The organism is Microcoleus sp. Pol1C5, from assembly GCF_036701115.1.
Lineage (GTDB): Bacteria > Cyanobacteriota > Cyanobacteriia > Cyanobacteriales > Microcoleaceae > Microcoleus.
The window spans coordinates 57,672-113,708 of record NZ_JAUBQE010000019.1 but is presented as its reverse complement, the minus strand read 5'-3'; the positions used below and the strand labels follow the sequence as shown (position 1 = coordinate 113,708).

Annotated in this window: 51 protein-coding genes (1 of these 51 cut by a window edge); 35 read left to right on the top strand and 16 right to left on the bottom strand. The window is 45.5% G+C overall.

Going from position 1 to position 56,037, the window contains the following annotated elements; genetic code table 11:
* Positions 1-210 precede the first annotated feature (210 nt).
* The 5 genes from ruvX to proB all read left to right on the top strand — a co-directional run bounded on the left by ruvX (position 211) and on the right by proB (position 4,715).
* Positions 211-669, top strand: a complete 459-nt coding sequence (gene ruvX, locus QUA23_RS12935; protein WP_333076281.1) for a Holliday junction resolvase RuvX — start codon at positions 211-213, stop codon at positions 667-669.
* Positions 670-980: 311 nt separating this feature from the next.
* Entirely contained in the window at positions 981-1,559 is a 579-nt protein-coding gene (locus QUA23_RS12930; protein ID WP_333076282.1) for a DUF3727 domain-containing protein, read from the top strand.
* A 247-nt stretch (positions 1,560-1,806) separates the two neighbouring features.
* Complete coding sequence (gene mltG / locus QUA23_RS12925) at positions 1,807-2,931, top strand: endolytic transglycosylase MltG (RefSeq protein WP_333076283.1); 1,125 nt, start codon at positions 1,807-1,809, stop codon at positions 2,929-2,931.
* 142 nt (positions 2,932-3,073) lie between these two features.
* Positions 3,074-3,595 (top strand): YqeG family HAD IIIA-type phosphatase, encoded by a 522-nt coding sequence (locus tag QUA23_RS12920; RefSeq protein WP_006633331.1) that lies wholly within the window; start codon positions 3,074-3,076, stop codon positions 3,593-3,595.
* Positions 3,596-3,605: 10 nt separating this feature from the next.
* Entirely contained in the window at positions 3,606-4,715 is a 1,110-nt protein-coding gene (gene proB, locus QUA23_RS12915) for a glutamate 5-kinase (RefSeq protein WP_333076284.1), read from the top strand.
* Between the two features lies 1 nt (position 4,716).
* Here proB and QUA23_RS12910 read toward each other — a convergent pair whose 3' ends face one another.
* The gene (locus QUA23_RS12910; protein WP_333076285.1) at positions 4,717-5,475 is read right to left on the bottom strand and encodes a hypothetical protein; all 759 of its coding nucleotides are present in this window, start codon (positions 5,473-5,475) and stop codon (positions 4,717-4,719) included.
* 634 nt (positions 5,476-6,109) lie between these two features.
* Between QUA23_RS12910 and ndk the strand changes: the two genes are divergently transcribed.
* Complete coding sequence (gene ndk / locus QUA23_RS12905) at positions 6,110-6,559, top strand: nucleoside-diphosphate kinase (RefSeq protein ID WP_333076286.1); 450 nt, start codon at positions 6,110-6,112, stop codon at positions 6,557-6,559.
* A gap of 153 nt (positions 6,560-6,712) precedes the next feature.
* Here the strand turns inward: ndk and QUA23_RS12900 are convergent, their stop codons facing one another.
* Entirely contained in the window at positions 6,713-7,459 is a 747-nt protein-coding gene (locus QUA23_RS12900; protein WP_333076287.1) for a creatininase family protein, read from the bottom strand.
* 537 nt (positions 7,460-7,996) lie between these two features.
* Between QUA23_RS12900 and QUA23_RS12895 the strand changes: the two genes are divergently transcribed.
* Positions 7,997-8,737 carry a response regulator transcription factor gene (locus QUA23_RS12895; protein ID WP_333076288.1) on the top strand — a complete coding sequence of 247 codons (741 nt, stop codon included), beginning with the start codon at positions 7,997-7,999 and terminating at the stop codon, positions 8,735-8,737.
* A gap of 175 nt (positions 8,738-8,912) precedes the next feature.
* Here the strand turns inward: QUA23_RS12895 and QUA23_RS12890 are convergent, their stop codons facing one another.
* The 3 genes from QUA23_RS12890 to QUA23_RS12880 form a co-directional block, all read right to left on the bottom strand.
* Positions 8,913-9,668, bottom strand: coding sequence for a 4'-phosphopantetheinyl transferase superfamily protein (locus QUA23_RS12890; protein ID WP_333076289.1), 756 nt, complete (start codon positions 9,666-9,668; stop codon positions 8,913-8,915).
* Between the two features lie 122 nt (positions 9,669-9,790).
* A complete protein-coding gene (locus tag QUA23_RS12885; RefSeq protein WP_333076290.1) occupies positions 9,791-11,104 on the bottom strand; it encodes a dihydroorotase in 1,314 nt (437 codons plus the stop codon).
* A 424-nt stretch (positions 11,105-11,528) separates the two neighbouring features.
* Positions 11,529-12,890, bottom strand: coding sequence for a histidine phosphatase family protein (locus QUA23_RS12880; RefSeq protein ID WP_333076291.1), 1,362 nt, complete (start codon positions 12,888-12,890; stop codon positions 11,529-11,531).
* Positions 12,891-13,131: 241 nt separating this feature from the next.
* On the opposite strand from QUA23_RS12880, the gene QUA23_RS12875 reads away from it, so the two are divergent.
* The 7 genes from QUA23_RS12875 to QUA23_RS12845 all read left to right on the top strand — a co-directional run bounded on the left by QUA23_RS12875 (position 13,132) and on the right by QUA23_RS12845 (position 20,975).
* Positions 13,132-14,724 (top strand): type II CAAX endopeptidase family protein, encoded by a 1,593-nt coding sequence (locus QUA23_RS12875; RefSeq protein ID WP_333076292.1) that lies wholly within the window; start codon positions 13,132-13,134, stop codon positions 14,722-14,724.
* A gap of 352 nt (positions 14,725-15,076) precedes the next feature.
* The gene (locus QUA23_RS12870; RefSeq protein ID WP_333076293.1) at positions 15,077-15,289 is read left to right on the top strand and encodes a hypothetical protein; all 213 of its coding nucleotides are present in this window, start codon (positions 15,077-15,079) and stop codon (positions 15,287-15,289) included.
* A 78-nt stretch (positions 15,290-15,367) separates the two neighbouring features.
* Entirely contained in the window at positions 15,368-15,715 is a 348-nt protein-coding gene (locus QUA23_RS12865) for an NINE protein (RefSeq protein ID WP_333076294.1), read from the top strand.
* Between the two features lie 62 nt (positions 15,716-15,777).
* A complete protein-coding gene (locus tag QUA23_RS12860) occupies positions 15,778-16,515 on the top strand; it encodes a helix-hairpin-helix domain-containing protein (protein WP_333076295.1) in 738 nt (245 codons plus the stop codon).
* 26 nt (positions 16,516-16,541) lie between these two features.
* Positions 16,542-16,709, top strand: coding sequence for a DUF29 family protein (locus QUA23_RS12855; protein ID WP_333076296.1), 168 nt, complete (start codon positions 16,542-16,544; stop codon positions 16,707-16,709).
* Between the two features lie 433 nt (positions 16,710-17,142).
* A complete protein-coding gene (chlG, locus tag QUA23_RS12850) occupies positions 17,143-18,153 on the top strand; it encodes a chlorophyll synthase ChlG (protein WP_006633316.1) in 1,011 nt (336 codons plus the stop codon).
* Between the two features lie 239 nt (positions 18,154-18,392).
* Positions 18,393-20,975, top strand: coding sequence for a PBP1A family penicillin-binding protein (locus QUA23_RS12845; RefSeq protein ID WP_333076297.1), 2,583 nt, complete (start codon positions 18,393-18,395; stop codon positions 20,973-20,975).
* A gap of 23 nt (positions 20,976-20,998) precedes the next feature.
* On the opposite strand, the gene QUA23_RS12840 is transcribed toward QUA23_RS12845, so the two are convergent.
* The 3 genes from QUA23_RS12840 to QUA23_RS12830 form a co-directional block, all read right to left on the bottom strand.
* Positions 20,999-22,348, bottom strand: a complete 1,350-nt coding sequence (locus QUA23_RS12840; protein WP_333076298.1) for a 16S rRNA (cytosine(967)-C(5))-methyltransferase — start codon at positions 22,346-22,348, stop codon at positions 20,999-21,001.
* A gap of 192 nt (positions 22,349-22,540) precedes the next feature.
* Positions 22,541-23,257, bottom strand: a complete 717-nt coding sequence (locus QUA23_RS12835; protein ID WP_333061492.1) for a Uma2 family endonuclease — start codon at positions 23,255-23,257, stop codon at positions 22,541-22,543.
* Positions 23,258-23,424: 167 nt separating this feature from the next.
* Entirely contained in the window at positions 23,425-26,376 is a 2,952-nt protein-coding gene (locus tag QUA23_RS12830; RefSeq protein WP_333076299.1) for a tetratricopeptide repeat protein, read from the bottom strand.
* A gap of 386 nt (positions 26,377-26,762) precedes the next feature.
* Between QUA23_RS12830 and QUA23_RS12825 the strand changes: the two genes are divergently transcribed.
* On the top strand, positions 26,763-27,032 hold the full coding sequence (locus tag QUA23_RS12825; protein ID WP_333076300.1) for a hypothetical protein: 270 nt from the start codon (positions 26,763-26,765) through the stop codon (positions 27,030-27,032).
* Complete coding sequence (locus tag QUA23_RS12820; protein ID WP_333076301.1) at positions 27,025-27,927, top strand: hypothetical protein; 903 nt, start codon at positions 27,025-27,027, stop codon at positions 27,925-27,927. The genes QUA23_RS12825 and QUA23_RS12820 overlap by 8 nt, the downstream gene beginning before the upstream one ends.
* Before the next feature lie 454 nt (positions 27,928-28,381).
* Here the strand turns inward: QUA23_RS12820 and QUA23_RS12815 are convergent, their stop codons facing one another.
* Together QUA23_RS12815 and QUA23_RS12810 are read right to left on the bottom strand one after the other, a co-directional pair.
* Positions 28,382-28,828: an NADAR family protein gene (locus QUA23_RS12815; RefSeq protein ID WP_333076302.1), complete on the bottom strand. Its 447-nt coding sequence runs from the start codon at positions 28,826-28,828 to the stop codon at positions 28,382-28,384.
* 48 nt (positions 28,829-28,876) lie between these two features.
* Positions 28,877-29,590 carry a hypothetical protein gene (locus tag QUA23_RS12810; protein WP_333076303.1) on the bottom strand — a complete coding sequence of 238 codons (714 nt, stop codon included), beginning with the start codon at positions 29,588-29,590 and terminating at the stop codon, positions 28,877-28,879.
* Between the two features lie 121 nt (positions 29,591-29,711).
* On the opposite strand from QUA23_RS12810, the gene QUA23_RS12805 reads away from it, so the two are divergent.
* The 5 genes from QUA23_RS12805 (at position 29,712) to QUA23_RS12785 (ending at position 34,798) form a co-directional block, all read left to right on the top strand.
* On the top strand, positions 29,712-30,791 hold the full coding sequence (locus QUA23_RS12805) for a dipeptide epimerase (protein ID WP_333076304.1): 1,080 nt from the start codon (positions 29,712-29,714) through the stop codon (positions 30,789-30,791).
* Positions 30,792-30,949: 158 nt separating this feature from the next.
* Positions 30,950-31,999 carry a DUF1611 domain-containing protein gene (locus QUA23_RS12800; protein ID WP_333076305.1) on the top strand — a complete coding sequence of 350 codons (1,050 nt, stop codon included), beginning with the start codon at positions 30,950-30,952 and terminating at the stop codon, positions 31,997-31,999.
* A gap of 43 nt (positions 32,000-32,042) precedes the next feature.
* Positions 32,043-32,684: a type I restriction endonuclease gene (locus QUA23_RS12795; protein WP_333061505.1), complete on the top strand. Its 642-nt coding sequence runs from the start codon at positions 32,043-32,045 to the stop codon at positions 32,682-32,684.
* Between the two features lie 68 nt (positions 32,685-32,752).
* Positions 32,753-33,226 carry a GNAT family N-acetyltransferase gene (locus QUA23_RS12790; protein ID WP_333076306.1) on the top strand — a complete coding sequence of 158 codons (474 nt, stop codon included), beginning with the start codon at positions 32,753-32,755 and terminating at the stop codon, positions 33,224-33,226.
* Between the two features lie 66 nt (positions 33,227-33,292).
* Complete coding sequence (locus QUA23_RS12785) at positions 33,293-34,798, top strand: amidase (protein ID WP_333076307.1); 1,506 nt, start codon at positions 33,293-33,295, stop codon at positions 34,796-34,798.
* 538 nt (positions 34,799-35,336) lie between these two features.
* On the opposite strand, the gene QUA23_RS12780 is transcribed toward QUA23_RS12785, so the two are convergent.
* Positions 35,337-35,642 carry a hypothetical protein gene (locus QUA23_RS12780; RefSeq protein ID WP_333076308.1) on the bottom strand — a complete coding sequence of 102 codons (306 nt, stop codon included), beginning with the start codon at positions 35,640-35,642 and terminating at the stop codon, positions 35,337-35,339.
* 1,110 nt (positions 35,643-36,752) lie between these two features.
* Here QUA23_RS12780 and QUA23_RS12775 point away from each other — a divergent pair.
* A complete protein-coding gene (locus QUA23_RS12775) occupies positions 36,753-37,040 on the top strand; it encodes an NfeD family protein (protein ID WP_333076309.1) in 288 nt (95 codons plus the stop codon).
* Positions 37,041-37,152: 112 nt separating this feature from the next.
* Positions 37,153-37,440 carry an NfeD family protein gene (locus tag QUA23_RS12770; RefSeq protein ID WP_333076310.1) on the top strand — a complete coding sequence of 96 codons (288 nt, stop codon included), beginning with the start codon at positions 37,153-37,155 and terminating at the stop codon, positions 37,438-37,440.
* Positions 37,441-37,614: 174 nt separating this feature from the next.
* On the opposite strand, the gene QUA23_RS12765 is transcribed toward QUA23_RS12770, so the two are convergent.
* Together QUA23_RS12765 and QUA23_RS12760 are read right to left on the bottom strand one after the other, a co-directional pair.
* Positions 37,615-37,743: a hypothetical protein gene (locus tag QUA23_RS12765; protein ID WP_333076311.1), complete on the bottom strand. Its 129-nt coding sequence runs from the start codon at positions 37,741-37,743 to the stop codon at positions 37,615-37,617.
* A 33-nt stretch (positions 37,744-37,776) separates the two neighbouring features.
* Positions 37,777-37,947 carry a hypothetical protein gene (locus QUA23_RS12760; RefSeq protein ID WP_333076312.1) on the bottom strand — a complete coding sequence of 57 codons (171 nt, stop codon included), beginning with the start codon at positions 37,945-37,947 and terminating at the stop codon, positions 37,777-37,779.
* 149 nt (positions 37,948-38,096) lie between these two features.
* Here QUA23_RS12760 and QUA23_RS12755 point away from each other — a divergent pair, with 149 nt between their 5' ends.
* From QUA23_RS12755 to QUA23_RS12745, 3 genes are all read left to right on the top strand, one after another.
* Positions 38,097-40,562, top strand: coding sequence for an NACHT C-terminal helical domain 2-containing protein (locus QUA23_RS12755; protein WP_333076313.1), 2,466 nt, complete (start codon positions 38,097-38,099; stop codon positions 40,560-40,562).
* A 112-nt stretch (positions 40,563-40,674) separates the two neighbouring features.
* Positions 40,675-41,553, top strand: a complete 879-nt coding sequence (gene glyQ, locus QUA23_RS12750; RefSeq protein ID WP_190660228.1) for a glycine--tRNA ligase subunit alpha — start codon at positions 40,675-40,677, stop codon at positions 41,551-41,553.
* A gap of 212 nt (positions 41,554-41,765) precedes the next feature.
* A complete protein-coding gene (locus QUA23_RS12745; protein ID WP_333076358.1) occupies positions 41,766-42,533 on the top strand; it encodes an ATP-binding cassette domain-containing protein in 768 nt (255 codons plus the stop codon).
* Positions 42,534-42,639: 106 nt separating this feature from the next.
* Here QUA23_RS12745 and QUA23_RS12740 read toward each other — a convergent pair whose 3' ends face one another.
* The 3 genes from QUA23_RS12740 to QUA23_RS12730 all read right to left on the bottom strand — a co-directional run bounded on the left by QUA23_RS12740 (position 42,640) and on the right by QUA23_RS12730 (position 46,467).
* Entirely contained in the window at positions 42,640-44,217 is a 1,578-nt protein-coding gene (locus tag QUA23_RS12740) for an MDR family MFS transporter (RefSeq protein ID WP_333076314.1), read from the bottom strand.
* 176 nt (positions 44,218-44,393) lie between these two features.
* A complete protein-coding gene (locus QUA23_RS12735) occupies positions 44,394-45,665 on the bottom strand; it encodes an MFS transporter (RefSeq protein WP_333076315.1) in 1,272 nt (423 codons plus the stop codon).
* Positions 45,666-45,954: 289 nt separating this feature from the next.
* Positions 45,955-46,467, bottom strand: coding sequence for a DUF2808 domain-containing protein (locus tag QUA23_RS12730; RefSeq protein ID WP_015174749.1), 513 nt, complete (start codon positions 46,465-46,467; stop codon positions 45,955-45,957).
* A 444-nt stretch (positions 46,468-46,911) separates the two neighbouring features.
* Between QUA23_RS12730 and QUA23_RS12725 the strand changes: the two genes are divergently transcribed.
* The 9 genes from QUA23_RS12725 to pruA form a co-directional block, all read left to right on the top strand.
* On the top strand, positions 46,912-48,060 hold the full coding sequence (locus tag QUA23_RS12725) for a Re/Si-specific NAD(P)(+) transhydrogenase subunit alpha (RefSeq protein ID WP_333076316.1): 1,149 nt from the start codon (positions 46,912-46,914) through the stop codon (positions 48,058-48,060).
* 293 nt (positions 48,061-48,353) lie between these two features.
* The gene (locus QUA23_RS12720; RefSeq protein WP_006633295.1) at positions 48,354-48,647 is read left to right on the top strand and encodes an NAD(P) transhydrogenase subunit alpha; all 294 of its coding nucleotides are present in this window, start codon (positions 48,354-48,356) and stop codon (positions 48,645-48,647) included.
* A complete protein-coding gene (locus QUA23_RS12715) occupies positions 48,644-50,053 on the top strand; it encodes an NAD(P)(+) transhydrogenase (Re/Si-specific) subunit beta (protein WP_333076317.1) in 1,410 nt (469 codons plus the stop codon). The genes QUA23_RS12720 and QUA23_RS12715 overlap by 4 nt, the downstream gene beginning before the upstream one ends.
* 414 nt (positions 50,054-50,467) lie before the next feature.
* The gene (locus QUA23_RS12710) at positions 50,468-53,095 is read left to right on the top strand and encodes a protein-arginine deiminase family protein (RefSeq protein WP_333076318.1); all 2,628 of its coding nucleotides are present in this window, start codon (positions 50,468-50,470) and stop codon (positions 53,093-53,095) included.
* Positions 53,096-53,231: 136 nt separating this feature from the next.
* Entirely contained in the window at positions 53,232-53,519 is a 288-nt protein-coding gene (locus QUA23_RS12705) for a hypothetical protein (RefSeq protein ID WP_333076319.1), read from the top strand.
* A 124-nt stretch (positions 53,520-53,643) separates the two neighbouring features.
* Positions 53,644-53,970: a DUF433 domain-containing protein gene (locus tag QUA23_RS12700; protein ID WP_333076320.1), complete on the top strand. Its 327-nt coding sequence runs from the start codon at positions 53,644-53,646 to the stop codon at positions 53,968-53,970.
* A gap of 4 nt (positions 53,971-53,974) precedes the next feature.
* Positions 53,975-54,319, top strand: coding sequence for a DUF5615 family PIN-like protein (locus tag QUA23_RS12695; RefSeq protein ID WP_333076321.1), 345 nt, complete (start codon positions 53,975-53,977; stop codon positions 54,317-54,319).
* A gap of 169 nt (positions 54,320-54,488) precedes the next feature.
* Positions 54,489-55,412: a hypothetical protein gene (locus tag QUA23_RS12690; protein ID WP_333076322.1), complete on the top strand. Its 924-nt coding sequence runs from the start codon at positions 54,489-54,491 to the stop codon at positions 55,410-55,412.
* An 85-nt stretch (positions 55,413-55,497) separates the two neighbouring features.
* Positions 55,498-56,037 carry the 5' end (the start) of an L-glutamate gamma-semialdehyde dehydrogenase gene (gene pruA / locus QUA23_RS12685; protein WP_333076323.1) on the top strand. 2,436 nt of this gene lie beyond the right edge of the window, so only the first 540 of its 2,976 coding nucleotides appear in the window; the start codon lies at positions 55,498-55,500; its stop codon lies beyond the right edge, outside the window.

Below are 56,037 nucleotides of genomic sequence, written 5' to 3'. Positions count from 1 at the left end.
GAAGTTATTGCTTCTTTAACAGGATGGCAATTTATTTTAGATGCCATATCTGTAGCAGGATTTTAGGAAACTGGTATTATTCCTTCGCGTCCTAGCGCTTACGCGCGGCTTCGCCTAACGCGTCTTCGCGGTTGGTTAAATAAGATTATTTCCTAAAAAAATAGTAAATCTAAAATCTAAAATCTAAAATCTAAAATTGATTGATTGATAATGTCCAACGATAAATTATGGATTTCAGCACTGGGATTAGATATCGGCCTCAAACGAGTCGGCATCGCCGGGTGTGACGGCACGGGTTTAATAGCTACGGGCATTACAACACTTGTACGATCGTCCTTCGAGCGAGACGTAGCTTATCTCCGAGAGCTTGTCCGAGAGCGGAGAGTTCAAATTTTGGTTGCAGGCTTGCCCTACTCCCTGAGCGGAGAATTAGGCGCTCAAGCCCGACAAGTGCAGAAATATGCTACTCGCATCGCCACAGCCTTAGACCTCCCCCTAGAGTACGTGGACGAGCGCCTGACTTCGGTTGAGGCAGAGGAATTGATGAAAACACAAGGGATTTCGCTGTCGCAAAATAAGGGTGCGATCGATCGCAAAGCAGCCGCCCTGATTTTGCAGCAGTGGTTGGACGAGCGGAGGCAAAATATCTCCGCCCTTCCCAATCCTTGATAGCTTGTAACAGAGGCGTGATATCCTGGTTGTGCAAGTTTGCTACGCACACCTGTAACCCTTGACAAACTGGAGAAAATTCTGCTGTACCTCGGTACTGAAGAAGCACAAAATCGTGATTTGTCCTCAGTGTCGCTTGCTAACTAGACTGAGATTTAAACGCTGCACTCCTCGCCTGTGGAAAAGGTCGCGAGTCTCGCGGTTTAAGCTGGTGGACTGGCGATCGCCCACTTAGCCAGAATATCGCCACGAAAATTCCCACTTGTCAAGCAAACGTTACTGAATTATTGACGGAAAATAAGATACACGCGATGTCCTCATCCCCATACCGCAAAAAAGAGAATGGCAATTCCAACGAAGAGTCCGTCACCCTGACGGATGAAGTTGGGCGATCGCTGACTTGCAACATAGAATATTCTATGAACCTAGAAGGTCAAGAATACGCTTTGCTGCTGCCAATTGACTCACCAGTAGAAATTTTTACCTGGCAGGGAGACGATACTGACGAAGCAGCAATTCCTGTAGAAGACGAAGCCGAAATTGACAAAATTTTTGATACAGCTAAAGTTGTCCTGCAAGAGCAGAACTTGACCCTCCGACGCACGGCGGTGACGCTGACTGTGGTTGGCGAATTGCCCGAATTTCCCGAAGAGGAGATGGCATCCGATGTCGATCCAGATGAGGAGTCGGAGTTTGAGGAGCTGATGTGGCTGACCAGCTTCTACCACGAAGAACAGGAATATGCGATTTATACGCCTTTAGACCCGTTCTTTATCTTGGCTAGAATGAATGACGACGGCAAGCCAGAATTGCTCTCGGAAGAAGAGTTCCAAAGGCTGGAACCGATGTTACCTATGCTGGAAGACCAGTTCTTTGACGAGCTTGATTAGATATTAATTGCAGGCACAAGGCCTGATGGCAAAAAGCAGAATTTTTTACTATTTTATAAAAAAGTAAACTGCTGGCCCGATCGAACTTTTTCGAGATGGCCGCTTCTGCCTTCGCGATCGGGCTTTTGAATTCGGCCGCGTGAATTGGGTCTTTTAAAGGGCTTGTATTCTTAACTTTTCGGTCATCAATCGCAGGTCATCAGTCATTAGTCGCTAGTTAACCGCAGCTTATCCAGGACAACGGACTATGAATAAAGAACAAATGACAAAAGGCAGCGCGCGCGAGAGCCGAAAAGGTACTCCGCAAGTCTCTAAATGGTTGTTTTATCTAGCGTTGCTGCCGGCAATCTGGGGAGTTTGCGCTTGGCAGGGTTGGGCTTGGTGGAGCTGGGCTTCGGCGCCGCCTAAAATCACATCCTCATCGGGGAATCCGGCAGAGGATGCTGCTGTGTCGATCCAAATCCCGGAGGGTACTCCCAGTCAAAAAATCGGCCGGGATTTAGAGGCAGCGGGGTTGATTCGATCGAGTTCGGCATGGAATATGTGGGCCCGCTGGCTGACTCTGCAAAACCGCGAGGGAGGTTTTCAAGCAGGAACTTACCAACTGTCGCCGACTCAGCCTCTGAGTGCAGTTGCTGACAAAATTTGGAAGGGCGAAGTTGTACAGCAGAGTTTCACGATTCCAGAAGGGTGGTCGCTGCAACAAATGAGCGCTTATTTTGAAGCGCAAGGTTTTTTCCCTGCTAAGGATTTTATGGCGGTGGCGAGTCAAGTTCCCTACGCTCAGTACCCTTGGCTACCGAGCGGATTGCCTCACTTGGAAGGGTTTTTGTACCCAGATACTTATCAGCTAGACGGGGATGCAATTAGCCCGAAAGCTGTCATTAAGCAAATGCTCGGTCGTTTCGAGGAGTTGGCTTTGCCGATCTATCAAAAGAATCAGAAGAATACTAAGCTGGATTTGAAAGAGTGGGTGACGCTGGCGAGTATTGTGGAAAAAGAGGCTGTGGTGGCGGGCGAGCGCAATCGCATTTCAGGGGTATTCAACAACCGTCTGAATAAGGGTATGCCCTTGGGTTCTGACCCGACGGTTGAATACGCCCTCGGCATTAGGCAAACTAAGGAGAAGCCTTTGACTTTCAAGCAGGTGGAAACGCCTTCTCCTTACAATACTTATATCAATGTAGGGCTGCCGCCAACTCCGATCGCATCTCCGGGAATAGCAAGTCTGGAAGCGACTCTGACTCCGGAAAAGACAGAATACCTGTACTTTATGGCTCGATACGACGGCACTCACATTTTTAGCCGCACGCAGGCAGAACACGATGCTGCGATTGCTAAAGTTGACCAGCAGTTGCGATCGACTCAATAGATAGGCAATGACTAATACAAAAGTAAAAAGTCAAAAGTCACAAAGCAAAAGCAATAATTATTCACTTTTGATTTTTTACTTTTTTAATCTTTAACTTCCAATTTCTTATTTCTCAATCTAAAACCTAAAATCTAAAATCATTATGACTTGGGGTAAAATACTACAGCCTGACTTAGTTCTCGGCGATTCAGTCATGAAGTTAACGGCTGATATTCTTCAGAAATATAATATTAAAGGATTAGTTTTGGATGTGGACGAAACTCTCGTTCCCATCACTGCAATGAATGCTTCTCCTGAACTCACCCTGTGGGTGGAAGAAATAAAACCCGTAGTATCGCTGTGGTTGGCGAGCAATAATTTAAGTCAGACTCGGATCGGTCGGATTGCTGAGTCTTTGAATCTACCATACATCACGGGTGCAGCTAAGCCGTCCCGCCGCAAGTTGCGAAAGGCTATTAATGCAATGAATTTGCCGGTGGAACAAGTGGCGATGGTGGGCGATCGACTTTTTACTGATGTTTTGGCAGGCAATCGTTTGGGTATGTTTACTATTTTAGTGGAACCAATGGTTGATGCTGGGTATGCGCTTCGCAAGTATCCGGTGCGCTCTTTTGAAGTATGGGTTTCTCAAGCTTTGGGCGCTTCTCTTGATAGCAGAAATTAGAAAGATTTAAATGACTCAAACTATTGTTGTTAAAATAGGAACTTCGACTCTGACTCGATCGACTACGGGAAACTTAGCTCTTTCAACTATTGCTGCATTGGTCGAAATTTTAGCTGATTTGCGGCAGCAAGGCCATCGAGTAGTTTTGGTTTCTTCGGGTGCGGTTGGAGTTGGCTGCGCGCGCTTGGGTTTGACGGAACGCCCGCGAAACATGGCTTTGAAACAGGCTGTGGCGGCTGTGGGCCAAGGGCGGCTGATGCGGGTGTACGATGATTTGTTTACTACTCTGCAACAGCCGATCGCTCAAGTATTGCTCACCAGGGGCGATTTAGTGCAGCGTAACGGTTATGTTAACGCTTGCAATACTTTTGGGCAACTGCTCAGGTTGGGCGTGATTCCGATCGTCAATGAAAACGATACAGTAGCGGTAGACGAGCTCAAATTTGGCGATAACGATACGCTTTCGGCGCTAGTAGCGAGTTTGGTAGAAGCAGATTGGTTGTTTGTTCTCACAGATGTCGATCGGCTGTATTCGGCAGATCCGCGCAGCAATCCCGACGCGCAGCCGATCGCCCTAGTCCAAAGTATGGCACAGCTCACAGAATTTCAGGTGCAAACAGGAGATTCCCGCAGCGGTTGGGGAACCGGCGGAATGGTGACAAAAATTGAAGCCGCGAGAATAGCAACTGCATCGGGAGTGCGGACTGTCATCACTGACGGCTGCTTTCCTGGTAATATCGAGAAAATACTCAACGGAGAGTCGATCGGCACTCAATTTGAGCCTCAACCGCGCCCTGTAAACGCTCGCAAACACTGGATAGCTAACGTGCTAATTCCGGCAGGGAAACTATATTTAGACACGGGTGCTGTCAAGGCAATTTCCCAGGGCGGAAAATCGCTTTTAGCTGCTGGTATTGCTCAAGTAGAAGGAGAATTTCAAGCTGATGATTCCGTGCAGTTGTGCGACGCAACCGGCAAGCAAATTGCTAGAGGACTTGTGAATTATAGCAGTTTAGAATTGAGACAAATCCAGGGCTGCAAGTCCGATAAAATTGCTGAGATTTTAGGCTATGCAGGCGTAGAAACGGCGGTACACCGAGATAATTTAGTGATTGTTTAAACTAACAAATATCGAGACAGTCGATCGCGCAATGAGCGAAGGCAGAAATTGAAGATATTTGCAGCACAGTCTTGCAAGAATTTGTTTGGCTGTGTTGGAACAGCTCGTTCATCGCTTCTGTAAACAGTTCAAATAAATTTTGTGCTAATTCTAAAGCTGCTTGGTATTCCGCATCTGTAAGTTTGATTTCTGCTAAAATTTGCAACATCTCTGGCGTGTTTAAAAGGTGATAATTTTCTAAACCCCCATAAGATCCTCCAAAATCAACAGATTCTTTTTGGTTAATTTGCTGTAATTCCATTGCCACTGCTAGCGCCGCCTCAAAAAAAACTTGGGCAGTTCCTTCCAGGACTTCCACTAACACCAGTTTCTGAATAGGAGAAGCTTTCCAAGCGTAGCGTTCGATCACTGAACAAAGCGCTCGCGTTTTTTTAGTTTCTTCACCCCAAAGCAGTCTGAAATCGCCGTAACTCATTAATTGGTTTAAGCCCAGTTCCTCTAGGTATTCTAGATAGTCGTGCCAATAATAGTTCTTTTTATAAGTATATTTATTAATGAGTTCCTGAACTTTGTTATTACTAGAAGATTCTCGCAGCACATATTTATTTAAATCGCTCAATCCCACAGCCAAAGGAGCGAGTACAGGTGCAAAAATTAGTCGTTGATTCGCGTGAATGTTTTTGTTGGCTAGAAAGTCAAACAAGGGCAATTTTGCAAACTCTTGCTTTTTGGGTTCAATGAATGCTACAATGCCTTTCATACTTTTTTTGCCTGAATGGTTGCTGTCAAGATCGTCTTCATATCACCGTTAATTATCTATATTTTCGAGCCTAAAGAATTGTGTTTATTATCATATATATTTGTATTTGAGATCATAGGTAAGAGTGTTGGCAGTCACAGGAAACAGTGACTTGTATCATATTGTGCCAGAAGTTCGAGCATCTTGTTGCCTAGAGATAAAATCTTCTAAATTTAGATTGCATATTTCAGCCGTTGCTCAAAGCCACCCCACAAGAGTTTGATTATTTACCGATAATTTAAAGGATGATTAACTTATATGGGCAAGTGAGCATCCTGTTCGCACTGCTAAAAAATGCCTTTTACAAAATCGCGGTGATCCATGCAAATCAGTCCTAGACGCATAGAAGTCTCGAAACCAGTTTTCTTCGGAGATTCATCGCTACTTAACAAAAATTTTTCTGATAAACCCGGTTTCTTTAACCCTTGCTTTTATTGCTTCTTCCCTCTTTTCTCTTCCCTCTTCTTATTCCTTATTGCTTCTTCGGGCGGCCATAACTCTCCAAATGACAATTTCTAATTCTCAGAATTGCCTTTAGGTGCGTTCTGAGTTACTCTATCTTTTGGATCAGTTAACACAATTATAGGAGTTAATCTTGGAACGGACTTTTTTAGCGATTAAGCCCGACGGCGTACAGCGCGGACTCGTCGGCGAAATTATCGGTCGTTTTGAAGCCAAGGGCTTTAAGCTAGTTGGCATGAAGCTAATGACGGCGAGTCGCGAACTTGCCGAACAGCATTACGGCGTACATAAAGAAAGACCCTTTTTTGCGGGACTGGTAGACTTCATCACTTCCGGGCCGATGGTGGCGATGGTGTGGGAAGGCGACGGCGTTGTGGCCTCGGCGAGGAAAATGATTGGCGCAACAAATCCTCTGAATTCAGAACCGGGAACAATTCGCGGCGATTTGGCTGTGAATGTCGGTCGCAATATTATTCATGGTTCTGATGCTGTGGAAACTGCCCAGGCGGAAATTAGCCTTTGGTTCAAGGAAGAAGAATTGAGTGCTTGGACACCTTGTTTAACTCCTTGGATTGTGGAGTAGTTTTGATATTCTCCCGATGGTGAATCGGGAGATATAGCTTTTCTCAGATAGATGAAATATCATGTCGCTTACTCACTCATAACGGTAAAATATAGGAGAGTTTGACATTTTTACTCGTTACTAAGCTATTTCTACTAATGATAAGAAAAAACGTTAATCTGAATTTAAAAACTCCAAATAATTATTAGTCAATTCTTTGACTGCTAATTCGTAAAACTGCTGACCGTGTTCGGGGGTTGCTAAGCCCGGATTTGAACCCATTCTCCCGTCGGGAAATCGGCGGCGGAAGTCAGCAGCACCGTAAATTTTGTGCCCGGAACCGACTTCTTCCGAAAGCGGAGCTTCCTTGATTGCTTCTGGATAAAGGTACTGGGTTAAGGCGACTTCGCTGGGGGTGGCGTGGGAACCTTCTTGGTTTCCGTATAATTCTTTTGCTAGTTGGTAAACTGAACCGCACATGAACCAATTGCCGATTTGACACTGGATTCGATCGGCATTTGGTAGGTTCAAGTCCGACAAATGCGCGTAACTCTCGGAAAATGCTGCTTTCATGGTGGCAATGTTGCCGCCGTGACCGTTAATGAAGAAATATTTCTCAAATCCAGCTTTTGCCAAAGATGTGATATAGTCCCTGATTACCAATATCAGAGTCTGCGGTCGCAGGCTGATTGTGCCGGGAAAGCTGGTGTGGTGCAGAGCCATGCCGACATTAATTGTCGGGCCGATTAAGGCATTGGCAGCTTCGCCGACACCGCGGGCGATCGCCCTCGCTGCAATGGCGTCAGTCCCGATCAAGCCGGTGGGCCCATGCTGTTCGGTGGAGCCGATCGGGATAATTATGCCTCGGGAGCTTTCTAGATAAGCTTCTACCTCGGGCCACGTACTCAAATGCAGCAACATGATAGGCAGTCTACAAAATTTTTACTTGCTATCGTCGATCGTAGCCGGCACAGGAAGAAAAAGGAATTTCGCCCAACTTATTATTGTATTCTTAAAAAAAGCCCTACAGTGCGATCGCAACTTTACCGTTATATTACTTAACGTTAATAATTTAACCACTTGATGGCCAAAACTTTACCTTTTAATAACCTTTTAAGAGTAGTATAACAAGCATATCCCTCTAGATTGGGTGTTACGTGGTCAATTAACAGCGGGCAATGTTTTATGAAATTAACACCGACCCCGAAAAATGACCAGACTTCTGTGGCCTGGACGCAGGCAGACAGCGCGGTTCCGGCAACTGCTCTACGGCTGTATTCCTTGCATGAGCAAGTAGCAAAGGTCGAGCGCGTGTCTGTGGGATGGACTGGCGAAGGATTCTAAGCGATTGAACAAATAAATGGCGATCGTACAAGCGATCGCAGCGCGAGAGTACCTCAGCTACTGAAGAAGGTACCTCGCGCTAGCCACATACAAACATCACTCCCACTGATATTTATGTCTTCTGCTGAATTAAGCGAAAGTCCTTCAAGGTTGGCTGTTGGACAAGCCGGCCGTATTTTGTTATTGGAAGGTGAAGATCTGTTGCGGGAAATGCTAGCTTTAGCCCTTAAAGAACAGGGCTATGAGGTGGTGGTTACTAGCGACGGGCGTAACGCTCTACCTTCTGTACAGGCTGCTTCGTCATACCATGGTGAATTGGCCTTTAACCTGTTAATTATGGATTCAATTAACGGTTTAGATCTGTGTCGAATGTTACGGCATCAAGGAAATCCCGTCCCTATTTTGATTATCGGTGCTAGAGGAAGTGCCAATAATTGCGCTTTTTACCTCGAAGCCGGATCTGATGATTATCTGACCAAGCCTTTTGGAATGCGGGAGTTTATCGCTCGCTGTCGGGCGCTGATGCGACGCCAGCGCCTCGGTCGCTTACCGGAACCGAGGACGCTGCAATATAAGAGTATAACTTTGTATCCTGAAGAGTGCCGCGTGTTGGTTCGTGGTCTGGAAGTGAAATTTTCTCCTAAACAGTTTCGCTTACTAGAACTATTTATGAGTTATCCCCGGCGAGTTTGGTCTCGCGATCAGTTGCTAGAAAAAATTTGGGGCCAAGACTTTATCGGAGACAGCAAAACAGTTGACGTTCACATCCGCTGGCTACGCGAAAAGTTGGAGTTAGATCCGGGTCAACCGGAATATATCATTACGGTACGTGGGTTCGGCTATCGATTTGGTTAAATTTTTAAATCAGTTCTAGGGTTGCAAGTTGCAGCCGAATTGACGTAAGGACACAAAAATGTTGTGTCCTTATTTGTCTATGGAGAGTGTGCAATACACTAGCTTGGAGGTGCAGCCAGTAGACTTATTGTAGCGACCGTTGCCGTTATCTTTTACTCTTGGCGATCGGTATAAATCAAAACTCCCCTGTCCACTGCCAACAATGTAGTTTCGAGCAATCTCCTGCAACCGCAACAGCCGCCACCATATCTGAACTCGGAATTAATTCAATTAAAGACCATCTCGATGCTTCTTCGGGGCTTTTTTCAACATTTAACAGCGCTGCTGGTTCTCCTGGTGCGAGGCTGACATCAAACTGATTCAGGGGAATAGAAAGGCCTTTACCGACTGCTTTGATATAGGCTTCTTTGCGAGTCCAGCAGGTGAAAAAAGCGCGGGGTTGGAGATGTTCTGGGAGCGAACGCAAGACACTATTTTCTAATGGTGAAAAAAACTTTTCCGCAATTTCCAGGCAAGGAAATTTGGAATTCATACCTTCAATATCGACACCAATATCTCGATTTTTTGTAATAGCAATTAGAGCCATTTTCCCTGAGTGAGACAAATTGAAACGGAGGGTATTTCCCCCTTGGGCGGCGATGAGGGAGGGTTTACCGTAGGGATTGTAGTCAAAGCACAAAATGTGAGAATTTATGTTTAGATAGCGACTGAGAATTTCTCTCATGGCGCCACGACTCACAATAAATTGCGATCGATCTTTTGGAAACACAAAACGATCGGCTTTTGTCCGCTCGTCTGGAGAGAGAGTCTGTTGTAAGCTCTGCAAGCAAGATTCTGTTTGAGCCAGAGAGACGCGCCAAACATGAATTTCGCCGAGATCCAATGTCAAGTCTAGCGGTGGGGAATTCCACGAATCAAAAGCAGTAATCATGTATTTATCTTCTCTTATGACTCACCTCATGCAGCATTCCCAGAAACAGGCAAGATGCTTGTTATACTTTGAGAAACAGACAAGATGGCTGTTCTACAACAGATGAATTGCAATCTCAAATGTTAATAAATCCAGGTTTGTACAACTTTTCCTGCAATTTTTTGTCCCAACCAAGGCGTATTTGCCGATCGCGACTTCAGACTTGGCCCGTCAACAGTCCAACTCATTTGCGGGTCGAACAAAATCAGCTCAGCAGAGACTCCAGTGGCAACCGTGGCGGGGGCTTGTCCGAGACAAACTGCAGGGCCTGCGCTCAAAACTCGCCACAGTTCTAAAGCCGAAAATTCGCCCGTTTCTACCAGTCCGTGCCACAGTAAAGGCAAAGCTAATTCCAAGCCGATCGCCCCGGGCGGACTATCAGCAAAAGCCACCGTTTTCTCCTCATAAGTATGCGGGTTGTGGTCGATCGCGATCGCATCAATTACGCCATCTTTCACAGCTTGAATCAGCGCTAATTGGTCGCTGAGATTGCCCAACGGCGGTTCTAGGCGTAAATTCGGATCGTAGGGCAACGAAGCAGTCAGAGCATTTTTCCGGCCGGAATCTTGAGAGTTTCCTGAAATTGCCCCGACATTCAACAGCAAGTGCATCCAAGTCACACTCGCAGTCACCGGCAAACCCCGCGCCTTCGCATCTCGAATCAATTCCACGCTGCGGGCCGTGGAAACGCGCATAATGTGCACCGGAGTACCCGCAGATGCCACCAACTCCAGAATTACCGCCAAAGCCGAAGTTTCCGCACTCGCCGGAATTCCTGGTAAACCCAAGCGCACCGACAGCGCACCCTCCCTCACCGCGCCATTTCCGGCCAAAGTTCGATCGCACGGCCACAAAGCCACAGATTTGCCCAAAGGCTGGATATACTCCAGCAAACGCCTCACCAGAGCCGGATTAGACAGCGGCAAACCGTCTGCAAAACCCACCACTGGACAGGAGGCCAGCTCGCCCAACTCGGCCATCTGCTGCCCTTTCACGCCCGCTGTCAGCGCTCCCCAATAATACAAGCGGGGCAGCCCGGGAGACAAATTGCGGATATGTTGCTGCAACAAAGCTAAACCGGCCAAATTGTCAACAGGTGGCGAGGTATCCGGCAAAATCGCCAGCCGCGTAAAACCGCCAGCCGCCGCAGCCTGCATCAAAGATTCGAGCGTTTCCCGATCCTCAAAACCCGGTTCTCCACTGTGACTGTACATATCAGTTAACCCCGGCCCCAAAATCAGTCCCTGGCAATCCCGCACTTGCGTGTCAGCGGGAAACTCAGCAATTTTTTCTTCGACTGCTTTGATATCACCTTCAGCAATCAGAATATCAGCGATGCGATCGCTCCCTGAAACTGGATCTAGCACTCGTACATTTTGTAGCAGTTCGCGGCTCATAACTTAAGATTTAAATATATAGAAGAAAGAAGTTCGGCAACGGATTCTATAACGGATGTAACGGATGGGTGGAAGATGGAACCGCGAAGACGCGAAGTAAACGAAGGAAGAAGGAAGAAGGAATAAAAGCCAGGGTTTTAGTAATTAAGAACGTCCTAACCATCTTGGCAGTTGCTATAAAAATTAAAACATTTTTCAGGTGGGTACTCGTAGCGGTGGGCAGTGGTGTTAACTTAGGTCTAAAAGCTTTGATAAATTTCGCTTTGACACGAGTCTCGATCCCCCTAAATCCCCCTTAAAAAGAGGGGCTTTGAGAAGGCTTCTTTTCCCCCCTTCTTAAGGGGGGCTAGGGGGGATCGAAGGTCTAATCGTCAAACAGCAGATCGGTAATACGTCTACTTGTTCGCGCTCAGCACTTTACTAATTACAGTGCTCCGGCTGCTGTTTTGTCAAAAACGCCGCCGCTCAAATGAGTTGTGACATTCATCGCTTGTAATACCGGCAAACCATCGGGGCCGTGGGGATAATCAATCACGCTAACGGCTCCGTTTCCTTGTTTGAATTTCCAGAAATGTTCGGGTTCTAAACCGAATAGGTGGCAGAGAATAGCTTTGTTAATGGCGTCGTGAGCAACGACAATCCCAGTACCAGAAACTGATTGTACGATTTCTCGCCAAGCTGCGATCGCCCGATTCCATACGTGCTGCAAATTCTCTCCTTCGGGCATTTGCACTGTTTCAGGATTTGTTTTCCATTCTGCTAGCAAACCCGGATAGGATTGTTCGATTTCTGATTCAAACTTTCCTTCCCAAAGTCCGTGGCTGATTTCTCTCAACTCGTCGCGGAGTTCTAGTTGCAAACCGCCGTGATATTTGAGAATAATTTCCGCAGTTTCTTTCGGGCGCAGCATGGAACTGCTAATCGCAAAGTCTAATTTTACATCCTTGAGAAATTCTGCCGCCCGCCGGGATTGTTCGCGGCCGTTATCGTTGAGAGGCACGTCAATCTGCCCTTGAAATTTACCTGCTTTATTCCAGTCGGTTTCGCCGTGACGCACCAGCAACAATCGCGGGCCTTGGTGTCCGTCCCTCGGTTTGGGAAAAATTTCCCCGGTATGGGAAGTTAAATTCACCGACTCTAATTGAACTGCAATTTTCTTTTTTGGCTCTCCGGGTTCGTCGTTGGTAACAGGGGAAGGGCCAAAATTAATGACACTAATTCCGCAATTTGACTGTTGAATTGATTGATAATAATCCGGGGTAATTTCCGAGGCCGTGGCGATGAGAGCGCGGTTGATTCCGTTGTGACCTACTACTAGAATTGTGCCGTCCTGGTGGCGCGATAAAAGTTCTTGCCAAAAATGACGGGCGTTAGCAAAAATTGCCAATACGGGAAAGTGTTCGATGTCTCCGTCAGCAGATGGCAGTTTCATGGAAAATTTGTCTGGCTGTTTTTGCCACTGCTGATATGCTTCGGGGAATTTGTCGATCGCATCTTGGCGCAACATTCCTTCCCACAGAGGCAAATCAATTTCCATCAAATTATCAGTTGGCTGGAGTTGTGGCGGATTTGTCAAGCGCGACAGGATGATTTCTGCTGTTTCTTTGGCTCGTTGCAGAGGGCTGGTATAGGCGGCATCAAAGGCGATACTGCTGAGTGTGTCACCTACTTGCAGGGCGGTGTTGCGACCTGCTTCTGTCAAAATTGATTTATCGAGGCGGCCTTGGATGCGGCGTTCTTGATTGTAGGTGCTTTTGCCGTGACGGACTAAGATAATGCGAGTCATTCGATTTTAGATTTTAGATTTTAGATTTTAGATTTAGCCTGCTACCCGGCTGCGGGTGCGCTGTGCACACCTTACCCATACATGGCGGAGCGAGGATTTGTGGCGTAAGTCTTGTTGAGGCGAGTCAAAAAGATGAGCCAGTGAAATTTTACCAGTTGTCGGGATACTCTCGTCTGCAACGACCTATGATTAAAGACGGAAAAGATTTAGCCACGGATTCGCGCGGGACGGAAAAGCAGGAATGACACTGAAGCGGGTTATTTTAGGTATTTTAACGGCGATCGCGATCGCCCTGGTCGGTTTATCTTTACTTGCTAGTTGGAATCAACCGCAAATTCAAAGCCGGCTGGAACTCTACCAGACAAATTTGCTGCTGCACGCCTCGGAGTGGCAGGGAGAAAATAATCAGAGTGTTAATTTAAGTTCGGCGCGCAACAATATTGTCGGTGCAGATCCTTTAAATACGGCTTTGACGCAATATCAAGAAGCGCGAGACTCGACTCGCAAAACTCTCGAAACAACTCAATCACAATTTAAAGGAATTCAGTCTGCTATCGCCTCCAAGTCTGCTGATAATACTCTGAACTTGGCTCAAAACAAGGCTTTGTCAGAGTCGATCGAGCAACAGTCAGCGCTGCTAAACGAACTTGACTTGCGCTTGGGAATTTTGCAGGCAAGCAGTGGCAAAACTGAGGCGGCGCTCCAAACTTGGACAAATTTAGTTGAGCGCTACAAAACTCAAATAGATTACGACTCTTCGGTAATAACTGCTCAAGTTTTAACGGGAATTTGGAGCAATCCGGCTCAACTGCTGCCGGATGCCGAGCCCCGCATTCAAAAGTCTTTGGAGGGCTGGTTTCGCTATCGCGCTCTAGCTCAACTTTACAAGCTGCAAGAACGTTCTAAAGAGCTGGCGGCGCTGCAAGCAGCAGAGCAAGCAACGGCTGAACAAGCTATAGAAAAGTTGGCAATTGTGGTTGGGGTTCCGGCGATCGCACTTTTTATTGGTACGGTTTTGCTGGTTGGTTTGACCGTGCAGTGGCTGTTGCAGCGGAAGCAGTTAGAGAAAGCAGAGCCGGGGCCGCTGTTGGCGCGCAATGCGAGCTTGACTTGGGATGTGCCTTGGGACGGCGAGATTGTTTGGCAGGTGCTTGTGGTCGGCTTTTTCTTTGTCGGGCAAATCTTGATTCCCTATTTGTTGCTGCCTGTTTCTCTGGCTGTTTTAAAACTCAATCCAGCTACTTTTGACCCCCGCGAAAAGGCTTTTTATATCTTTGCTACTTATTTGTTGCTGTCGGCTGGGGGGCTTTCGGTACTGTATTTTTCCGTCAAGTCTTTTTTGCCTTTGCCTGAAGGTTGGTTTCGGATTAATTGGCGGGGAAGTTGGTTTTTGTGGGGATTTGGTGGCTATTTTGTTGCTTTGCCTTTGGTAGTTTTGGTGTCGCTGATCAATCAGCAATTTTGGCAGGGACAAGGTGGCAGTAATCCGATTTTGCCGATCGTTCTTGAAGGTAGGGACAACGTGGCTTTGGTGGTGTTTTTCGGCACTGCTGCGATCGCGGCTCCGGTTTTTGAGGAAATTGTGTTTCGGGGCTTTCTGCTGCCTTCTTTGACTCGCTATTTGCCTGTTTGGGGGGCGATCGCAGCTTCTGCTTTCTTGTTTGCAGTGGCTCACTTGAGTGTCTCGGAGATTCTGCCTTTGGCGACTTTGGGTGCGGTTTTGGGGTTTGTGTACACGCGATCGCGCAATCTCCTTGCTCCTATGCTCCTCCACAGTCTTTGGAACAGCGGTACTCTCCTGAGTCTGTTTCTTTTGGGCGGTGGCGCGAGTTAATTGGAGCGGTTGTTAATAATTGTGAATTAATCGAGTTTTTTTGAGAGTGCTCGTCAGGGCGATCGACTCTTGTCAAAAACAGCACTAGGGTGTTCGGTGGGCCCCTGATATTTAGGTCGGTAAAATAACCGGAATTCCTATAGGGGCGGGTTCACCCTAATCTGTAATATCAGCCACAGATCCAGATCGACGAGTCCAGGTTCCTTACTTGAGCGGAAAAATAGGGTTTAACATGGAAGTAATATCTTGTCGGCTGATGATTGAGAGACTTACTCGGGCGATCGCACCAAACGGAAGTTGACAATCCGGCTAATTTATAGCTAAATTTTAATTTAGGATGAGGCTTAAACCCATGAGCAATTTCAACAGCCGCAACTTAGAGCGAACGCCGAGTTGGATGCGTTTCGCACCCTACGCAGCCTTGGGCCTTTTAATATTTTCTCTTAATTCAGGCAGCGAACTCAATTATTTCTTGAGAGGATACTTGGTGATTCTACAGGCTCAAGTCGGTATAGTTCTGCTGTATTTTGCGATGTCTAAGTTTCGCAAAAACCAAAATAAATGAGTAAAAATTAGTAAGCTTACTTAGGTCGATCGTTAAAGGTCGATCGCCGAGTTAAAATAAAAACTGGGGAAAGTAAAAATGGTAAAAGATAAAACCGTAGCAGTTGTGTTAGCTTTCTTTGTTGGAGGTTTCGGAGTTCACAAATTTTATTTGGGCAATAACTTAGCAGGGGTATTATACTTGCTATTTTCTTGGACATTAATTCCGTCAGTGATCGCATTTTTCGATTTTATCGGCCTGCTGCTGATGTCGGAGCAAGCTTTTCAGGTACAGTACAATGGTGGAAGTTTGCCGTCTGGGTATGCCCTCAGAGCGGCAAAAGATGTAACAGGGGCGATCGGGGAATTGAAAAAACTTTACGATATGGGCGCAATTACCGCCGAAGAATATGAAGAAAAACGCCAAAAACTGTTGCGAGAATTGTAATTAAGAAGGAAGAAGGAAGAAAAAAGCCCACTCTTAAAAAAGTGGGAGTGAAATAAGAAAGTGTGAGATCACGGCTATTTAAGGATAAAATTAAAGTGTATCAAGATTTATACTGGCTGCGTCAAACTCCAAATTGGGTGTGGTATGCTTTTATTCCCTACTTCGGCGGATTGGCGATCGCCTATGCAGGCCAAAAGTCAAATATTCGCAGTTGGATGGGATGGGGTGTTGCAATTACTTTAGCAGCACTAGCGGTATCTTCTTCAACTAATTTGGGTACGATCGTGTGGATTGCTCAAATTGTCACTGCTTTTAGTTTGAAAAAGCGCTATCTCATCAAAACCGCACCCAGAGGTTTACTGGTTCCGGCAAGTGCGACGAATGCCGAAGAACTGGCAAACGTGCGCGGCAAAATAGATATTAATGAGTGTACCAAAGACGATATGGTCAAAATCTTGGGTTTGCCGATCGTCTACGCCAATGATATTGAATCTTTGCAAAACGAAGGCTACATTTTTACCCACGCCGAAGAGTTATCAGAAATAGCCGGAGTTCCCGAAAGTCACGTCAGACGAATCGCCCCGATGATTTGCTTCAGCTACAATTATCAAAAAGAATCGCAGTTTACTTGGAAACGGTTAAATATTCTTTCGCCGGAAGAGTTAATTGCCAGCGGTTTAGATCGATATGTTGCGGAAAAAATAGTTAGAGAAAGGCAGAGAAAAGGCGCTTACAAATCAGTTGTCGAAGTCAAGCGACGGACGGGACTGCCTTTTGATTCCTATCGCCATATTTGTTAATTTACAGTTGTTAGTAGGAACAGCTTATGACAACAGAATTAGAAGTGGAACAACAAAAATTGTATGATATAGATTACCTGAGATGGATTGAAACTACTGTGGAAAAGTTGCGGGTTCGCGACTATTCAAACATTAACTGGGAAAATCTGATTGCAGAAATAAAAGACATGGGGCAAAGTGAACGCCGGAGTTGAGAGAGTAATCTGGTGGTAATTCTCCTGCACTTGCTTAAATGGCAATTTAAACTGGATCAAAGAAGCGGTAGCATTTCTAAAATCTAAAATATAAAATCTAAAATGGATTGATTTTCTGCCAGATGAGATGATTCAAGGGTAGTATGGCAAAAAACTTGATCGCCTCCTGGTAATTGACATTAAATGCACCTGCTGGCAAAAATCTCCCCCTGCAGGCGGGCTCAGCGAAATTATAAAAAAAGTATTTATCCTCTTGACATTTACAAAAAATAATGATATTTCAATATATTGTGAAACTCGTACTTTTCCCTAGCATCAACTCCAAACCAGGGTAAGTTTTCAAGAATCTGCCTTAAATATCAGTGGTAAGCTATCTGAATTATTATTGAAATGCAAAACGACACAATAGTAGCAGTACCGCTAACATCAAATTATGTCTGACTCTCCTCCATCCCAAATCTCCCCAGAAGCAGCACCGGAAAGTGCTGCTACCGAAAACCGCAGTGCCAAAACTAGGCAACTGTTGGGCATGAAAGGGGCCGCTAGCGGGGAAACTTCTATCTGGAAGATTCGCTTGCAATTGATGAAACCGATTACCTGGATACCCCTAATTTGGGGCGTGGTGTGCGGGGCGGCGTCTTCTGGAAACTATGTTTGGAACCTAGAGAATTTCTTGATCGCAGCAGCTTGTATGTTGATGTCAGGGCCGTTGCTGGCCGGGTACACTCAAACTTTGAACGATTTTTACGATCGCGACATCGACGCTATTAACGAACCCTACCGTCCGATTCCCTCCGGTATCATCTCGATTCCGCAAGTAGTAACGCAAATTTTGGTATTATTAGCCGCTGGCATTGGGGTGGCTTATGCTCTAGACTTGTGGGCGGGCCATGAATTCCCGATAATGACTGTTTTGACTCTCGGCGGCGCGTTTCTAGCTTATATCTACTCTGCGCCCCCGCTGAAACTCAAGCAGAATGGCTGGTTGGGAAATTATGCCCTGGGTGCTAGCTACATCGCCCTGCCGTGGTGGGCGGGTCAAGCTTTGTTTGGTACACTAGATCCCACGATTATGATTTTGACCCTGTTTTACAGTTTGGCAGGGCTGGGGATTGCGATCGTCAACGATTTCAAAAGTGTTGAAGGCGATCGGCAATTAGGGTTAAAATCTTTGCCAGTGATGTTTGGCATCAGTACCGCAGCTTGGATTTGCGTGTTGATGATCGACATATTTCAAGCTGGAATTGCAGGCTACCTGATCAGCATCCACCAAAACCTTTACGCTGTCATTCTGCTGCTACTGATAATTCCCCAAATTACTTTTCAGGATATGTACTTTTTGCGCAATCCCCTTGAAAATGATGTTAAATATCAGGCAAGTGCTCAGCCTTTCCTGGTTTTGGGTATGCTGGTAGCAGCCTTGGCACTGGGTCATGCGAGTTAAGCAGAGTTGTGAGGTTTGAGTTAAAAAATTTTGAATTCAAAAAATCTAATTCACTTCTCAAAAAAATACCAAGCTCTGCAGCGTTAAGAAAAGTTTTGAATTTTGAGTGGTGAATTAAAAACTTTTTAATTCAAAAAACTTAATTCAAGGCAGCGTGTTATTCAAGAAAAAATGTCGAATTAAAAATTAAGAATTTAAGAAAGCTAGCTTTTTAAATTTTTAATTTTTAATCGGACTTGATGAGGTTTGAAGGTCTGAACGTGGCAGAATTTTTCTCAAATATCAAAGATACATTGAGCAAAGTCACTAACGCAATAAGCGGTAATTCCGATAGAGAACCGCCGAAGGCTGCGAAGCGCAATAAGCTCAACTCGCCGGAATCCGAGGCGGAATTTTATACACGGACAAGGGATGAGCGATCGGAGTATGTGGTATCAGAAGATGCTGCGCCTCTAGAAGACTCAGAATATTTAGAGTCAGAATATTTAGACTCAGAATATTTAGAGCCAGAATACGCTCGATATCCAATAGTCAAGCGCGATTGGGAAGGGTTGAAGCGCTTAATTGCTTGGTTGGAAATTGAACCTCAAGTTACCAGCTTGCAAACCAAGGGAAAAGAATTGTTGCGACCGGGATTAAGTTTGCTGGGAACTAAATCACCCCAAAAATCCGATAGTAGCGAATTTGCGGAAAATAGCGAGTCGCAGAACACCCAACTGCCGATAAATACCGCACTACAGGAAAATAGCGCACCGCAGGAAAATACTAAAAAACGTATCCCCCGCCGTCCTAGATTTTGGATAAGTTTAGGTGTTGCCAGTATAGGCGGGGGCGCTTTAATCTACGGTTTATGGATTTTGTACACCTTAGACAAAGGTTTGCCGGATGTTAACGATTTGTCAGCATTTAACCGCGACGGAACGCTGACAATTAAGGCAGCAGATAATACGATTTTGTTGCAGTCGGGACCTGCAACCAGAGATAAACTGAAACTTCAAGAAATTCCCGAATTATTGGTTAAAGCTTTTATTGCAATAGAAGACCGCCGTTTTTACAAACATCGCGGGGTGGATTATCAAGGTATTGTGCGCTCCATTGTTTCTAACTTAATAGAAAGAGATTTAGTGCAGGGTGGCAGTACAATTACGCAACAATTGGCTCGCGTTGTTTTTCTTAATCAGGAAAGAAGTATTAGGCGGAAAGTCCGGGAAGCTCTTTTAGCTCAGAAAATAGAGCGAGAGTTGAGTAAAGACCAAGTTTTAGAACGGTATTTAAATCTGGTTTATTTGGGTTCGGATGCTTACGGGGTGGCAGATGCGGCTTGGGTTTTCTTTAGCAAAACAGTCGATAAATTAAATTTGGCAGAAATGGCAACTTTGGCGGGTTTGCCACCGGCACCGAGCGAATATTCGCCTTTGGTTAATCCGGATATGGCTAAGAAACGCCGCAATCTTGTGCTGCAACAAATGCAGGAAGCGAAGGTAGTTACAGAGGCTGAGGCGAAGGAGGCGATGGCGGCACCTATGGCGGTTAAACCAAGTGCGCCGAAGCGATTTAAAGTAGTCGCGCCTTATTTTGCTAGTTACATTCGGAAGGAATTGCCGCGCTATGTTTCTCAGGATGCTTTGGAAGCTGGCGGTTTGACTGTTGAGACGACGGTGGATTTGAAGTGGCAGAAAATAGCGGAACAGGTTGTTAAAAATGCGATCGAAGTTGATGGTCGCCGTCAGGGTTTTGAACAGGCCGCTTTAGTTTCTATGGACACTAAGACTGGCGAAGTTAAGGCGCTGGTGGGTGGCGGAAATTTTAAGGAAAGTCAGTTTAACCGTGCTACGCAGGCTTTGCGGCAGCCCGGATCGACGTTTAAAGGGTTGGTTTATGCAGCAGCGATGGCGGCTGGTTTTTCTCCCTATGACAGTTACGAAGACGAACCAATTATTATCGACGGCTATCAACCGAATAATTATGGCAAAAAATTTAGCGGTTGGCGATCGATCTCGGATGCTTTGACGAGTTCGGTGAATGTCGTAGCTGTGAAGGTGTTGATGGATGTGGGGTTTGAACCGGCGATAAAATTAGCCAACGATATGGGGATTAAGTCTAAATTGAGTCCGATTTATTCCCTGGCTTTGGGTTCTTCGGAGGTGAATTTGCTGGAGTTAACCAATGCTTACGGTACTTTAGCCACGCAAGGGAATTTTATTGAAGCCCACGGAATTAAGCGGGTGATTAATCAGCGGGGAGATGTGATTTATCAGGCTAATTTTAAACCGAAACGGGTTTTGGATAAGGATAGTGCTGCGATTACTACTTGGATGTTGGAGGGCGTTGTGCAAGACGGTACGGGGGGGCCTGCTGCTTTAAACGATCGCGCTGTAGCAGGCAAAACCGGTACTTCGGAAAACGTCCGGGATTTGTGGTTTATTGGTTACATTCCTCAGGTAGTGACTGGCGTTTGGTTGGGGAATGATGACAATTATCCCACCTGGGGAACTAGCGGTACGGCGGCGTATAATTGGCGCGATTTTATGAGTCAAGCTGTTAAGGGAATGCCGGTTGAGAAGTTTCCGAAGTTGCCGGAGTTGGAGGGCCGCAAAGGCAGTATTAAGGCCAAACCGGTGCAGCCTCATAAGATTATTCGGGGGATGATTGTGAATGAAGATGGTGCGATCGTGCCGTACAATCCTAATCCTGAACCGAAGTATTACCCACCGCAAGAGCCGGCTTATCAAGAGCCTGCTTATGAAGAACCTGCTTATCAAGAGCCTGCTTATCAAGAGCCTGCTTATGAAGAACCTGCTTATCAAGAACCGGGATATTAAACTATCGGTTTGGAGTAAGGACTTTACTGCTTTTTTAACTGCTTTAGCCTCACCATAAAAAAGCCGTCCATGTGATGTCTGTGCGGCCAAACTTTCACCCATCCTTCGGGTGATGGCTGTACGGGTAAATCAATTGTTGGCGGTTCTATTTGCCAGTGAGGATTGCTGTCTAAGAACGATCGAATAACTGTTTCATTTTCCAAGGGATGAATTGTGCAAGTTGCATAAACTAATACGCCGCCGGACTTGACAAATGTCGCTGCATTTGCTAGTAATTCCGATTGCAGTTGAGATTGTTGTTGAATGTTTTCGGGCGTGTGATGCCAGCGGGCGTCGGCGCGGCGGTGGAGGGTTCCGAGGCCAGAACAAGGTGCGTCTAGTAAAACTCTGTCTGCAAGGTTAACAAACTCTGGGAAATGGCGGCTGTCTCCGGTATGAATTTTAATCGATTTCATCTGGAGTCTGTCTGCATTTTCTTTAAGTTTTTTGAGTCGGCTGGCGGTTTTGTCGCAGGCATAAATTGTGCCTTCATCCTGCATTAATTCGGCGCTGTGGGTGGTTTTTCCCCCCGGTGCGGCGCAGGCGTCGATAATAGTTTCCCCTGGCTGCGGCCCTAGTAAATGGGTGACTAATTGAGCGCTGCTGTCTTGGATTGTCCACCAACCTTCGCTGTATCCGGGGAGGTTTTGAATTGCGCCGGTGCTGCCATTTAGTCTTAATGCTTGTGGCAAGTGTGGGATTCTGCTAGTTGAGATGTTGTGGGTTTTGAAGGCAGCTTCGATTTGGGCGATCGAGCTTTTTAAAGGATTGATTCTCAGGTCAATTGTGGGAGATTGGTTGAACCATTCACAGAGTTGTTCGGTTTCGGTTTCGCCTATTTGTTCGATCCACAATTTCACCAGCCATTCGGGGAAGCTGTGCAAAATTCCTAGGCTTTCAACGGTTGATTTATAATTAGTAACTGTTAATGGGTTTAAGCCGTTATCTGTTAAACGGATGTATTGGCGCAACAAACCGTTGACAAAACTGCTAAGTCCTGAAAATCCGTTTTCTTTTGCTAGTTGAACGGTGGTGTTGACGGCGGCGGAGGGGGGAATTTGGTTGAGATATTCGAGTTGATATAAGCCTAAATGTAGGATGGTACGGAGTTCGGGCGGTTGTTGGGAGGATTTCTTTGTTGCTAGTTTGTCGATGATGAAGTCGATCGATCGCATTCTCCTGACGCTACCGTAAACTAATTCTGTGACTAAACGGCGATCGAGGTCGTTGAGTTGAGAATTGCTGAAAGCGCGATCGAGTGCGGCATCTGCGAATGCACCGCGGCGGTGGACTTCCCGGAGTGCGAGAAAGGCTATTTGGCGGGGATTTTGCATGGCGGCTTGCTGATAGGTCAAGTTATTATAGGTTGTTTGAGGATTGAAAATAAAAAATAGAAATCACGGCGATTGAAATCGCATCTATACAAACAAAGATAAGACGGCGATTGAAATCGCGCCTATACAAACGATATCCGCCTCTGCGGACGGAAGAAAATAACCCGGTTTTAACCGCCCGGTATTTTTTGTTCAAATTTCGTCGGGATTGATGCCCATTTCTCGCAATTTCTCGGATAGGCGATCGGCTTTTTGCTGTGCTAACTCTTTATCTTGCCGTTCTTGTTCCATTTGTTGCTGTGTTAGTTCCATTTGTCGCTGTGCTGATTCCTGTTGTCTTGACAACTCCACATAAGACAAAAACTTCTGTCCATCAGGCCGATAAATTTCCAAGTCTCCCGATGCAGTTTGAAAACGGATCTGCAAACGCGGACTCACCCAACCATCCATTAATTCAATATAGTTGAGTTTTCCATCAGAACGCAGCCAACCAATTAATTCATTATCCTCTGGACTGTAGACATAATATTCTTCGACTCCATAATCCTGGTAGAAATTAAACAGCTTAAACAGTGCTCCGATTCGATTTCCAGGCGAGAGGATTTCAAAGACAACTTGCGGGGCGATATTATCTTCAAGCCACTGTTGGTAGGAACCTCTGTAACCTTTCGGTCTGCCAAACACTACCATCGTATCAGGTGCTTGGCGAGTTTTGTTATCGCCTTCGACGGGATACCACAGCAAATCACCGGCTACAAAGACATTTTCGTTGTCTTTGTATAAGGCATCTATTCCGCCTTGAATGGTGACAATTAGTTCAAACTGTTTGGTATTGTCTGACATGGGTTTGCCGTCGCTGTCTGGGTAGATGATTCCTGCTGAGGTTTTAGTTGGAATTGTTGCGGTCATGGGGATGAGTCCTTTGCTAGCAGCATCAATTTCTATTTTATATCTATTTTATAGGACTTACGCATGGGGCCCAGAAACCGGGTTTTTTTACGAAAATACTTCGTTCGTACTCGAAGATTAGGTAAAAAACCCGGTTTCTTTGTGGGAGTGCGTAAGTCCTGTTTTACTTATTCGGGTTTTGTTGACACCAATGGTTCTAATAAATTGCGTTCTTCTATGGGGAGTTCTAGCAAAACTCGTCTGTCGCCCTTTGTTTCCTTATAGCGGACTGCCGCATTCAGCAGGCGGATGGGAATTTTGAATTCATCGTACTTGCTGGTTAGTTCTTGCCACAATTCTAACCAAGTGCGTGCGGCTTTGTCGCTTACCATTTCCGACATTAGCGCGGGGATGTTTCGCACAATTCCCTGTCCTAAGACTGAGAGATATTCGTGTTTTTCGTAAACTGCAATTAGGCTGGTGATACGAGTTTGAGTTATCGTTCGAGCGTGGGCGATCGCGAATAGGTTTTTGATAATTAACTTGGCATCATCTGCCTCAGCTTCATCGCCTGGTTCTAGGCGGTGGAATGCGTCGTCTAAGGCGGCGATGCCTTCATCCCAGCGATTCAATCCGAGAATGGCAATGGCACGGTTGAAAAAGACAGATGAATGTTGAGAACCCAGTTCGATCACTTTGTCGCAAGATATTAAAGCTTCTTCATAGCGGCCGAGATTATCCAGCGTCCAGCCTCGGCTAAACCAAGCCCACTCATAATTGCTGTCAAGTTCGATCGCCCGATCGTAAGATACTAAGGCTTCTTCATAGCGTTTGAGGTCGTCGAGTACATGACCTCGCTGAACCCAATCCCACTTATCATTGGGGTCAAGTTCGATCGTCCGATCGTAAGATACTAAGGCTTCTTCATAGCGTTTGAGGTTGTTGAGTACATAGCTTCGCCACCTCCAAGCAAACTTATTATTGGCATCAAGTTTGATCGCCCGATCGTAAGATACTAAGGCTTCTTCATAGCGTTCGAGGTCGTTGAGTAAAAGACCTCGAAGAAACCAAACCAACTGATAATTGGCATCAAGTTCGATCGCCCGATCGTAAGATACTAAGGCTTCTTCATAGCGTTCGAGGTTGTTGAGTACATCGCCTCGATTAGTCCAAGCCCACGGATCATTCTCGTCAAGTTCGAGCGCCCAATCGTAAGATACTAAGGCTTCTTCATAGCGTTCGAGGTTGTTGAGTACATCACCTCGCATACGCCAAGCCCACTGATAATTGGCATCAAGTTCGATCGCCCTATCGTAAGATTCTAAAGCTTCTTCATAGCGTTTGAGGTTGTCGAGTACATCGCCTCTGCTAGCCCAATCCCACGGATCATCCTCGTCAAGTTCGATCGCCCGATCAAAGGATTCTAAGGCTTCTTCATAGTGTTTGAGGTTGTTGAGTAGATAACCTCGCTTAGCCCAATGCCACGGATCATCCTCGTCAAGTTTGATCGCCCGATCAAAGGATTCTAAGGCTTCTTCATAGCGTTTAAGACTTTCGAGTACATCGCCTCGATTCGCCCAAGCCCTCGCATAATTGGAGTCACTTTCAATAGCCTTATCTAAACATTCTAATGCTTCATCGTAGCGTTCCAGGCTATTTAAACAGCGTCCCTTTTCTCCCCAATCCCTTGCCTCGCCGCGACTTGCTACCAATTTTTCCGCATATTCTAAAGCCGAAACATAGTCTTTCTGTTCAAAACAATTTTCAATTTCATCAAAATAAGCCTTCAGACGCGGGTCTTCCTCATTTCTCTCAATAGCCTCAAGCGCCCGCGTATAATATTCTCGTTCCATCACAGCATCAGGTGGAATCGGTTTCAAACCTTGCCGATACATAAAATGACTTTCTTTCTCCGCCAAATCAACATCCGCCATCCTCAATCCCAATCGCTGCTGCAACTCTTGCCGCGTATACCAAACCCGAATAAAATCCACAATTAATCGAATCGGTTGATTGCGCTGCTTTTTTACCTCCAGACAAAAACGCATCAAGGGTTCCCGCAATTCATACCACGATTCCCGTCCAATTTCCTCAGTTTTGACATAACCCTTATCTCGCAAATCTTTAAGTTGGCTAGATACAGTTCGCTGCTCAATAAAACAGCGTTTAGCAATTTCTTTGACTGGTGCAGCACCACCTCTATCGCACAAAAAATCAACAATCTTTCGCTGCTGATTTGATAGATATTTCATCCGATCCTGATAGTAGGGCGTGAGGCTATCCAGCATTTCCATGAACGGTTCTACCAATTTATCGAGCGATTCAGGAGTCATCAGAAAAGCCGAAAAAACAATGTAAACGCGAGGACTGCCACCTGAAAGGTAATGCACAACTTTAATGCGATCGCGCCCTGTGGGACTTTGAATAAAAGATGCTAAATCACTATTCCCTTCTAAGTTAGCAATATGCTTTAATAAAGCTACAGCATCATCGAGCTTAAACTCATCTAATTCATGTAAATCAAAAAAATCATAAAAAGGATGATTAGAGAGCTTGACTGCATCAAACAAACTTTGTGATGTTGCCAAAATTGTCAAAAAAGAATTATTTTGAATATACACCCTCAACTGCTTCTGCCCGAAATCCCCCAAGCCGCTAAACACGTCCTCTAAATTTTCGACAATCAACAACAGCGCCCGCTTGCCAACAAAGTCTCTCAGCAATTCTGCGGCCTTAAATTCAGCTTGCTCCGGCGACAAATCGTAAAGCTTTTCAACATCATCATGTAACTCAGCTTCATATTCTGCCGGATATTCTTTAGCAATTGCCCGGAATATTCCCCGCAATAAATCCAAAAAAGACGCAATCCCCCATTCCTCTTCCTGCAGCCACGCAATTAGCAATTTATCCCGCAAATCTTCCATCTTAACAATGCGATGATAAATCAGGGAAACCAAGTGCGTTTTGCCAATGCCGCGCGGCCCAATTAGCAGTTGAAAATGCTTGTTATCTGTTAGCGCGCTCACCCGAATTAGCTCTACTAAACGTTCTGCCAGTGCGTGACGCTGTACTAAGATAGCTTCCAGGGTTTCTGGTGACATCAAGCTAGGAGTAAATCGAGAGATAAATGTATTTTTCATAATATCTATTGGGTTTAACTGGTTCCCCGGCTGTGCCTGGGAACCGATATAAGCGAGGCTCTGCCTCGTCGGTTGCGGAGGAAAACAGGAGGCAGGGCCTCCGGGTCAGCTTCCCCAGGCTGAGCCGGGAAGGAGAAAATGCTTGTTATACAAGGCTTTTAAAAATTATACGTCTAATTTACCATAGGTTTAAAAAAAGTATGTCGATTTTGGTGTATATCGTTGTATATTTTGCAAAGCAGTGTTAGACTGCCTTTAACAAGCAAACAAGCGCCCCTAGGTGGTACTAGAGACGCTCTCAATTGCTTATCAGTTTTCGGGAGCCACTGGGTGCAACCAGTAGGACTCTCATGTTGTTTATGGTCTATATAGACCGAGGATTTCTCATGACTAATTATAACAGCGAACAGCTCAATCTGTTCACCCAACCGATCGCAGTTTCGGTGGAAATTGGCTGCACTGTTGAACGTGCCGCCGAATTAGTACAACGCTCAAAAAGCTCAATCTACGATCGGCTAAGGAAAAATAAACCGTATCTGCGACAGGTTCCCACAGGTACGTGGCAAATTTACTCTATAGGCAAAAAAGATGGCTCAATTCTTGTGAATGTTGCCTTCATTTATTCTCCAAAAGATAAGAATTGGAGACTTGCTTGAACTCAAACCTCAAGGCTGCGTTAGTCCAAAGCTTAACGCAGCCTTCTGCCTCTTCGGTTGCGGAGAAAAACACGAAGCAGAGCCTCCCAATCTACGTCCCCAGGCTGAGCCAGGGAACAAGAAAAAATCTGAAAAATATGCTTTAAGACTTGTTACAATACACAAAACTTCATACTTTTCCCAACTCTGGATGACCTTTTTCAACGCCTCCGAACCCCTAATCCGCTGCAAACAGGAACATCTCGACGTACAAGACCGCGAAGGCCTGTTGCAACTCCGCTGGCAAATTGGAAATATTACTCTTTTCTCAGGACTTTATACCCGCATCGACCAAACTTTTCTACTTTGGGGTTTGGTGACAGGAGGGATTTTTTTTACGGCTCAGTTTTTCCCCATCAGTTGGAGATTTCAGGCAATTCTGTGGTCAACTTTGACTCTAATTGGCACTGTGGCAATGGCCGTTTTGACTTTGTTTTGGGTAAGAGTCGAGCGAGTTAGCTGGATTCTTTACTCTTGGGCGATGCTGATGATAACTGGTTTGGTTTTAACTGATTGCAGTATTTTTGTCGGTTGGGGAGGTTTGTTGCTACATCTCTGTGATTTGTGGTTGGGGTTGAGCGCGATCGGCTATTTGTTGACGGGACTCGGTTTGCGATCGCGAACTTTTCTCCTGATCGGACTAACTCATTTATTTAGCATCCCTCTATTAACTTTTGTTGCACCTTGGCAATATCTAACCACAGGAATAATTATGGCTGGCTGTTTGTGGTTATTGTCAGAATTGCAGTGGGATATGCGATCGCCGATCGACAATACTTTGCTAAGCGCAGAACAGAAAGAATTTAACAGAATTCAACAGCAACTGCGACAGAGTGGCGCGATTGTATCCGAATAAATCACAAATGTAAAGAATTCTGTACAATAGCTAACACTTTCCATAAATCGTACACAATAGAAAGATACAGCATCAATAAAAAACAAACTTTAACCAGAACAGGAGTTTTGCTATTTGACCTGTGAATCGCCAACCTAAGGAGAACGGTGTCCGGGAGGCGACTGGCGAACAAATTGCTGTACTTGCGACGATAAAAGTTAATTCGGGTTGACAGTAGTGGTTGAAATCAAAATGTGGTGCAGGGTTTTTACCGTTTCCCCTGCTTTGCAGTCTTCTCGGAGAGGCTAAACCCTCTACCAGAACAGCCTGAGAAGATTGGCACAAAATTCGACAGTTTGTCAGGCGGATTTTTGAGTCAGCGTGTTTAATAAAATTGGGAAAATGCTCGGTTAGAGCTTTGCAGGACTTACTATTAAACAAGTCCTGCTTTATGATGGGAAATTTAAATTATTTTTTACTCTGACTTGCCTTTTCGCAATATCTCCCTTACTTCCATTAAAATCTGTCCCAACATATTTTTGCCGCTGCCATCTTTGCCGCAACCCCAATAGTAATCACTAGGAGAATTTTCAACTATTTCCTCATCACCAGTAGCGAGTAAAATTTCTCTAATTTCGGGATGAGTTTCAAATTTGCGGAGTACGGCTTTTCTCATGATATCATCTTTGACTTCTTCCCAATCTTTGCGGAGGGGACGAGAGCGATCGCGCCCCATTTTTGCGGCATCTTTCGGCGTTTTTGCTTGGCGAATTTGGTCGCAATGAGCCGTTTTGGGAAACTTTTGTGCTTGAAAATAATGCTCAGTAGTTGACCAATATTCTCCGTCTAACTCGAACCCATGACTGGAAAAATTAGAAAAACAGCCGTATTCGCTGCCAGTGGTGTAGAAGTAGATAGGCATAAAGTCTGCGATTTTAATTTCGTTAAGAATGTTGGTTTATCGTCAGTTTTACCTCTCTGGATTATCGACTATCTTCAACCGCAAATCAATAGTTTCAAGATGGGAACCGATGTAAGACAGCAGGGCGTAGATAAATACGATCACCCCTACCATTTCCAAAATTTCTTCAACAGAAGCCATTAAACCGTAAATCAAATTTCGCTGACCTACCGCATCTGCATAATAGCCACAAACCATTTCCATGCCAAGTGCTCCACCGACATATATACTGCCTGCCAGTAAAAATAAATCCCTTGTTTTCCGGGGTAGGTGCCGGAGAAACTTGAGATAAGCCAGCCCAGTAACCACAACAAAAATCGCCCCCGGAATTACCCAAATGAAGTAAAAAAGTCCCCCTAAATCTAGTGCCTTTCGCAAGTCGTTAATAATTAATATTTCGTGCAAACTCAAGATTTCATCTAACGAAAAAAATACAAAGATGAACCCCAGCGCTTTCCAGTGTCCAAAATAGCGATCGCCCTGCTTCTTCTTAGCACTAGCAATAATACCTAGCAAAATCGCGCAAAACAGCAAAGTAAATGATGAGTACCACGAAGGATAATTTATTTCTCTGTCTAAGTTAAACAAACTAATCCAGCGTTGTTGATAGTTAAAACCGTAGCGGAGAACTTGTACGATGCAACCAGCAACAGCAAAGAAGAGCACCCAAATGCTGAGAGAGAAAGCAACTCTCTTCGGCGAAACAGAAATCAGGAATTTCATCAAGTTTTTGATAAACTAGAACAAGGAAAATCAAACTATAAAGTAAAAAGTAAAAAATGGCAATAGCGGCGCAATCCGCCACCTCGGATTTTTATCTACAAAAAATAACCAATCACTGACAATGCACGTTCAAATTGAAACTTTCACTGTCCGCAAGCGGTTTGCCCTTACCATCAGCCGCGGTACAACAGCCCAAAGTACCAATTTATGGGTAAAATTAGCACACGAAGGAATCGAAGGCTGGGGAGAAGCATCGCCCTTTTCCACAGGTTCTCGGCCCCAAACTACCGAAATTCTGCTAGCCGCATTGCAGGAAGTTGCACCGCTGCTAGAAAAGTTTACTCCGTTCGATCGCCAAAAGATCGAACAAGTATTAACAGAGGTTAACTTACCCTCAGCCGCCCGCGCCGGCATAGACATGGCAATGCACGACTGGCTGGGCAAAAAAGCAGGCTTGCCGCTGTGGAAAATGTGGGGATTAGATCGATCGCGCATCGTCCCCACCTCCGTCACAATCGGCATTAATTCGCCCTCTGGTGCAAGAGAAAGAGTGCGCGATTGGTTTGGTAAAGATGGGACAGATCCAGCAAGCATCAAATACCGCGCCGTTAAGGTCAAATTAGGAAATCCCGCAGGAATCGAAGCCGACAAAGCTATGTTAATAGCAGTGCTAAACGAAGCACCAGCTAACCTTAAAATTAGTGTTGATGCTAACGGCGGTTGGAGTTTAAAAGATGCTGCCGAGATGTGTCAGTGGCTGGAAAAATACAATATAAATTATGTCGAACAGCCGCTTTCACCCCTCGCAGATATGGAGGAATTCTCAGAACTGTACCGTCAATCGCCCCTGCCAATTTTTGCTGATGAAAGTTGCTTTAATAGTTCCGATATACCCAAGCTAGCGCACTGCGTCCACGGCATCAATATCAAAATGATGAAGTCAGGCGGATTGACCGAAGCAATGCGGATGATTCACGCAGCAAAAGCCTGTAATTTGCAAGTAATGTTCGGCTGCTATTCAGATAGCGCGATCGCAAATACAGCAGCAGCACAACTTTCACCCCTAGCTGACTATTTGGATTTGGACAGTCACTTAAATTTATTAGACGATCCTTTCACCGGTGCGATCGTCGAAAATGGGTGTTTGATGCCAAACGGGCGATCGGGATTGGGAGTGCGGCGAATTGAGATTGGAGAATAGAAGTAAGTAGGTCGGCGCAAATAAACTTTACCATGTAACAGAATATCAAGCTATCATAAACTTTGTGATTGCTTTCCTTCGGCTCGCGAAAGCTAAAGTTTGACTCACTGCGTCCAGGCCTGATGTATTTTCAAGCTTCATCTACTTACAGTGCACCAATGACTAAAAACTATCCCATCAAAAATGGCAAAGTTGCTATCTTACTGCATGAGGGAATTCTTGGCCCTTCCGGCAAAACAGGCTTAGCATTTTTGCGCTACAGCGAAGCACAAATTGTAGCCGTAATAGACCGCCAATGTGCCGGACAATCTTTACCTGAATTAACGGGTATTCCTCAACAAGTACCGATAGTTGCTTCCGTTGCAGAAGCACTGGAATTTGCGCCGGATATTCTGTTAATTGGTATCGCTCCTTCCGGCGGTGTTTTGCCTGCGGAATGGCTGCCAGAAATTAATCAAGCGGTAGCAGCAAGTTTGTCAGTTGTCAACGGTTTGCACGCGAAACTTGCACCTTTGATAACAGTTCCCTTAACCGAAAATCAATGGATTTGGGACGTGCGTCAGGAACCGAAATCTGTCGGTGCGATCGCCTCTGCCGCCGCCGCTAAATTAAGCTGTCGCCGCGTATTAACTGTCGGCACAGATATGAGCGTCGGCAAAATGTCAACCAGTCTGGAACTTAATCGCACTTGCTTGCAGCGGGGTTTGCGTTCCAAATTTTTGGCAACCGGACAAACGGGTTTAATGATCGGAAATGAAGGCATTCCTTTGGATGCAGTGCGAGTTGATTTCGCGGCTGGTGCTGTCGAACAAATGGTGATTAAATTGGGTTCTGAATGCGATATTCTGCACGTAGAAGGGCAAGGTTCGCTATTGCATCCGGGTTCGACGGCGACTCTGCCGCTGTTGCGGGGTTCGCAGCCAACTCACTTAATTTTAGCCCACAGAGCCGGACAAACTAGCATTCGCAATCACCCACACGTATCGATTCCTAAGTTATCAAAAGTGGTCGAATTGTACGAAATGTTAGCTGCTGCTGCGGGTGCTTTTTCAGGGGGAAAAGTGAGCGCGATCGCCCTCAACACTCATCACTTAAATGAGGCAGATGCGTTGTTAGCAATAGCTGAAGTTCAAGCAGAAACAGGATTGTCTTGTACCGATGCGGTAAGGTTTGGCGCGGAGGTGTTGTTGGAGGCGATCGACAGTTGATATGTTACAATTAATTACAACTAATAAATAACTACATAAAACTATGACACAAAGCATTCAAGCAAAAACACTGACTCTGCTAGATGTCGAAACAAAATTTAATTTTCAACTTTGTGAAGACGAGCAATTCTTCCGGGAGTGGATTGACGATTTACCGGAAATTAGCGATGACAAAAAGCGAGCGCTCGACAACGTAAAAGCAGGTTATATCAACAGTGTCAAGTACGCGATGCTGGAAGATACCGTAAAAATGGTGGTACTGGCTCCCTTGCTATTTTTAGCAGATTTCTACTTGACTCCCTTTCACATAGAGGCAGAAAAATCAGTAGAACTGACTATTGAAGATGAAGATACAATTGTCAAGGGTAGCATCGATGTCCTGCTATTGCTTAAATCTTTTTGGGTAGTTGCGATCGAAGCCAAACGCTCTCAATATTCCGTTGAAGCTGGGCTTCCTCAGTTACTATTTTATATGCTGAATGACCCCAGCCCCGAACCAGTAACATTTGGGCTTCTGACGAATGGTAGCAGCTTTCGATTTATCAAAATGACCAAACGAGACACACCGCAGTATGCCGTCTCTAAACTTTTCGATATTGCAAATCCCGGAAATGAACTTTACGAAGTTTTTCGGATTTTGAAGCGGCTAGCTGCTATAATTTCCAGTGACAGCCGTTATACTTAAATACACCCTTTGGAACTCGACTCGGAAAATAAGAATAAATTTACTAAAGCTCATTTTATGGAATCATAATGAATGAAAGTTTTTTTTCGTTGCCGTCTGAATGCGCCATCCGCCCAGCTTCAGCTCAAGACATCAAATCAATTAAAATGTTAGTGTGGAGCGCCCGACTCGATCCAACTCAGTTGCGCTGGCAGCAATTCTGGGTCATCGAATGCGAGGGAAAATTGGCAGCTTGCGGGCAGTTGCGGAATTTTGCGGGCGCGCAAGAATTGGGCAGTTTGGTGGTGGCGAAAGATTGGCGCGATCGAGGTTTGGGAAGCTACCTCGCAAAATATTTAATTCAACAAGCTACAGAACCGCTATATTTAGAATGTTTGGGAAAGCGGCTCGCATCATTTTATACCCGCTTTGGCTTCGTAGAAGTTTCCGTACAAGAATTGCCGCAGTCCCTTAAATTCAAGTTCGGTTTGTCTCAATTAGCTAAAACTTTATTCAGAATTCCTGTAACAATTATGCAGTATCAAGCAAATTTTATAGAGTGAAGTCTAGGGTATACAGCGGTTCCCGCTGTAATTTAGAACAATTACTCAATAACTGAGGAGTGCAATATGTCTGGCTTTCCCGATTATCAACAATATGATGGTTTAGGCTTGGCTGAGTTAGTACAAGCAAAGCAAGTTACTCCAGCCGAGTTATTGGATGCAGCGATTGCCCGGATTGAAGCGTACAATCCAGTAATTAATGCTGTCATTTGCAAAATGTATGAACAAGCAAGGATGTTAGTCAATCATGACTTGCCAGAGGGTTCATTCAAAGGCGTCCCTTTCCTATTAAAAGATTTGAGATCGATGTATGCGGGTGTTCCTACCAGTAGCGGCAACCGTTTACTTAGAAATATATCAGCCAGCCATGATAGCGAATTGGTGAGACGTTTCAAAGCAGCAGGAGTTGTTATTTTAGGTAAGACGAATACTCCAGAATTTGGCATTACACCCTACACGGAACCTAAGACTTGGGGGGTGACTCGCAATCCTTGGGACTTGGATCGTACACCAGGAGGGTCTAGTGGAGGTTCAGCCGCAGCCATCGCAGCAGGAATGGTTCCTCTGGCTGGGGCAGGCGATGGCGGCGGTTCTACCCGAATTCCAGCATCTTGCTGTGGCATTTTTGGACTAAAACCCAGCCGTGGGCGTATTCCCACAGGTCCGATTGCAGGTGAATTGTGGCGTGGATTTTCGACTGAAACGGTGCTAAGTCGTTCTGTTCGCGATAGTGCAGCTATGCTGGATGCAATCAGTGGTTCTGATGTGGGAGCAACCTATTTATCTCCGCCACAGGTAAGACCCTATTTGGACGAAGTTACGACTGCACCAGGAAAACTTCGCATTGCTTTTACCACTCATCCATTTTTGGGTGATGCGGTTCATGAAGATTGCATTGAGGGATTGAAAGCAACCATTAAATTACTTCAAGAACTTGGGCATGAAGTTGTAGAAGAGCGGCCTAAATTTGATGGAGAAGCTTTTGCCTTAAATTTTATGAGAATTGTTGTTGGGGAAACTCGTGCAGATATTGAGTGGGCGGCTAAATCAACACAACGAAAAGTGACTGCTGAAGATTTTGAATTAGGGACTTATTGTTTAGGGCTGTTAGGTGAGGCTTTGAGTGCGGCTGACTATGCTAAAGCAGCTCGTCAATTACAGGTAGATGCACGGAATATCGGCCAATTTTTTGAACAATATGATGTTTTGCTGACTCCCACCCTTTCTCAACCTCCAATTCCTATTGGTTCACTTCAACCGTCATCAGGGAAAGAATTTTTGATGAATTTGGTTGCGAGAACAAATGCAAGCTGGTTACTGAAAGTCATGAAAGTGATTGAGCCTCTCGCCAGACAAGTCTTTAGCTTCACACCCTATACAGCACCCTTCAATGTAACAGGCCAGCCTGCAATGTCTGTGCCTTTATATTGGAATGAGGCAGGTTTACCTATTGGGATGCAGTTTGTGGGAAAATTTGGGATGGAAGCTACTCTTTTTCGGTTAGCTGGTCAATTGGAGTATGCTAAACCTTGGAGCGATCGCCTACCCATCATCAAGTTAACAAATCGCTGAACCCGAACGGAATGTAGGTTGTCTGCTAATTTACCAAGGTTATCTCCGTCCGGTTAGTCATAGCAGTTAGTAGGCATCCATCTAATCGTGCGATCGCAAAACCGTCTGTGAACTCCTCAAGGGTTACAGAACTTGAAATTTTACGTGACCGTGTTTTGTCTGAACAGAAGTCAGGCAAGCAAGCGTCTGGGTACTAAGCCAGCACCGGCACAAAACGGCTGTTAACTTCAGGCTAACTTGGTGAACGTTACTTAGGAGGTGTGGGTTGTGTGTGTACAAGGTGCAGCGATGGCTGCGCCCCGGCTTACGCCTACGCATTCTTCGGGATTTGAGGCATGGCGGGCCTGTTGGGGTTTATGCCAAGTTTCCGATACTTTGCATTTATTTTAATTTTTCGGAACGTTGAGGTTGAACACTTATTTTGAGCCTGCCATCGCCTGCTTTGATTGCAGAGTTAGTAATTTCAATTGCAGCATCTGGCTGGTGTAGTTTAGACGTAACTTCGTACAAAATATTATTGGATGTCCACTGAACGCGCTCACCAACACGCAGTACCCCCGCGACCTGACCCATCAGAGCAATCTAACACTGGTGAGCGAGGAGATAGCGATCGCATTCGGAAAATATTGATGTTGCGATTTCGCCGATAAGCGCTAGATACAGCCGTTCCCGCTGTAATGCGGTACAATAAATAATAATAAAATATCATTTTGTATTCAAAGCTAATAAAAGCATATTCGCTCGGTATCCGATCAAAAATAGTAACAGCACATCTGGCAGCAAAGATGTCAATAATAGTAACAGGACACCAAAGTATTGTTGCGAGCGCTTTTTTTCTCGCCATTTAGGGATCTTCCAGGTTTCCAGATTCAGAGGGCGTAAGTTCAGAGTTTACCTAGTAGTTGAGTCCAGACAAGAATTGGCGCAGTCGCTTAAATTCAAGTTCGGTTTGTCTCAATTAGCTAAAACTTTATTCAAAATTCCTGTAACAATTATGCAGTATCAAGCAGGTTGTCTATAATTATGACTTTTATGAATTTAAGATTCTGAATTTATGAATGGATTTTAAGTTCGACCTGTTCAATAATTGGATAACAGGGTGCGATCGAGCTGCATCGATCAAAAACTCCTACCGCCTCCTGATATCTGCGTCAATCTCGATCACCTATTTTCTATGCCTAAATAGGTAGGTACAAATCAACATCGCATGGGGAGGGCGGGTGAGAGGCGAAGTTTACTTGCTTATATCATAGATCCGCTTACGGGCCCCTAATGGCGCACAGGGTGTCAGAAACCGGGTTTTTAGGGGTTTGGTGCGTAAGTCACGGACTAGATATGTATGGATATTCCGGATTGGGCGATCGAGACGGCGTAAGTTCATAATTCACTGTTTGCGGTAGTCCACTTGGCTAAATTGGCACAGCTACCAGCCTGATAGGTAGGCAGAAACCTTTGCAAAATCGTTGTTTGCAGGTGTGAAAGCGTCCTGTGCCAGTACCAGACTCGGAAAGTGGACTGGCGATCGCACCAAAGATATTCGACTCCTGGCAAATTAGTAAATGTAAAGCAAGTGAGTCACAACCCAATCAAAAAATTCACCCCAAAAGTTAAACCCAAAAATCACAGATATTCACAGCAGCAGTAATGCGGAATCTGACAATCTCTAATGTAGCTAACCACATCTACCCTTGAGGTAAATCCCACCAACTGCTCAACCATGAAATCCTTAATTCAATACCTCGGAATTACTGGATTTATACTCCCCCCAACCGCTTCTCAAATCCCCTCAACATTTCAAAAATTCTTCGCCTTTTATCCTGATAAAACCACGGAAGGCAAGAACAATGAAATATCAAGGCAATCAATCAATCTCAACCGAGGAAATGCAGCCTCTCAAATAGCATAAACAGGCAATTACACATCCATATATTTTAACACCACAGGAGTCAATATCATGTTCAACGTAGTAAAAGCTTTCGGATCGATTTTCTCCACCCAAGGATACAGCGGCGCTAACAATATGCTCATCAAAAATTACGTCAACACCAATTTCCACTACTTCAACGAAGAAGCAGTCGTCGATGAATCGATTTACCCGAATCAAACAGGTCGCGTCCGCTTCCAAGGTAGCTGGTGGCCCGCACGTTGCGATCGCCAAATCACCCTCACACCGGGAGACACCGTTTATGTCATCGGCGTTGACAACATCACTCTGTTAGTTTCCCTCGCTCCCGCAGACTAAATCAGAGCATGAACAACCTGGTAATAAATCCCAACCAGCAAATGCTACTTTTCAAACAGCATAAATAGGCGAGTAAAATTCAATATATTTTAACACAAAAGGAGTCAGGAAAATGTTCAACGTAATAAAAGCTTTCGGTTCAATTTTTTCTACTCACACCTACAGCACAGAAAAGAATCTCTTAATGGATAACTACATCAACACCAATTTTAACTACTTCAACGAAGAAGCAGTCGTTGATGAATCGATTTACCCGAATCAAACAGGTCGCGTCCGCTTCCAAGGTAGCTGGTGGCCCGCACGGTGCGATAGCCAAATCACCCTCACACCGGGAGACACGGTTTATGTAATCGGCGTTGACAACATCACTCTGTTAGTTTCCCTCGCTCCCGCAGACTAAACTAGAAAGTAATCTCAACTTTTTCACTGTCAGAACCCCGACTTATTCAATAAGTCGGGGTTCTGACTATTATGTTTTTTAGTGGCAATTTGGCGATCGCTTCCACTCAACACCTGACGCAAGACAGTAATATCTGCCTCTGTTTATTTGCCAGTAGAAATATGGCAGCTCGCGCTACAATAAAATGGCATTTTTGAGAGCTTGTTTGTTGAGGCGATCGCGAAGTTGAGATTCGCTACTTTCTCCGGTGACTGCTGCTAGTTCTGATGCCTTTTTTCGCTTGTAGATTTCGGCCCTCTGCAACGATAATTTTTTCTCAATCTACTCGTTTAGCATTTAGCTTTTATCTATTTCACTCTCCTCATCTTTCTGCAACGCAGCCAAGATTTGAAAGCACAGCTTGAGCAGAAACAGCAGAAATCCTGCTTGGGGATTGAGCCAGGTGGCAACACCCACTACAGTAAACTCGATTACTTTGAGCCATTTTTTCTTATTTGAACTCTTCATGTTAGTCATCTTCGTTGAAACTCTCAACAATCTGCCAAATGCAAGATAGGAGGCTGGTTTTAGATACGATCGCCTACCGCTCAGGTTATGTACAAGTTTGTCCAAGTTACGATCGCGTCGCTATAATTGGGGAAACCTGAAACCACTACATGACAGAACCTAGCGGGCGATCTCTCAGGCTATCGCCAACTCAACTGAAAAACGCGAACAGCGCATTAGCAAAATTTGGTAGCAAATCCGATTTGGCTGCTGAATTAAAGATGTCGCGTACTACTATCAACAAATTTTTCAAAGGTGAACCTGTTCAGCGCAAGCAGTTTCTTTGCATCTGCAAAAAGCTCAAACTGAAATGGGAACCCGATGATGAACAGGTTCAGGAGAAAGGTAAACCACCAAATTTGCTGTCAGATCCGCCTCTGGAGAGCCTGAAAGATGATATTGATGCGTTAGTTCAGCAAGTACGATCGCGCCTCCACGATGACATCCAACGGTTGCACGACACTATGCCGCTTTGGGGGATCGATCGTTGCGTGCCGTTGGGTGACTTGTTTGTGGATGTCAATCTTCTGGAGGAACTCAGTAGTAGTCGTAAATCGGAATTGGATGACTTGTGGCAGCACTTCAGCCAAAATCCCAGCTACCGCAGTTTGGATCGCATTGGTTTGGGCAAAGAGCAAAAACGGGTATCAGGTTTAGAGGTGCTGGCAAAGAATGCGAACCTGATGGTAGTGGGCAAACCGGGTTCGGGAAAGACCACGTATTTGCAGCGAGTGGTGATGGAGTGCAACGCAGGTAATTTACAAGCGCGCCGGATTCCGGTTTTGATTAAACTGCGAGATTTTGTCGAGGATGGGCGTGAGGTTGCCTATTCGCTAGAGCGTTATCTACAGCGGTGCTGGCGGTTATCGGATGCCGAAACTCAATTGGCGTTAGATCGAGGTCGGGCGCTGGTGCTGCTGGATGGGTTGGATGAAGTGACGGGAGAAGATGGGAAGAACATCGCCAAGGAAATCAAGCGGTTTGCTCGCACTTATCCCCAGGTGCAGGTAATTGTGACCTGTAGAACGCAGAGTCAGGAATCGCGGTTTGAGCGGTTTGATTATGTGGAGGTGGCGGATTTTAATCAAACGCAGGCGCGGGCTTTTGCCCAACATTGGTATAAGGCGGTGATGGGGGATGAGTCGGGGGGACTGGCAAAAGCCGAGGAGTTTCTGGGGCTGCTCTTTTTGGAGGAGAATAAGCCGATTCGGGAGTTAGCAATTACGCCGATTTTGCTGAGTTTGACTTGTGCGGTGTTTCACCAGACGGGGAAGTTTTACTCGAAGCGTTCCAAGCTTTATGAAGAAGGGTTGGAGTTATTGCTAGAGCAGTGGGACGAACGTAGGGGAATCGAGCGAGATGAATTTTATCGCGATTTGTCAGTGGAGCGAAAGCTAGAATTATTGAGCTTTCTGGCAGTGAAGAAGTTTAAAAAAGAGCAATATGTGCTATTTGAGCAGGCAGAAATTGAGGAGTATATTGCGGAGTTTTTGGCGATTGGGCAGCGGGATAGTCGAGCGGTGTTGAAGGCGATGGAAGCGCAGCATGGGTTGTTGATTGAGCGAAGTCAGAAAGTTTGGTCGTTTTCACACCTGACGTTTCAAGAGCATTTGATCGCTAAGTGGTTTAGTGCAACAAAAGACTTTGAAAATATGAGTGCTCAGTGCATTAACAAGCACTGGCGAGAAGTATTTATTTTGACAATTGAGTTGCTCCTAAACGCCAACAGTTTATTACTATCAATGAAAATCTGCATAGAGAAATTGATTGCTGACGATATTGAAATAAATTACTTTCTATCGTGGATATCCAATAAAGCTAAGACTACTATAGGCACAACTTATAAATTAGCTGCCTTGAGAGCAATTTTTATGGCTTTTATTCAAAACCTAGAAAATAATCCTGCCAACCATCTTTTTACAAAAATTGACCAAAATCTTAACTCTGAATATCAGTCATTATATTATTTGCTTTATGGATTTTTTTCGCGTCCCAACGATTCAACTTATGATTTTGCTGTTCTTCTCATTATCAATAAAATTGAAGATGGAAAATTTAACACTCATTTCCAAAAAATAGAACTACAAAATCGAGATTGGGAACCTGAGGATATATTGCCCGGGTTTGAGATTTCTAAATATTATTCATGCCTTGCTAGTCTGGGCTTATTAGTGTTAGACAACAATAATTGTTTAGTGTTAGGAGATGAGCGGTATATAAATGGAGTTATTTTAAAAATATTGCCTTCACTTGGATATTATATTCCTAAAGATTGGTATGGCATCGATCACAGTGTACGATGGGGGTATCTAGATGATTGGTGGGCAGTTAACAATAATGATTGGTCAAAACAACTCCAAAGTATTTTAAATAATCATCGGGATCTAGGTAATAGTTGGCAACCGCATCCGAAACAAAAGGAGATATTACAAAATTACTATGAGGCTAATAAGCTATTAATGGATTGTCTAAACATTAGTGCTTCAGTTAGTGATGAAATCAGACGAGAGATCGAAGATACATTACTATTACCGATCGCCGAAATCGAAAAACGCCAACGTGAAAAAGCAGAGTAGGGCAATTCGCTATAAATCCTGTCTTATCTAATTTTGGCAGGGTTTATTTCAATAAATCCTGCCTTGAGTATGCTTAAATAAGCTTAGACACATACTAGCCATATTTAAACCAGTGAACTTTCAATCAGTCATTGCCACCTTAAACAAATTCTGGAGCGATCGAGGCTGCCTGATCGCCCAATCCTACGACACAGAAAAAGGTGCAGGAACCATGAATCCCCACACCTTTCTCAGAGCAATTGGCCCCGAACCTTGGTCTGTCGCCTACATCGAACCCTGTCGCCGCCCCACCGACGGACGCTACGGCGAAAATCCCAACCGCTTCCAACATTACTATCAATATCAAGTTTTAATTAAACCCTCTCCTCCCAACATCCAAGACATCTATTTAGACTCCCTCAGAGCATTAGGAATTAGCCCAGAAGACCACGACATTCGTTTCGTAGAAGACAACTGGGAATCGCCGACCCTCGGAGCTTGGGGCGTCGGCTGGGAAGTCTGGCTCGACGGCATGGAAATCACCCAATTTACCTACTTTCAACAGTGCGGTAGCATTGACTGTCGCCCCGTCTCCATTGAAATTACCTACGGACTAGAACGCCTAGCAATGTATCTCCAAGAAGTCGATGCCATGACGAAAATTCAGTGGAAAGATGGCATCACTTACGGCGACGTTCACCTGCAAGGAGAAATAGAACAGTGTACTTATAATTTTGAAGCTTCCAATCCAGAATTGCTGTTTACTCTATTTGGATTGTACGAGCAAGAAGCCGAACAATTGACAAAAAAAGGATTGGTTTTGCCTAGTCTTGATTATGTGCTAAAATGTTCTCACACTTTCAATTTGCTCGACGCTAGAGGCGTGATTTCGGTAACGGAAAGAACCCGCTACATCACCAAAATTCGCAATTTGGCGCGGCGAGTTGCTCAGCTTTATTTGGAACAGCGCGAAAAGCTGGGTTTTCCTTTAGAAAAAGCTGTAAAAGTTTGAGAAGGAAAAGGATAACGACACGGATACACGGATGAATTTAGTTGCGATCGTCCTCGACTTATACCAATTTTATAGGTCTTTTCAGAGAATTCCGATCCCCCCTAACCCCCCTTAATAAGGGGGGGACAAGATTCCGATCAAAGTCCCCCTTCTTAAGGGGGATTTAGGGGGATCGAAATATGTGCAACTTTTTGAGATTTTTAATGAATTCAATGCCTAATTATTCGGAAAATAATACAGAAACAAATCCTCAACTGCGAATTGACAGTGTAAGCTTGAAAACACCGATCGCCTCAAGTTATTTGTTGGAAAATATATCGTTTCAGGTACAGAAGGGATCTCGCGTGGCAATTGTTGGTCCTTCAGGTGCGGGGAAAACAACGCTGTTGCGACTGCTAAACCGGCTCAGCACTCCCACCAGCGGCTCGATTTATCTGGAAAATACAGAATATCGCCAAATACCTGCGATCGAACTCCGCAAACAAATCACCCTCATCCTGCAAGAATCCAAGCTTTTGGGAATGTCGGTGCGAGAAGCATTGGCTTATCCTTTAAAGCTGCGGGGCGTGACTTCATCAAACATTGCAGAGAGAATTAGCGGGGCGATCGAACAACTCCACATACCCCAAGAATGGCTCAATCGCACCGAATTGCAGCTTTCCACAGGCCAAAAACAGCTCGTGGCGATCGCCCGCGGCATCATCCTGCAACCAAAAATCTTGCTTTTAGACGAGCCAACATCCGCCCTAGACGCAGGAAAAGCCGCCCACCTTTTGCAAGTATTGATACAGCTAACAAACGGCAAAACCACAATTGTAATGGTCAACCATCAATTAGAATTAGCCGAGCAATTTAGCACGCAAATTCTGCATTTACAGCGCGGAAAGCTCATCGAAGACTTGCCCTCCCATCAAATAAATTGGGTGCAACTGCGGCAAAATTTAATTCAAGCAGAAGCAGAAGCCCAACAAGAATGGTAAATAAGCTAAAAAACATTTAGTTGGCATTTTGAAAGCTCTTAAAATTATTGTGGGGTGGGCAGGAGAGCCCGCCCCAAAGATGCAACGCACTCCGCGCCCTACAGAATCAATGAGCTCCCCCAGCACCCGCACCCGCTTTCACCTTTTTAAAACCCAAAATAGCAATCCCACTTAACAACAAAGCAATTCCCACAAAATAAAAACAATCATTAAAAGCCATTACATAAGCTTCACGGCGGACAATATTATCAATTGCCTTAATTGCCTGGTCTTTCGCCACGCTTAAATCTGCACCGCGACTCACAAAATACTGAGTCATTTGATTAATTCGCTCCTGCGTTGCCGGATTGTACAAAGAAACAGATTCCCCCAATCGATTCGAGTGAAATTGCTCGCGCTGCGTCACCAAAGTTGCTAGCGCCGCAATCCCCATCGAACCTCCCATATTTCGCATCATATTAAACAAACCAGAAGCCGAACCAGCCTCGTGTCTCTCCATACCAGCAGTGGCAATAGTTGACAGCGGCACCATAATTAAAGGCTGTCCCAATGCCCGGACTAATTGCGACCAACGCAACTGATCGATACCCGTCTCGTGAGTCATGCTGGCATTCATAAAACAACTCACCGCAAACAAACTCACACCGATGCCAATCAGCAGCCGCATATCGATTCGCTGCATCAATTTCGGCACCATCGGCACGATGAATAACTGCGGCACCCCAGCCCACATAATCACCTCGCCAATTTGCATGGCATTGTACTGCTGAATCTGACCTAAATACAGGGGCAAAATGTACACCGAACCGTACAATCCCACCCCCAAGGATACATTGACAATAGTAGCTAAACCGAAATTGCGGCGGGTCAGCAAGCGCAAGTTAATAAACGGTTGTTTGCGAGTTAGTTCAATCCAGAAAAAAGCGCTGAGAAATATTGCAGCAATTATGCTTAAACGCACAATAAAATCCGAACTAAACCAGTCCTTGCGGCTTCCTTCTTCTAACACGATTTGCAGGGAACCCAAGCCGATCGCCATCGAGATAATTCCCCACCAGTCGCCCTCTTTTAGCAGTTCGAGTCTCAGCGGTGCGGGGGCGACGGCGTACCACACAGCCGCTAGCAGCAGCAGCCCTGGAATTAAATTTAAATAAAAGACATATTGCCAGCCGTAATTCTCAGTCAGCCACCCTCCCAATGTCGGCCCGATGGATGGTGCAAAAGTAGCTGTCATTGCAAACATCGCCATACCGATTGGCTGCTTTTTGGGTGGCAAATTAGTCAGCAAAAATGTAAAAGACATCGGAATTAAAACGCCGCCTGACAATCCCTGCAAAGCCCGAAATAAAATCATTGAATTCAAATTCCACGCCCAAGCGCAGCACATGGAAAAGAAGACAAAGAAAGCGGCATTTACCAAGATGTAGCGACGGAAAGAAAACACCTGCGACAGCCAACCAGTCAGCGGAATTACGACTATTTCTGCGACTAGATAGGCGGTGGAAATCCAAGAACCTTCTTCTAAAGTTGCGCCTAAAGCTGCTTGAATATCTCTGAGAGATGCGTTGGTGATTTGGATGTCCAAAACGGCCATGAAAGCGCCGAGAATTGTTCCCATGACGCCGATCCAGGTTTTTAAGGGAACGCGATCGCTCTGCTGTGGAATTGCACTGCTATTTGCCATTGGTTTAACCTCTGGTTGCGTAATTAATTTGGATTTTTTAACCGCAGAGGGCGCAGAGGGCGCAGAGAAAGAGAAGAGAGAATTTTACAAATTGTTGAGGATTGCTGGAGATACAGTCAGATGTTCCCTTTGGGAATGTTGTTTAATGTTGGCTTTTGTGATTTTAGGCTAAATCGCTAGTGCGGAATTAAACCCATTTTTTGATAAAGTGGTCGGACTAAGTTTTTTAAAGCTGGCAACTGTTTGGTAAAAATTATGGAGCCTAAAACACAAACTATACCTCCAATGATGACTGTATTGGGAGCGCCGATATAATTGGCCAATCCGCCGGCAACTAAATTCCCAAACGGTGTCACTCCAAAAAATGCCATCGTGTATATGCTCATCACTCTTCCGCGTTTGTCGTCTTCCACAATTGTTTGCAACAATGTGTTTCCTCCTGCAAATTGGATAATGAAACCAAACCCCACAAACAACATCATGATTAATGACAGCCACAAGACGCGGGACAAACCAAAACCTATCAGTCCGAATCCCATAATGGCAGGTGAAATCGCAATCAATTTGCCGAGACCAACTATACTTTTGCGAGAAATCAAATAAATCGCGCCCGCGAAGGCGCCAACTCCCGAAGATGCCATCAAAAAGCCGAGGGTTTGTGCGTCGCCTTGCAGAATCTTGGTGGCAAAAATTGGGACTAAAACTGTGTGCGACATTCCCGCAAAACTGACTAATGCTAATAGCAGTAAAATTGCTCGAATTGGGGGAAACCCGAAGGCATAAACGAATCCTTCTTTTAATCTTTGTAAGGGTTTGGTATTAGTTGCGGCAATTTTACGGGCTTTGATTTGCATCGCTAATAAGCCTGCAATTACGGCGATGTAGCTGAGCCCGTCAATGAGAAAGCAATAACTTGGGCCGACTGTAGCTATCAGCAAACCTGCAATTGCTGGGCCGATTAATCTGGCTCCGTTGAACATGGAAGCGTTGAGGGCGATCGCATTTGCTAAATCTTCTTTCTTTTCTACAAGTTCCGGCACAAAAGCTTGCCGTGCCGGCGCGTCAAAGGCATTAATGGCGCCTTGAAAGAAACTCAGTACCAGGATCTGCCAAATGTTAACGACTCCTGTTAGCGCTAAAAATGCTAGCGCTAAGGATTGAACCATCGCTAATATTTGAGTGGCAATAATGACTCGGTGGCGGTTCCAGCGATCGATTAAAACTCCTGCAAAAGGCAGTAAAATTAATGTGGGTATTTGACTGGTAAATCCCACCACGCCGAGCATCCAAGGTGAATCGCTCAAATTGTAGACAAGCCAAACAGTAGCGACTTGCGTCATCCAATTGCCAATCAGGGAGATGCCTTGTCCTGCAAAAAACAGGCGATAATTTCTCGATCGCAGCGCTGGAGGAATTTGTATTGTTTTGATTTTTGCTAGTAGATTCATGCGAGAGTACGGCTAGAGCAATCCTATTTGATTGGTAAACATTTTGTAGGGGTAGCGCCCCTGGACCTACCCCTAATTAGCCAAGGGCAACCATCGAGGGGCTGCCCCTAGACTCATTATTACGAATCATTGAGAATTGCGATATGAGCCGAAAGTTCTATTTTACAACTCCCGAAAACCCGGATTTGAGTATTGTTAAATTTTTGCCCGCAGCAAAACGATCGCCACATTTAAATTTTTCTGTCGCGATCGCTTGACTAACGAGAAATTCCTTCTCCGAATCCTTCCCTCAATTAATGCTCAACAGCCAAGTGCCTAGGTAACGCAGCAAGGGAACGTCACCGGGGGTGCGGATGCGGACGTTGAAATGGTACATTCCGCCGGGAGATGGGTTCCTGACGTTGGAGAGTACAACCTCAACATTGTTGCCGGCGGCAATTGGTTCTTTGGGATAAATTTCTATGAATCGATTTTCTTTGTCCCAGATTACTTCTTGCAATTCTATTGTTTTGTCTTTGACGCGCACTTTAATGTCTTTTTGGTCAAATTCGCCTTTGTAGTAGTCTGGATAGGATATGTTCAGTTGGGCGATCGCCAAACTTACTTTTTTGGAAGGAATTCGCAGCCGATATCTATCGCCGCTCATCCCGGCTGTACCGTAATCCAAGCGATAGCTTAATTGGTTGGCGCGATCGGGGCCGCCGAAAATCGTGAATCCTGGCATGGACTGGGCTAAACTGATGGCGGGTAATCCAGCCACCAAGCAACCTGTAACCGCTAGTGCTGAAAATAATCGTCGCATAACAACTCCTCTAATTAAACTCTTGGTGAACCTTAAATATTGCTCGCCCGAAATTTGCGATCGTGCCTACAATATATCGAATGTCTCAGCAATTTGATGAGGGCGAGGGACCGCCGGCTGAGGTCACTTTTTTTTGCGTAATTTTTGCGTAATACTGATAACTGACATTCAGACTACAGAATTAGGCGACATAAAATTATATCATAATCGGTGGCAAACTTAACCATTTAGCGAATTTGAATGTATAAGATAAGTTAAAGATACGGGTCGAATTTGAGCGATCGGCTTTAGTATCAACGAGAGAAGTTTAGGGCAACGGCTGCTTCAATGTAAAGCAAGGCATCGGGCGATTAAAAATCGCACTTCAAGAAACCTGCGGAGGCAGGTTTTGTCTGTGTAGGCGCGGTTTCAACCGTCCTAGGAAGGCTTAAATAAGGAGAGTTCATGAAATTAGCGATCGCAAAAGAAATAGCAGCAGGAGAACGCCGGGTGGCTTTAGTACCCGACGCTGTAGCCCGATTAGTCAAACAGGGCGTCGAAGTTTGGGTTGAGGCCGGTGCCGGCGCGCAATCCTTTTTCTCGGATCTTGCTTACGAAGAAGCGGGAGCTCAGGTTGTCGCCGATACTGCTAGGCTGTGGGGCGAAGCCGATGTCGTCGTGAAAATCGGAGCCCTGCAAGAATCAGAAGTTCATCAACTCCGGGAAGGAGGCGTTTTCATCGGATTTTTGAATCCTCTGGGAGATCCAGCTTTAGTGCAGCGTTTAGCCGATCGCAAAGTAACGGCATTCAGCATGGAAATGATCCCGCGCACCAGCCGCGCTCAAAGTATGGATGCGCTGTCATCTCAGGGTAACGTCGCCGGTTACAAAGCGGTATTGATCGCAGCAGCAGCTTTGCCAAAGTATTTTCCGATGCTGACAACGGCGGCGGGTACGATTCGCCCCGCGAAAGTATTGGTAATGGGTGTGGGCGTTGCTGGCTTGCAGGCGATCGCCACGGCGCGCCGTTTGGGTGCGGTAGTCGAAGCCTTCGACATCCGCCCAGAAACAAAAGAACAAGTGCAAAGTTTGGGCGCTAAATTCCTTGATGTTGAACTCAAGGAAGAAACCGTCGCCGCCGGAGGTTACGCTAAAGAATTATCAGAAGCCGCCAAAGAATACACCCGCCAAGTGCTCACCCAACACGTCAGCGCTTCCGATGCAGTGATTACAACGGCTCAGGTTCCTGGCAGAAAAGCACCTATTTTAGTTACTAGAGAAATGGTTTCTCAAATGAAGCCCGGATCGGTAATTGTTGACCTCGCGGCCGAACAAGGCGGTAATTGCGAATGTTCTGAAGCGGGGAAAGATGTTGAATGGAACGGCGTTAATGTCATCGGCCCGATTAATGTGCCCTCGTCGATGCCTGTCCACGCTAGCGAAACTTACTCGAAGAATATCTCGGCTTTACTTCAGTTGATGGTGAAAGATAAGGAACTCAATTTGAATTTTGAAGACGATATCATTGCTGGTGCTTGCGTCGCCCGCGACGGTGAGATTAGCAACCAGCGAGTTCGCGATGCTTTGGCCGCTCAGGCTTCAGCAGTCAGTTAGATTCTGTCGTTATGATGCACAGTCCGGCAAGGGTTGAAACCCCTGCCTCAAAGCTAAAGTCCTCGCTATGAGGACTGAAGAACTGGTTAAATATCTCCAGAAAAGGCTTTTTTTGTTTGGTGACTAGGGCCAGATCCCCCCTAGCCCCCCTTAAGAAGGGGGGAACAAGAAGTATTCAAAGTCCCCCTTCTTAAGGGGGATTTAGGGGGATCGAGACTCGGCAACAAACGAGAGATATAAAGGACTTTAGCGTTAATTTCACACCAATTACCAATTACCAATTACCAATTGTTATGGCAGAAGGATTGATTGCAGGTTTAGTGGTGTTTACTCTAGCGTCGTTTGTGGGATTTGAAGTAATTAATAAAGTCCCGCCGACGCTGCACACACCTTTGATGTCGGGCTCGAATGCGATTTCTGGAATTGCGGTTTTAGGCGCAATTCTGATTTCAGGCCAAGGCAATGTGACTGTTACTTCGATTTTGGGGACGATCGCGATCGCCCTGGCCACAATTAACGTTGTCGGCGGTTTCTTAGTAACCGATCGAATGCTGCAAATGTTCAAGAAAAAAGAGGTTAAAGCGTGAGCGATTTTCTGCCCAGTGGCATTCAACTAGGTTATTTAGTTGCCGCATCTTTGTTTATTATCGGTTTGAAACAGTTGGGTTCCCCTGCAACTGCCCGTCAAGGAAATGTGTTAGCTGCGATCGGGATGTTAATTGCAATCGTCGGTACGTTGCTGGAAAAGCAAGTAGTCAGCTACGAATTGATTGCTGTCGGAATTATCGTCGGTTCCATTTTGGGAACGATTATGGCGAATACCGTGGCGATGACGGATATGCCGCAGATGGTGGGTTTGCTTAACGGTTTCGGGGGCGCGGCTTCTGCACTCGTTGCTGTGGGCGAATTCTGGCGCTATCTCAGCATCCCGGAATCGCCAACTCCAGACGCGACAATCACGATCCTTTTGGGTGTGTTGATTGGCGGAATTACTTTCACTGGTAGCCTTGTGGCGTTTGCGAAACTGCAAGAATTGCTACCTGGTGCGCCCATGACGTTTCCGCTGCAACAGCCGTTTAATGCCATGCTGGCGATCGCACTTTTAGCCGGCAGCGGTTATATGCTGTTTAACCCGGAGGATGTGCCGGTATTCCTGGCTTTGGTGGCGATTTCCAATATTCTGGGAATCATGTTTGTGCTACCGATTGGCGGTGGCGATATGCCGGTGGTGGTGTCGCTGCTTAACTCTTATTCGGGGATTGCGGCGAGTGTGGCTGGGTTCATTTTGATGAACAATATGCTGATTATCGCTGGTGCATTGGTGGGCGCGTCGGGGATTATTTTGACGCAAATCATGTGCAAGGCGATGAATCGATCGTTAGGTAGTGTGCTGTTTAGCGCCTTTGGTAGCGGTGGCGGAAGTGCAGCAGGTGCTGCTGGGGCTGCTGGTGCTACTGACAAAACTGTTCGCAGCATCAATCTCGAAGAAAGTGCGATGATGTTGGGTTATGCGCGATCGGTTGTGATTATTCCGGGTTACGGGATGGCTGTAGCGCAAGCACAGCACGCGGTGCGCGAGTTAGCCGACGGTTTGGAAAAAATGGGTGTTGACGTGAAATACGCGATTCACCCGGTGGCTGGGCGGATGCCGGGGCACATGAATGTGCTGTTGGCGGAAGCAAACGTGCCTTATCCGCAGTTGTACGATATGGACGACATCAATCCGCAGTTTGACGAAACGGATGTTGCTTTGGTGATTGGTGCGAATGATGTGGTGAATCCGGCGGCGCGTCACGATACGGCGAGCCCGATTTACGGGATGCCGATTTTGGAGGTTGATAAGGCCAAACATACGATCGTGATTAAGCGCGGGATGAGTGCTGGTTTTTCCGGTGTAGACAATGAGTTGTTCTACAAGGATAAGACGATGATGTTGTTTGGTAGCGCTAAGGATGTGGTTGCCAAATTGGTTTCTGAGGTGAAGCAATTGTAGGATTTTTTAACCGCTGATGAAGGCGGATTAACGCTGACGATCAAACCCGGTTTCTCCAAGAAACCGGGTTTTTGTTGGGTTTTTGTTTTGATATCAATATTCTTCAGTCTCAAGCGAGAGAGACTTCGTTGTCGTTGATTTGGTAAATCCGTGGGCTGATGCCGAGGCTTACCGAGACGAAATTGAAGCAACTATTAAAGAAAATGAGGGTGCTTAAAACATGGCACGAATTTGCCATAACAAGACCTACGGACTCCGACAAAGAAACCGGGTTTCTTACCTAATCTGTGGGTAAGAACGCCTCTTTTCGTAAAAAACCTGTTTTCTGAGCCCCCATGCGTAAGTTCTTATAATTAAATCCCCCATTGTTCCCAAGATTAGGTAAAATTATTGGCGTGTCTGAGGATAAACTATATGCGCTGGGTTCGATATATTGCGATCGCGATCGTCAATGGTTTCGGTGTCGTCATCGGTATTATTTGGGTTGCAGTCCCCACAACAGTGGCTCAACCTTCCCTAAACTACCAACTCGCACTCTCTGCGCGACAGCCAGAGGCCGAAACTCCGCAATCCCTTTCCGAACTCTACAAATTGCGCGATCGGCTGAAAGTACAATTAGATAACCTTGCCAAAACTCCCGACAGCGCCCCGTTTCCGGCAGAACTTTGGAAATCAGCAATCCACCGTCAGCAATCTCAAACTCTGACGCAGCAACTCCAAAACGTTCAAAGTCAGATTCAAATAGAAGAAAGAGCCAAATATAATTGGGACGATGCTGCTAAATTAGCCGCCCAAGCAGTCTTAATTGGACGCACTTCTAATCCTTCTTCTGCTACTTGGGAAGAGTCCCAGCGGCTGTGGCAGTTGGCTATCAATACGCTGCGACTCATTCCTCACGAATCTTTTTTGACCGATCGGGCGATCGACAAAACTATCGAATACCAAGGAAACCTCAGTGTCGCTACCTATGAAATGCAAGTTGCACGTTCTGTTGAGAAAGTTAGAGCCGAGGAAGAAGAGATAAGAGAGCGAGCCCGCAAAGAGCAAGAGAAAAAAGAATTTGCTCGTCGAGAAATAGAGAGAAAAGAGCAAGAAAAAAAAGACCGGGCTAGAAAAGAACTAGAAAGACAAGAATTCCAAAGGCAAAAATTAGCCCGTAAAGAACTGGAAAGGCAAGAATTAGCCCGTAAAGAACTAGAAAGACAAGAATTCCAAAGGCAAGAATTAGCCCGTAAAGAACTGGAAAGGCAAGAACTTGAAAAGCAAGAGTTAGCCAGACAAGAACTAGCCAGACAAGAACTTGAAAAGCAAGAGTTAGCTAGACAAGAAGTTGAAAGGCAAGAGTTAGCCAGACAAGAATTAGCCAGACAAGAACTTGAAAGACAAGAGTTAGAGAGAAATCAGCAAGCAACTTCTCAACCAACTCCTGAATCAACTGCAACACCAACTTCCGCCCCAGTTACGCCTGCTGCGTCGCCGCCGAACTTTTTCTTTGCTGGAGATACCAACAGAGATGGCCAAATTAACGAGCAAGACGAAGCCGGAAAAGAACAATGGTCTTTGTCCAAGGGCGCGCTCATTTTATTTAACGATCGCAATAACGATCGCGGCAAGATACCGACTTGGAAACAAACCAAAGTTAGCGCTCCCCGCCGTGCAGCAATGCTTTCTCAAGTTAACTTAACACTGTCTGAAAACTTCAAAACCTCTCAGTTATTTATCACTGCTGACAGCATTGCTAGCCCTCACATCAGCGTTTTTCAGAAGACGGGCGACGGCTGGCAACCTGTAGATATATCCGGTGCAAAACCTCTAGTTTTTAGCACAAATATTGTTTTAGGTGTCGAAGCAAAACAATTTGCCGATCGCAATTGGAACGGCACTGTTAATCTCAAAGCAACTGCCCAAAATAACGGTCAAGAAATCGCCTCCACAACAATCCAAATGGGCGTTAGTCCTTGGATGATAGCGCCCAATACAGCACCAGTAACCGAAGTCCAGGTCAGTGACAGAGGCTCGGTAAACAGCGAATTTATCTCGCAATTAAAACAAGCAGTAGAACCCACGGGTGCTAGAGTAAAAATTCTCCAGGGCGATCGCACTTGGATGCAAGATACCCAGAAAAACGGCTACGTTCAATTGCCAGAAAAATCGGATATACGCCTGTTTAATGTAGCAATAAAAAACAATAGCGAGCCAGAGAAAAACCCGCCTGTTAAATCCACTCAAGACCGCGATTTGAAAGTATTTAACCTTGGCAATCCTCGTTCTTTAGACCCTGTAAGTCAGTGGTCTGACGGATACGGCAATTTGCAGGTAACACCCCCGATTCCCGGACACCCAATGGGTCGAGTTTATTACGGTAATTCGGGAAATGCTAGTTTTAATCCAGAGGTACTTGATTTTATTCAAGCTCAGAGAATTCAAGGGCCGCCAGTGGATATTGATACTTCTTGGCTTTTGACTCGCCAAGTCGATGAAATTATCAATTTTATTCCCACTCAAACTCCCGGACAATATGTAATGGCGATCGCCAGTCCCGAAGCCGGAGTTAAGCTGTTGGAAGAATTGGAGGGAAGAGGTTACGGCGATGTTACTATTAATCGCGGTTTGAGCACTCAAACAACAGTCAGCGCAGCTTTGAAAAATCGAGCTTTAATTCAACACAATTTCTATTTGCAACAGCAGAAACTTAATCCGATTGTAGAGAAGTTGAAAAGAGAGTTTTTACTCGGAGACGACCAAATTATTCAAGTTCCGGTGATGTTTGGCTACAGCGGTTATGCTTGGTGGCCGAATATGGTCAATTCGGTGCCAGTTAACGGCAAGTTGTTAGTTTCAAATCCGCGCGGGCCAATGATCGAGGGTGTAGATTACACTCAGGAAAGATTGCGCCAACTGCTGCTTCCTGCTGGCGTCAGCGTTAGTTTTCTGGATGACAGGTATTATCAAGAATTGAAAGGAAACGTGCAGTCGGCGACGAATACTGTGAGGAAGCCAGAAGACCGGCCATTTTGGCAGTCTTTGCCTAATAATTACTAATGGGTAATTGGTAATGGGTAATTGGTAACTCATAGGGGCGGGCTTTACCAAGCATCTATGTTTAAAACTCAGTATATAGTAAACCCGCCTTCCTATCTAGCTAATATTTAGGAAAACTATGCTAGGACTTTAACAGATGGCTACCCTGCAAATAGAAAACATACCAGAGGAATTGTATACGAGGCTGCAAGAGTTAGCCTATGCTCAAAACTGCTCGATTAGCGCGTTTGCGATCGTTATTTTAGAAGCCGAGTTGTCAACAGAGACAAAACCCCTCTCAGGAAAACGTAAAAAGTCTGTAACAGAAATATTGGCAGAAATCAGCCGCCGTCGCGAGTCTCGTCCGGCTAATATGGGGATGATACTAGATAGTACCGCTTTAATTCGAGAGGATCGCGACAAATATCTTGCACCATTTTTATGAAAAGGCTTTCCGGCCTGTTCCACGAAAGTACCATTTTTATGTGGGGTAGTTTATTTTTATTAGTAAAAAGATCATCGCTATAATATAGATACGACATTCCCAACAGTCAAACCCCCGATTAACTATGACATTAAAAGAATTAGAACCCCAACTGCTTTCCCTGACTCCGCCTGAGAAAGCTCAAGCAATACAGATATTAGCTCAAAGTTTAGCTAACACCTGGCAGGGAATTGAAAAAACTCCCGGTGTCGTCGGCGGTAATGCCAGAATTGCCGGGACTAGAATTTCTGTTTGGGGATTGGTAGAATCTCGTCGATTAGGTGCCACGGATGCTCAACTTTTAGAAGATTATCCGCATCTTAGTGCTAGTGACTTGAAAAATGCATGGGCTTATGCTGAAGCATTTCCTGACGAGATTGAAGCCGCAATTAAGTTGAACGAGATAGATTAACATAATGGCAGGTTTGTATGCAGATGAACAATTCCCTCGGGTAGTAGTTGAATTACTTCGCGCTCTAGGTCACGATGTGCTTACTGTACAAGAAGCGAGTAATGCAAATCTGGGCATTCCTGATGAAGATGTCCTGGCTTTTGCTGTCACAAAGGAACGGGCCGTTTTAACACTCAATCGAATCGATTTTATTCGACTGCACGCTTCACAACCTAATCATGCTGGTATCATTGTCTGCAAAGACGATCAGCAGGACAGACAGAGGATGGCTACACGAATTTCGGAGGCTATTTCTAATGTGGAAACATTGAGAGGAAAGCTGGTTAGAGTCAATCGTCCATCTCAATAAGTAACAGAGATTTAAAAAGTTGGTAAATGGCGATCGCCCCAGCAGATAGATTTCTCGCTCAACACGGACGGTATTCTGTCAAAAGCCTTACGTTACTGGTACAGTGCAGGCGATCGCACCAGTAACGTAAAATGTCTAAAAGCGGTCTTTGTAAAATAAATTTAGCCCCATGAGCGACGAACAGGAAAAAAAACAAATTTTGACTCAGCAACCGGAAACAATTTCCACTGCCAGTGATGAGTTCGATCGCAGTGAAATTGTTAGTGGCGATTCAACTTCCGCACCCCTAGAAACTCCCGCAGAAATTGTCGCGCCCAAAGATATTTCAGCGCCAATCGACGAGGCCGAAACAATTCCAATTGCCGCCGATAGCGCGCCGGCAACAACTCAACTTGCAAGTTATCCGCCTCCAACAATTCCCACTGCCAACCCCGAACCAAAACCAGCTCGATCCTGGCAAATCTTAGCAGTTTTTCTCAGCGGAATGTTAGTCGGTTCTGTCCTTAGTCTCGGCAGCTTGTTAGCGTGGAGAATGTATCAGGAAAGAGCGAACCTTCAAATCAAACTACCCGCTGACGTACCCCTCCCCGAAAGCCCTCCGCCTGTCGCAACAGCGCCCGTCAACCGCCGGCCCGGGCTTCCCCCAGCACCTGGAACTCGACTGCCCGCCACAATCTATCCGTCGCCCCGTCCAACTCAAATACCCTCTGTGTCTGGCGTTCCGCAACTTGCTTCGCCGTCACCCTCGCCGTTGCCGTTGCCTTCTCCTTCTGCTTCTCCCGCTGCGGTTGAAACCCCTGTAACCGAGCGAGTTTACTTTCAAGCTGGTGCTACTGGAACTACTCTGAGCAATAGTTTGCGAGCCAACATATCCAGGCGCTACTTACTGGAGTGCAATAGCGGCCAAAGCATGACAATAAATGTTCAAGAAGGTCAAGTTAGTGCAGCAATTATTGCTCCTAACGGTGAAAAAATAGGTACTGCAAATAGTACCAGTCAGTGGCAAGGTCAACTAGCCAGCAGCGGCGATTATACTATTGAAATTTCCGGCGACCGCCAAGCAAACTACGGTGTTAGAATTGAAGTCAAATAGCAAGTACAATTTTATCAGGGGGTAGTTACCCAATACATAAACCCGCCCTGGTTGCGAATTACAAATTACCCATTACTAATTACCAATGGTTGCACAAATATCTCCAAGCATCTACGAAGCAAAAACTCAGGAAATTGCCCAAGAAATCCTGCGGGCAACTCAAGAGAAAAAGCGCTCTTTTTTCGGTCAACTCCAAGACCAAATGCGCTGGGACGACAAACTTATGGATTGGGCGATGGCCAGCCCCGGACTGCGGGTGCAGTTGTTTCGATTTATTGACTGTTTGCCGGCCCTCCGCAGCAGGCCGGAAATTGCCCGCCACTTGCAAGAATACCTGACCGCCCAAGAGGTAGAATTGCCCGAAGCATTGAAAAAATTGCTTAACTTTGCTAGCCCTGATTCAGTTCCTGGTCAATTGGCGGCGACGACAGTGGCGCCTGCTGTGGAAACTTTGGCGCACAAGTATATTTCTGGGGAAAATATCAAGCAGGTAATTAAAACCTTAGAGCGACTTCGCAAAGATAAAATGGGTTTTACAGTTGACCTTTTGGGGGAAGCTGTCATTACTGAAACTGAGGCGCAAATTTATCTTAACCGCTATTTGGAATTGATGGAGGAACTGGCT

Excerpts from the sequence above, each read along its gene's own strand:
- ruvX (WP_333076281.1), top strand. The coding sequence starts at position 211 with ATGTCCAACGATAAATTATGGATTTCAGCACTGGGATTAGATATCGGC.
- QUA23_RS12930 (WP_333076282.1), top strand. The coding sequence starts at position 981 with ATGTCCTCATCCCCATACCGCAAAAAAGAGAATGGCAATTCCAACGAA.
- mltG (WP_333076283.1), top strand. The coding sequence starts at position 1,807 with ATGAATAAAGAACAAATGACAAAAGGCAGCGCGCGCGAGAGCCGAAAA.
- QUA23_RS12920 (WP_006633331.1), top strand. The coding sequence starts at position 3,074 with ATGACTTGGGGTAAAATACTACAGCCTGACTTAGTTCTCGGCGATTCA.
- proB (WP_333076284.1), top strand. The coding sequence starts at position 3,606 with ATGACTCAAACTATTGTTGTTAAAATAGGAACTTCGACTCTGACTCGA.
- QUA23_RS12910 (WP_333076285.1), bottom strand. The coding sequence starts at position 5,475 with ATGAAAGGCATTGTAGCATTCATTGAACCCAAAAAGCAAGAGTTTGCA.
- QUA23_RS12900 (WP_333076287.1), bottom strand. The coding sequence starts at position 7,459 with ATGTTGCTGCATTTGAGTACGTGGCCCGAGGTAGAAGCTTATCTAGAA.
- QUA23_RS12895 (WP_333076288.1), top strand. The coding sequence starts at position 7,997 with ATGTCTTCTGCTGAATTAAGCGAAAGTCCTTCAAGGTTGGCTGTTGGA.
- QUA23_RS12890 (WP_333076289.1), bottom strand. The coding sequence starts at position 9,668 with ATGATTACTGCTTTTGATTCGTGGAATTCCCCACCGCTAGACTTGACA.
- QUA23_RS12885 (WP_333076290.1), bottom strand. The coding sequence starts at position 11,104 with ATGAGCCGCGAACTGCTACAAAATGTACGAGTGCTAGATCCAGTTTCA.
- QUA23_RS12880 (WP_333076291.1), bottom strand. The coding sequence starts at position 12,890 with ATGACTCGCATTATCTTAGTCCGTCACGGCAAAAGCACCTACAATCAA.
- QUA23_RS12875 (WP_333076292.1), top strand. The coding sequence starts at position 13,132 with ATGACACTGAAGCGGGTTATTTTAGGTATTTTAACGGCGATCGCGATC.
- QUA23_RS12870 (WP_333076293.1), top strand. The coding sequence starts at position 15,077 with ATGAGCAATTTCAACAGCCGCAACTTAGAGCGAACGCCGAGTTGGATG.
- QUA23_RS12865 (WP_333076294.1), top strand. The coding sequence starts at position 15,368 with ATGGTAAAAGATAAAACCGTAGCAGTTGTGTTAGCTTTCTTTGTTGGA.
- QUA23_RS12855 (WP_333076296.1), top strand. The coding sequence starts at position 16,542 with ATGACAACAGAATTAGAAGTGGAACAACAAAAATTGTATGATATAGAT.
- chlG (WP_006633316.1), top strand. The coding sequence starts at position 17,143 with ATGTCTGACTCTCCTCCATCCCAAATCTCCCCAGAAGCAGCACCGGAA.
- QUA23_RS12845 (WP_333076297.1), top strand. The coding sequence starts at position 18,393 with ATGAGGTTTGAAGGTCTGAACGTGGCAGAATTTTTCTCAAATATCAAA.
- QUA23_RS12840 (WP_333076298.1), bottom strand. The coding sequence starts at position 22,348 with ATGCAAAATCCCCGCCAAATAGCCTTTCTCGCACTCCGGGAAGTCCAC.
- QUA23_RS12835 (WP_333061492.1), bottom strand. The coding sequence starts at position 23,257 with ATGACCGCAACAATTCCAACTAAAACCTCAGCAGGAATCATCTACCCA.
- QUA23_RS12830 (WP_333076299.1), bottom strand. The coding sequence starts at position 26,376 with ATGAAAAATACATTTATCTCTCGATTTACTCCTAGCTTGATGTCACCA.
- QUA23_RS12825 (WP_333076300.1), top strand. The coding sequence starts at position 26,763 with ATGACTAATTATAACAGCGAACAGCTCAATCTGTTCACCCAACCGATC.
- QUA23_RS12815 (WP_333076302.1), bottom strand. The coding sequence starts at position 28,828 with ATGCCTATCTACTTCTACACCACTGGCAGCGAATACGGCTGTTTTTCT.
- QUA23_RS12810 (WP_333076303.1), bottom strand. The coding sequence starts at position 29,590 with ATGAAATTCCTGATTTCTGTTTCGCCGAAGAGAGTTGCTTTCTCTCTC.
- QUA23_RS12805 (WP_333076304.1), top strand. The coding sequence starts at position 29,712 with ATGCACGTTCAAATTGAAACTTTCACTGTCCGCAAGCGGTTTGCCCTT.
- QUA23_RS12800 (WP_333076305.1), top strand. The coding sequence starts at position 30,950 with ATGACTAAAAACTATCCCATCAAAAATGGCAAAGTTGCTATCTTACTG.
- QUA23_RS12795 (WP_333061505.1), top strand. The coding sequence starts at position 32,043 with ATGACACAAAGCATTCAAGCAAAAACACTGACTCTGCTAGATGTCGAA.
- QUA23_RS12790 (WP_333076306.1), top strand. The coding sequence starts at position 32,753 with ATGAATGAAAGTTTTTTTTCGTTGCCGTCTGAATGCGCCATCCGCCCA.
- QUA23_RS12785 (WP_333076307.1), top strand. The coding sequence starts at position 33,293 with ATGTCTGGCTTTCCCGATTATCAACAATATGATGGTTTAGGCTTGGCT.
- QUA23_RS12780 (WP_333076308.1), bottom strand. The coding sequence starts at position 35,642 with ATGGCGAGAAAAAAAGCGCTCGCAACAATACTTTGGTGTCCTGTTACT.
- QUA23_RS12775 (WP_333076309.1), top strand. The coding sequence starts at position 36,753 with ATGTTCAACGTAGTAAAAGCTTTCGGATCGATTTTCTCCACCCAAGGA.
- QUA23_RS12770 (WP_333076310.1), top strand. The coding sequence starts at position 37,153 with ATGTTCAACGTAATAAAAGCTTTCGGTTCAATTTTTTCTACTCACACC.
- QUA23_RS12760 (WP_333076312.1), bottom strand. The coding sequence starts at position 37,947 with ATGAAGAGTTCAAATAAGAAAAAATGGCTCAAAGTAATCGAGTTTACT.
- QUA23_RS12755 (WP_333076313.1), top strand. The coding sequence starts at position 38,097 with ATGACAGAACCTAGCGGGCGATCTCTCAGGCTATCGCCAACTCAACTG.
- QUA23_RS12745 (WP_333076358.1), top strand. The coding sequence starts at position 41,766 with ATGCCTAATTATTCGGAAAATAATACAGAAACAAATCCTCAACTGCGA.
- QUA23_RS12740 (WP_333076314.1), bottom strand. The coding sequence starts at position 44,217 with ATGGCAAATAGCAGTGCAATTCCACAGCAGAGCGATCGCGTTCCCTTA.
- QUA23_RS12735 (WP_333076315.1), bottom strand. The coding sequence starts at position 45,665 with ATGAATCTACTAGCAAAAATCAAAACAATACAAATTCCTCCAGCGCTG.
- QUA23_RS12730 (WP_015174749.1), bottom strand. The coding sequence starts at position 46,467 with ATGCGACGATTATTTTCAGCACTAGCGGTTACAGGTTGCTTGGTGGCT.
- QUA23_RS12725 (WP_333076316.1), top strand. The coding sequence starts at position 46,912 with ATGAAATTAGCGATCGCAAAAGAAATAGCAGCAGGAGAACGCCGGGTG.
- QUA23_RS12720 (WP_006633295.1), top strand. The coding sequence starts at position 48,354 with ATGGCAGAAGGATTGATTGCAGGTTTAGTGGTGTTTACTCTAGCGTCG.
- QUA23_RS12710 (WP_333076318.1), top strand. The coding sequence starts at position 50,468 with ATGCGCTGGGTTCGATATATTGCGATCGCGATCGTCAATGGTTTCGGT.
- QUA23_RS12705 (WP_333076319.1), top strand. The coding sequence starts at position 53,232 with ATGGCTACCCTGCAAATAGAAAACATACCAGAGGAATTGTATACGAGG.
- QUA23_RS12700 (WP_333076320.1), top strand. The coding sequence starts at position 53,644 with ATGACATTAAAAGAATTAGAACCCCAACTGCTTTCCCTGACTCCGCCT.
- QUA23_RS12695 (WP_333076321.1), top strand. The coding sequence starts at position 53,975 with ATGGCAGGTTTGTATGCAGATGAACAATTCCCTCGGGTAGTAGTTGAA.
- QUA23_RS12690 (WP_333076322.1), top strand. The coding sequence starts at position 54,489 with ATGAGCGACGAACAGGAAAAAAAACAAATTTTGACTCAGCAACCGGAA.